This window comes from Micromonospora sp. NPDC048063, assembly GCF_043202855.1.
Taxonomy (GTDB): Bacteria; Actinomycetota; Actinomycetes; order Mycobacteriales; family Micromonosporaceae; genus Micromonospora.
Genome location: NZ_JBIDBG010000023.1, coordinates 1 through 56,594, shown reverse-complemented (window position 1 = coordinate 56,594; position 56,594 = coordinate 1). Strand labels below are relative to the sequence as shown.

Annotated in this window: 52 protein-coding genes, 1 tRNA gene and 2 pseudogenes; 14 read left to right on the top strand and 41 right to left on the bottom strand. The window is 71.3% G+C overall.

Features of this window, described 5'->3' with window-relative positions; translation table 11 throughout:
- Positions 1-165 precede the first annotated feature (165 nt).
- The gene (locus ACGFZ2_RS31440; RefSeq protein WP_393459980.1) at positions 166-1,377 is read left to right on the top strand and encodes a low temperature requirement protein A; all 1,212 of its coding nucleotides are present in this window, start codon (positions 166-168) and stop codon (positions 1,375-1,377) included.
- Positions 1,378-1,654: 277 nt separating this feature from the next.
- On the opposite strand, the gene ACGFZ2_RS31435 is transcribed toward ACGFZ2_RS31440, so the two are convergent.
- Positions 1,655-2,020, bottom strand: coding sequence for a hypothetical protein (locus ACGFZ2_RS31435; RefSeq protein WP_393459977.1), 366 nt, complete (start codon positions 2,018-2,020; stop codon positions 1,655-1,657).
- Between the two features lie 365 nt (positions 2,021-2,385).
- Here ACGFZ2_RS31435 and ACGFZ2_RS31430 point away from each other — a divergent pair, with 365 nt between their 5' ends.
- Entirely contained in the window at positions 2,386-3,462 is a 1,077-nt protein-coding gene (locus ACGFZ2_RS31430) for a helix-turn-helix domain-containing protein (RefSeq protein WP_393459974.1), read from the top strand.
- Between the two features lie 83 nt (positions 3,463-3,545).
- Here the strand turns inward: ACGFZ2_RS31430 and ACGFZ2_RS31425 are convergent, their stop codons facing one another.
- On the bottom strand, positions 3,546-4,118 hold the full coding sequence (locus ACGFZ2_RS31425; protein ID WP_393459971.1) for a dihydrofolate reductase family protein: 573 nt from the start codon (positions 4,116-4,118) through the stop codon (positions 3,546-3,548).
- A 306-nt stretch (positions 4,119-4,424) separates the two neighbouring features.
- Complete coding sequence (locus ACGFZ2_RS31420) at positions 4,425-5,531, bottom strand: ArsR/SmtB family transcription factor (RefSeq protein ID WP_393459968.1); 1,107 nt, start codon at positions 5,529-5,531, stop codon at positions 4,425-4,427.
- 242 nt (positions 5,532-5,773) lie between these two features.
- Between ACGFZ2_RS31420 and ACGFZ2_RS31415 the strand changes: the two genes are divergently transcribed.
- The 4 genes from ACGFZ2_RS31415 to ACGFZ2_RS31400 all read left to right on the top strand — a co-directional run bounded on the left by ACGFZ2_RS31415 (position 5,774) and on the right by ACGFZ2_RS31400 (position 8,556).
- Positions 5,774-6,202 (top strand): hypothetical protein, encoded by a 429-nt coding sequence (locus ACGFZ2_RS31415; RefSeq protein WP_393459965.1) that lies wholly within the window; start codon positions 5,774-5,776, stop codon positions 6,200-6,202.
- Positions 6,196-6,429, top strand: a complete 234-nt coding sequence (locus ACGFZ2_RS31410; RefSeq protein WP_357464536.1) for a helix-turn-helix transcriptional regulator — start codon at positions 6,196-6,198, stop codon at positions 6,427-6,429. Before ACGFZ2_RS31415 ends, ACGFZ2_RS31410 begins: the two co-directional genes overlap by 7 nt.
- Positions 6,426-7,442, top strand: a complete 1,017-nt coding sequence (locus ACGFZ2_RS31405) for an NAD(P)-dependent alcohol dehydrogenase (RefSeq protein ID WP_393459961.1) — start codon at positions 6,426-6,428, stop codon at positions 7,440-7,442. The genes ACGFZ2_RS31410 and ACGFZ2_RS31405 overlap by 4 nt, the downstream gene beginning before the upstream one ends.
- 121 nt (positions 7,443-7,563) lie before the next feature.
- Positions 7,564-8,556, top strand: a complete 993-nt coding sequence (locus ACGFZ2_RS31400; RefSeq protein WP_393270506.1) for a DUF1152 domain-containing protein — start codon at positions 7,564-7,566, stop codon at positions 8,554-8,556.
- A 54-nt stretch (positions 8,557-8,610) separates the two neighbouring features.
- Here the strand turns inward: ACGFZ2_RS31400 and ACGFZ2_RS31395 are convergent, their stop codons facing one another.
- From ACGFZ2_RS31395 to ACGFZ2_RS31370, 6 genes and pseudogenes are all read right to left on the bottom strand, one after another.
- Positions 8,611-9,369 (bottom strand): class I SAM-dependent methyltransferase, encoded by a 759-nt coding sequence (locus ACGFZ2_RS31395; RefSeq protein WP_393270508.1) that lies wholly within the window; start codon positions 9,367-9,369, stop codon positions 8,611-8,613.
- A gap of 162 nt (positions 9,370-9,531) precedes the next feature.
- The gene (locus ACGFZ2_RS31390; RefSeq protein ID WP_393270481.1) at positions 9,532-10,872 is read right to left on the bottom strand and encodes a low temperature requirement protein A; all 1,341 of its coding nucleotides are present in this window, start codon (positions 10,870-10,872) and stop codon (positions 9,532-9,534) included.
- Between the two features lie 378 nt (positions 10,873-11,250).
- The gene (locus tag ACGFZ2_RS31385) at positions 11,251-12,021 is read right to left on the bottom strand and encodes a hypothetical protein (RefSeq protein WP_393270483.1); all 771 of its coding nucleotides are present in this window, start codon (positions 12,019-12,021) and stop codon (positions 11,251-11,253) included.
- An 866-nt stretch (positions 12,022-12,887) separates the two neighbouring features.
- A complete protein-coding gene (locus tag ACGFZ2_RS31380) occupies positions 12,888-13,736 on the bottom strand; it encodes a formate/nitrite transporter family protein (RefSeq protein ID WP_393270485.1) in 849 nt (282 codons plus the stop codon).
- A 294-nt stretch (positions 13,737-14,030) separates the two neighbouring features.
- Positions 14,031-14,318 (bottom strand): annotated as a pseudogene (locus tag ACGFZ2_RS31375) (integrase core domain-containing protein); the annotation flags it as partial.
- A 4-nt stretch (positions 14,319-14,322) separates the two neighbouring features.
- On the bottom strand, positions 14,323-15,723 hold the full coding sequence (locus ACGFZ2_RS31370) for an IS30 family transposase (RefSeq protein WP_393459958.1): 1,401 nt from the start codon (positions 15,721-15,723) through the stop codon (positions 14,323-14,325).
- A gap of 20 nt (positions 15,724-15,743) precedes the next feature.
- Between ACGFZ2_RS31370 and ACGFZ2_RS31365 the strand changes: the two genes are divergently transcribed.
- Positions 15,744-16,067 (top strand): transposase, encoded by a 324-nt coding sequence (locus ACGFZ2_RS31365; protein WP_393270491.1) that lies wholly within the window; start codon positions 15,744-15,746, stop codon positions 16,065-16,067.
- A 160-nt stretch (positions 16,068-16,227) separates the two neighbouring features.
- Here the strand turns inward: ACGFZ2_RS31365 and ACGFZ2_RS31360 are convergent.
- Positions 16,228-16,695 (bottom strand): annotated as a pseudogene (locus tag ACGFZ2_RS31360) (transposase family protein); the annotation flags it as partial.
- 212 nt (positions 16,696-16,907) lie between these two features.
- Positions 16,908-17,951 carry a 1-aminocyclopropane-1-carboxylate deaminase/D-cysteine desulfhydrase gene (locus tag ACGFZ2_RS31355; protein ID WP_393270494.1) on the bottom strand — a complete coding sequence of 348 codons (1,044 nt, stop codon included), beginning with the start codon at positions 17,949-17,951 and terminating at the stop codon, positions 16,908-16,910.
- A gap of 98 nt (positions 17,952-18,049) precedes the next feature.
- Between ACGFZ2_RS31355 and ACGFZ2_RS31350 the strand changes: the two genes are divergently transcribed.
- A complete protein-coding gene (locus tag ACGFZ2_RS31350) occupies positions 18,050-18,412 on the top strand; it encodes a cupin domain-containing protein (protein WP_393459955.1) in 363 nt (120 codons plus the stop codon).
- Between the two features lie 12 nt (positions 18,413-18,424).
- Positions 18,425-19,405, top strand: coding sequence for a TauD/TfdA family dioxygenase (locus ACGFZ2_RS31345; protein WP_393270499.1), 981 nt, complete (start codon positions 18,425-18,427; stop codon positions 19,403-19,405).
- A gap of 6 nt (positions 19,406-19,411) precedes the next feature.
- On the opposite strand, the gene ACGFZ2_RS31340 is transcribed toward ACGFZ2_RS31345, so the two are convergent.
- The 3 genes from ACGFZ2_RS31340 to ACGFZ2_RS31330 form a co-directional block, all read right to left on the bottom strand.
- A complete protein-coding gene (locus ACGFZ2_RS31340; RefSeq protein ID WP_393270500.1) occupies positions 19,412-21,325 on the bottom strand; it encodes an ATP-binding protein in 1,914 nt (637 codons plus the stop codon).
- Positions 21,326-21,849: 524 nt separating this feature from the next.
- On the bottom strand, positions 21,850-23,115 hold the full coding sequence (locus ACGFZ2_RS31335) for an IS701 family transposase (RefSeq protein WP_393460068.1): 1,266 nt from the start codon (positions 23,113-23,115) through the stop codon (positions 21,850-21,852).
- 171 nt (positions 23,116-23,286) lie between these two features.
- Complete coding sequence (locus ACGFZ2_RS31330; protein ID WP_393459952.1) at positions 23,287-24,585, bottom strand: IS701 family transposase; 1,299 nt, start codon at positions 24,583-24,585, stop codon at positions 23,287-23,289.
- A 422-nt stretch (positions 24,586-25,007) separates the two neighbouring features.
- On the opposite strand from ACGFZ2_RS31330, the gene ACGFZ2_RS31325 reads away from it, so the two are divergent.
- Both ACGFZ2_RS31325 and ACGFZ2_RS31320 read left to right on the top strand, forming a co-directional pair.
- Positions 25,008-25,229, top strand: a complete 222-nt coding sequence (locus tag ACGFZ2_RS31325; RefSeq protein ID WP_357457086.1) for a hypothetical protein — start codon at positions 25,008-25,010, stop codon at positions 25,227-25,229.
- Positions 25,230-25,938: 709 nt separating this feature from the next.
- Positions 25,939-26,499, top strand: a complete 561-nt coding sequence (locus tag ACGFZ2_RS31320; protein ID WP_393459949.1) for a hypothetical protein — start codon at positions 25,939-25,941, stop codon at positions 26,497-26,499.
- 266 nt (positions 26,500-26,765) lie between these two features.
- Here ACGFZ2_RS31320 and ACGFZ2_RS31315 read toward each other — a convergent pair whose 3' ends face one another.
- From ACGFZ2_RS31315 to ald, 12 genes are all read right to left on the bottom strand, one after another.
- Positions 26,766-27,011: a helix-turn-helix domain-containing protein gene (locus ACGFZ2_RS31315; RefSeq protein WP_393459946.1), complete on the bottom strand. Its 246-nt coding sequence runs from the start codon at positions 27,009-27,011 to the stop codon at positions 26,766-26,768.
- Between the two features lie 242 nt (positions 27,012-27,253).
- Positions 27,254-27,466, bottom strand: coding sequence for a tyrosine-type recombinase/integrase (locus ACGFZ2_RS31310; protein ID WP_393459943.1), 213 nt, complete (start codon positions 27,464-27,466; stop codon positions 27,254-27,256).
- On the bottom strand, positions 27,463-28,395 hold the full coding sequence (locus ACGFZ2_RS31305) for a tyrosine-type recombinase/integrase (protein ID WP_393459940.1): 933 nt from the start codon (positions 28,393-28,395) through the stop codon (positions 27,463-27,465). Before ACGFZ2_RS31305 ends, ACGFZ2_RS31310 begins: the two co-directional genes overlap by 4 nt.
- A gap of 118 nt (positions 28,396-28,513) precedes the next feature.
- Positions 28,514-28,587, bottom strand: a tRNA-Pro gene (locus tag ACGFZ2_RS31300).
- A 201-nt stretch (positions 28,588-28,788) separates the two neighbouring features.
- Positions 28,789-30,192: a ribosome biogenesis GTPase Der gene (der, locus tag ACGFZ2_RS31295; protein WP_393459937.1), complete on the bottom strand. Its 1,404-nt coding sequence runs from the start codon at positions 30,190-30,192 to the stop codon at positions 28,789-28,791.
- Positions 30,189-30,869, bottom strand: a complete 681-nt coding sequence (cmk, locus tag ACGFZ2_RS31290) for a (d)CMP kinase (protein WP_393270066.1) — start codon at positions 30,867-30,869, stop codon at positions 30,189-30,191. Before cmk ends, der begins: the two co-directional genes overlap by 4 nt.
- A 154-nt stretch (positions 30,870-31,023) precedes the next feature.
- Complete coding sequence (locus ACGFZ2_RS31285) at positions 31,024-31,794, bottom strand: pseudouridine synthase (protein ID WP_393306768.1); 771 nt, start codon at positions 31,792-31,794, stop codon at positions 31,024-31,026.
- The gene (scpB, locus tag ACGFZ2_RS31280) at positions 31,781-32,758 is read right to left on the bottom strand and encodes an SMC-Scp complex subunit ScpB (RefSeq protein WP_393459934.1); all 978 of its coding nucleotides are present in this window, start codon (positions 32,756-32,758) and stop codon (positions 31,781-31,783) included. Before scpB ends, ACGFZ2_RS31285 begins: the two co-directional genes overlap by 14 nt.
- Entirely contained in the window at positions 32,755-33,777 is a 1,023-nt protein-coding gene (locus tag ACGFZ2_RS31275; protein ID WP_393459931.1) for a segregation and condensation protein A, read from the bottom strand. Before ACGFZ2_RS31275 ends, scpB begins: the two co-directional genes overlap by 4 nt.
- A gap of 54 nt (positions 33,778-33,831) precedes the next feature.
- On the bottom strand, positions 33,832-34,755 hold the full coding sequence (locus ACGFZ2_RS31270) for a ParA family protein (protein WP_036375269.1): 924 nt from the start codon (positions 34,753-34,755) through the stop codon (positions 33,832-33,834).
- A 224-nt stretch (positions 34,756-34,979) separates the two neighbouring features.
- Positions 34,980-35,972: a site-specific tyrosine recombinase XerD gene (locus ACGFZ2_RS31265; RefSeq protein ID WP_393460065.1), complete on the bottom strand. Its 993-nt coding sequence runs from the start codon at positions 35,970-35,972 to the stop codon at positions 34,980-34,982.
- An 11-nt stretch (positions 35,973-35,983) separates the two neighbouring features.
- Positions 35,984-37,099, bottom strand: a complete 1,116-nt coding sequence (gene ald, locus ACGFZ2_RS31260; protein ID WP_393459928.1) for an alanine dehydrogenase — start codon at positions 37,097-37,099, stop codon at positions 35,984-35,986.
- 291 nt (positions 37,100-37,390) lie between these two features.
- On the opposite strand from ald, the gene ACGFZ2_RS31255 reads away from it, so the two are divergent.
- Positions 37,391-37,648, top strand: coding sequence for a TM2 domain-containing protein (locus tag ACGFZ2_RS31255; protein WP_393459925.1), 258 nt, complete (start codon positions 37,391-37,393; stop codon positions 37,646-37,648).
- A gap of 76 nt (positions 37,649-37,724) precedes the next feature.
- On the opposite strand, the gene ACGFZ2_RS31250 is transcribed toward ACGFZ2_RS31255, so the two are convergent.
- The 13 genes from ACGFZ2_RS31250 to ACGFZ2_RS31190 form a co-directional block, all read right to left on the bottom strand.
- Positions 37,725-38,363, bottom strand: a complete 639-nt coding sequence (locus ACGFZ2_RS31250; protein ID WP_393459922.1) for an NUDIX domain-containing protein — start codon at positions 38,361-38,363, stop codon at positions 37,725-37,727.
- Positions 38,360-40,111, bottom strand: a complete 1,752-nt coding sequence (locus tag ACGFZ2_RS31245) for a CTP synthase (RefSeq protein ID WP_393459919.1) — start codon at positions 40,109-40,111, stop codon at positions 38,360-38,362. Before ACGFZ2_RS31245 ends, ACGFZ2_RS31250 begins: the two co-directional genes overlap by 4 nt.
- Positions 40,112-40,261: 150 nt before the next feature.
- Positions 40,262-42,544: a hypothetical protein gene (locus tag ACGFZ2_RS31240; protein WP_393270090.1), complete on the bottom strand. Its 2,283-nt coding sequence runs from the start codon at positions 42,542-42,544 to the stop codon at positions 40,262-40,264.
- Positions 42,544-43,743, bottom strand: coding sequence for a glycosyltransferase family 4 protein (locus ACGFZ2_RS31235; RefSeq protein ID WP_393459916.1), 1,200 nt, complete (start codon positions 43,741-43,743; stop codon positions 42,544-42,546). Before ACGFZ2_RS31235 ends, ACGFZ2_RS31240 begins: the two co-directional genes overlap by 1 nt.
- 55 nt (positions 43,744-43,798) lie before the next feature.
- On the bottom strand, positions 43,799-45,496 hold the full coding sequence (gene murJ, locus ACGFZ2_RS31230) for a murein biosynthesis integral membrane protein MurJ (RefSeq protein ID WP_393459913.1): 1,698 nt from the start codon (positions 45,494-45,496) through the stop codon (positions 43,799-43,801).
- A gap of 1 nt (position 45,497) precedes the next feature.
- On the bottom strand, positions 45,498-46,364 hold the full coding sequence (locus tag ACGFZ2_RS31225) for a hypothetical protein (protein ID WP_393270098.1): 867 nt from the start codon (positions 46,362-46,364) through the stop codon (positions 45,498-45,500).
- A gap of 58 nt (positions 46,365-46,422) precedes the next feature.
- A complete protein-coding gene (locus ACGFZ2_RS31220) occupies positions 46,423-47,361 on the bottom strand; it encodes a copper transporter (protein WP_393459910.1) in 939 nt (312 codons plus the stop codon).
- Between the two features lie 27 nt (positions 47,362-47,388).
- Complete coding sequence (steA, locus tag ACGFZ2_RS31215; protein WP_350712376.1) at positions 47,389-48,567, bottom strand: putative cytokinetic ring protein SteA; 1,179 nt, start codon at positions 48,565-48,567, stop codon at positions 47,389-47,391.
- Between the two features lie 119 nt (positions 48,568-48,686).
- On the bottom strand, positions 48,687-50,444 hold the full coding sequence (gene recN, locus ACGFZ2_RS31210; protein ID WP_393459907.1) for a DNA repair protein RecN: 1,758 nt from the start codon (positions 50,442-50,444) through the stop codon (positions 48,687-48,689).
- Positions 50,445-50,586: 142 nt separating this feature from the next.
- A complete protein-coding gene (locus ACGFZ2_RS31205) occupies positions 50,587-51,471 on the bottom strand; it encodes an NAD kinase (protein ID WP_393270106.1) in 885 nt (294 codons plus the stop codon).
- A 73-nt stretch (positions 51,472-51,544) separates the two neighbouring features.
- Entirely contained in the window at positions 51,545-52,405 is an 861-nt protein-coding gene (locus tag ACGFZ2_RS31200) for a TlyA family RNA methyltransferase (protein WP_393459904.1), read from the bottom strand.
- Between the two features lie 22 nt (positions 52,406-52,427).
- The gene (locus ACGFZ2_RS31195; RefSeq protein ID WP_393459901.1) at positions 52,428-52,697 is read right to left on the bottom strand and encodes a hypothetical protein; all 270 of its coding nucleotides are present in this window, start codon (positions 52,695-52,697) and stop codon (positions 52,428-52,430) included.
- A 25-nt stretch (positions 52,698-52,722) separates the two neighbouring features.
- Positions 52,723-53,391, bottom strand: coding sequence for a phasin family protein (locus tag ACGFZ2_RS31190; protein ID WP_393459898.1), 669 nt, complete (start codon positions 53,389-53,391; stop codon positions 52,723-52,725).
- A 113-nt stretch (positions 53,392-53,504) separates the two neighbouring features.
- Here ACGFZ2_RS31190 and ACGFZ2_RS31185 point away from each other — a divergent pair, with 113 nt between their 5' ends.
- The gene (locus tag ACGFZ2_RS31185; protein ID WP_350712397.1) at positions 53,505-53,843 is read left to right on the top strand and encodes an SCP2 sterol-binding domain-containing protein; all 339 of its coding nucleotides are present in this window, start codon (positions 53,505-53,507) and stop codon (positions 53,841-53,843) included.
- A 100-nt stretch (positions 53,844-53,943) separates the two neighbouring features.
- Here ACGFZ2_RS31185 and ACGFZ2_RS31180 read toward each other — a convergent pair whose 3' ends face one another.
- Both ACGFZ2_RS31180 and ACGFZ2_RS31175 read right to left on the bottom strand, forming a co-directional pair.
- Positions 53,944-54,954 carry an HAD-IIA family hydrolase gene (locus tag ACGFZ2_RS31180; RefSeq protein ID WP_393459895.1) on the bottom strand — a complete coding sequence of 337 codons (1,011 nt, stop codon included), beginning with the start codon at positions 54,952-54,954 and terminating at the stop codon, positions 53,944-53,946.
- Positions 54,951-55,892 (bottom strand): Replicase polyprotein 1ab, encoded by a 942-nt coding sequence (locus tag ACGFZ2_RS31175; protein ID WP_393460063.1) that lies wholly within the window; start codon positions 55,890-55,892, stop codon positions 54,951-54,953. The genes ACGFZ2_RS31180 and ACGFZ2_RS31175 overlap by 4 nt, the downstream gene beginning before the upstream one ends.
- Between ACGFZ2_RS31175 and ACGFZ2_RS31170 the strand changes: the two genes are divergently transcribed.
- The coding region (locus tag ACGFZ2_RS31170) for a hypothetical protein (RefSeq protein ID WP_393460075.1) at positions 55,851-56,594 on the top strand (744 nt) is incomplete at its 3' end. The two genes, ACGFZ2_RS31175 and ACGFZ2_RS31170, sit on opposite strands and share 42 nt — an antisense overlap.

Sequence of the window (56,594 nt, the reverse complement as noted above, 5' to 3'; positions counted from 1 at the left end):
TCTCGGCGACGAGGTCGACCGCGATCAGTGATTCCGGCATCTTCGGTGTGGCCGGCTGCCACACTCTGCCCTGTGGTAAGTGGGAACGACGGGGCGTCCGATGACAGGTCAGTGCGGGCGCCGCGCGGCATTCGACCGCTACGCGAGGGCGTCGGCGTAACCAGCGTGGAGCTCTTCTTCGATCTGGTGTTCGTCCTCGCGTTCATCCAGGTCGTTGCGTTGATGGAGGACGACTTCACCAGCCACGGCGTGCTGAACGGAATGCTTGCGCTGGCCCTGTTGTGGTCGACGTGGTCCATCTATGCCTGGTTGGGCAACAGCCTCCAAGCTCGGGTCGGGCTGATCCGGATCGCGCTGCTGTTCGTGGCGGTGGTCACCCTTGTAATGGCGGTAGCGGTCCGGCAGGCATTCACCGACCTCCGTGGCGCGGCTCTCTCCGGCCCGATGGTGTTCGTCGCATGCTTCGTGGTCGTTCGGCTGGTGCATCTGGCGCTGCGCTGGTACGCCATTCCAGGCACGGGGCCGCGCGTCGTCCTGCTGATCGCCGCGCCACTGTTTGTCGCCTCTGTCCTTCTGTTCTCCGCCGCCGTCCTGCCGCAGCGACTGTTCCACGACCCGTGGCTGGTCAAGGCGAGCCAGACCGGGTTCTGGATCCTCGCCATCGTCATCGACTACGGCCGCGCCCTGCTGATGCGGTCGTGGGGGTGGCACATCATCTCGGCCCGGCACTGGGCGGAGCGGCACGGCCTCATCGTGCTCGTCGCCCTTGGCGAGTCGCTCACAGCGGTTGGCCTGATCAGTAGCAGCGTGCCGATGACTGGATCGCTCATCGCGGCCCTCGTCTTCGCCATCGTCATCGCCGCCGCATTGGGCTGGACCTATTTCGACGTCGTCGCGATCGCCGCCGAGCGGACGCTGATCCAGAACCCCGTCCAGCGCCGGGTCGCCTACGCCCGCGACGCCTACAGCTATCTGCACCTGCCGATGATCGCCGGCATCATGCTGCTCGCCCTCGGGCTGCACAAAGTGGTGACGATCATCAAAGACAACGAACTGCACCATTCGGCCGCGCGACTGGAGGGCCTGGGCCTCCACGCCCTCTACGGTGGAGCAGCCCTGTTCCTGTTCTCCCACGTCGGCTTCCAACTGCGGATCACGCGCCTGCTCAGTCGGGTCATCTGGCCGCGTCTGATTACCGTAGCGCTGCTGGTGGCGCTCATCCTGGCGGCCAGCCAGCTTTCGGCGGTGGCAGCGCTCGGCCTGTTGGCGGCTGTCTGCGCCAGCCTGGTCATCACGGAGGTCCTCGTCGCCGGCAGGCGGCGTAGAGAACTGCGCGAGGCGGCCCTAGCTGGAGGCTTTCGGCCAGAAGGCCCCTAGATCGGCCCGGAGCCGCCCCAACTTCCGCATGACCTTGCGCTCGGGTGCCATGCCGCCCGCCTGACCGGTGACATGCAACTGCCGGGGCCACCGAACCGGCCGACGAATCGATAACGACAGCAACGTCGGCCTATCGGTGAGTCAGACCAAGCTGGCGACCCACCCCACCATCCTCACCGTCTGCCATCGGCCCGCCCCAGGGGAGCGGGCCGCCGCCCGGCCCGCCACGTCCAGCGGACCTTGACGGCTCGCACGGACGCTGGCGGGCGGGAATGGTTCAGGTCCGCGAGGTATCCCAGTTGCCGCAGATGACCTGGTTGAACGTCCCGTACCGGCTGCAGACCCGGATGGTGATGTATCGGTTTTCCGCCACGTCCTCGTCACAGCCGATCCGCCCGCCGATGCTGTCTCCGCAATAGCCGGTGCGCCCGTAGTTGGTGTACCACTCGGCGTACGACGCATAGACGCCGGGATATTCTTCGTAGGTGAAGTGGGTGAGGGTGATGTAGTCCCCGTTGCTCTGGAAGTTCGCCGACCCATATCCGTTGTACGAGTACGCGTCGGCGCTTGCCGGTGCGGCTACGCCCAGCACGAGCGCGAGGGTCGCCGCCACGAAAACGGCCACTGCGCGTATCGACTTCATTCACTTCTCCCTGCTGCCGGCGAGTCCTGCCCTGCTCTGGTCCAGGAATCTTGAAGGATCACTGTCGGTTCTTGCGGCTCCGGCCGTAGTCATCTGGCGTATCCGAGTAGCAGCGCCCGGTGCGGCGCTTCCTCTCATTCGGCCACCAGCATCGACACTTACCGCGGCCGCGACGCCGTCGGTCCAATCGAGATGATTGTTTGGCCTCTGTTCCGCATCGGGCAACACCGTTCGGCCCTACCCGAAGGGTCCGGGTCGGGGCCTACGCCCATCGACGGCCTTCCGTAGGGTCGGGTAGCAACGTGGGCGCCGGCGCTCGTCCGCCGGCCACTACCGTTGCCGGTACGGGTCAGGGAGGTCTATCAGTGCTCACGGTCGTCAGAACCGCGGACACACCGGCAGCCGAGCGGCGCGAACGGTGGCGGTCCATCGTCTGCGACACCCTCGGCCCACTGGACATGCGGATCGACCCGGATGTGCCGTTGGACGGTGAGATCACGACCGGCCGGCTGGGCGATGTGGGCGTGGCGAACGTCCGTACCAGCACGCCCCATGGTGTCCACCGAACGCGCGGCCTGATCCGCAAGGGTGACGCGGACCTGTACCGTGTGGTACTGCCGATCAGCGGCCACCCGCGCCTGACCCAGGACGGCCGGGAGACGGTCCTCGCCCCCGCCACGTTCGGCGTCTACGACTTCAGCCTCCCATACGATCTGGTCTACACCGACGCGGTGGAGCTGGCGGTGTTCGGGTTTCCGCGCGAGCTGCTCCCGGTGCGGCCGGGCGTGGTTGCCGGGCTCACCGCGGTGGCGGTGCCCGCAACCGGGGTCGGCGGACTGCTCGCCCCGATGCTGGGTCGCATCGCCCGGGAAATCGGCCAGTACGATCCGACCACCGCGGCACGGCTGGCACCGATCCTGCTCGACCTGCTGGGCACCGCCCTCTGCGAGTACACCGGGTACTCCGACCCGGTCGAGTCGTCACAGCAGGCGCTGCTGTTCCAGGTGAAGGCCTTCATCGAGCAGCACCTGGGGAACACCGACCTCACGCCCGCGGTGATCGCCGCGGCACACCACGTCTCGCTGCGCCAGCTGTACCGGCTGTTCGCTCCGGAGCAGACCTCGGTCGGCGCCTGGATCCGCCAGCGGCGCCTCGACCGTTGCCGCAAGGACCTCGCCGATCCGGCACAGAGCGGCCTGACGGTCGGCGTCGTCGGGGCCCGGTGGGGTCTGCCCGACTCTGCGCACTTCAGCCGGCTGTTCCGGGCCGCCTTCGGCGTGCCACCCAGCGACTACCGGCGCAGGTCGCTCAAGCCTGTTGCCGCCAGTCGGGCTCTGGGCGCCCACGTCCACGATCCGGTCGCCGTGCGTGGTCACACTGACGGTCATCATCGCGACCCAACCGTCCCAGGTGGTCGCCTCCGGCATGAGGATCGACTGTGATGCCTGATTCCGCCCCGCCGAAACGTCCAGGGGCTCGGAAACCGGGCGGCGCTGGTGCGCGGCAACGCCGCCGGCGTCGTCGTTCAGGCAGATGCCGCAGCCGCGCCCTGCTCGTTGATCGGTGCGTAGGTCAGCACCACGACGCCGGACTGGAACGTGGTGGTGTCCAGCAGCCGGAACGACGCCATCCCGTCGCCGTCGGCGAACAGGCGCGTGCCGTCCCCGACCACGACCGGGTAGGTCACCAGGCGGATCTCGTCAATCAACCCGTGTGGCAGCAGCCGGGTGACGAGCGCGTTGCTGCCGAAGACGAGCAGATCCCCGCTCAGGTCGGTCTTCACCTTCCCGATCCGGGTGGCCGGGTCGTCGGCGATGACCGTCGTGTTGTTCCAGGTGGGCTCGTCCAGGGTGGTGGACACCACGTACTTGGGCATCGTGTTCATCTTGTCGGCGTATCCCGCCTCGTCGGTCATGTTCGGCCAGGACGCCGCGAATCCTTCGTACGTGACGCGGCCAAGCAGCAACGCCTCGGCGTCGTGCAGCTGGCGCAGGCCCTGCTCCATCGAGTCGGCGCTTGCGAACTGGAACGCCCAGCGATCCGGCCGTTCAATGACACCGTCGAGCGTGGTGAACATCGAGACGACGAGCTTACCCATGGCGTTCCTCCAACAGTTGGCGCGTGTAGCGGGGTGACGGCACGAGTCTGCTCGCCGGCACCGGTTTGGTCTTGGACGTGCGCGCCAGGGACTTGACCGACCGCGCCACGTGGACGCGCCACCGGGCGGAAACGCTGCCCGGTTTGAAGGTCCGGGTGGAGGCAGGCGTCGAAGCGGTCGGTGCCGCTGCGCGGGCCGGTGCTGCCGGCCGGGTCGGTCCCGCCCGCGCCTCGGGCATGATCTAGGAGGCCACGCAGCCGGGATCGCGACCGTCCTCGGGGCCGCCGCCGACCTGGCACCATTCCCCTACCGGACGAACGACCTCGGCCCCGTCCGCGGAGGCTGGCGGCCCTGGTGATGCACGGCCAGGCGCTCCGCGACGGCAGTCGCCTGGGACGGCGCGGCGACGGTTCCGCTGAGCATCTGTTCCCCCAGTGCGGTGAGGTGGTGCCGCACGGTTCGACCCTGACGGACGGTGGAGACGAGCCCCGCTCCGCGGAGCACCGTCGCGTGCTCGCTGGCGCTCGCTGCCGAGATCGCCAACCGATGGGCGAGCTCGCCGGTGGTGCACGGCGCGGTACCGATGCTGTGCAGGGCGTACGCCCGGGTGCGTCCGACAAGGTCGACCAGCGCGGACAGCCGGTCCGCTCCGGGGGGCTCGGCCAGGACGGCGGCCAGGTCAAGGGGTCCGCGCATCGCGGGCAGAAAGAGCATCGACGGTGCCTCTTCGTCCAGCCCGCTGGTCCACAAGACAGGTCGTGGGTCGAGGAATGCCGACGGCACGAGCAGCAACCCTCGTCCGCCGAGGTGGATGTCGGTAGTGGTCGCACCATGGCCCACCTCCAGCACGGGGTAGCGCCAGCGGGCGAAGGGCATCAGCCCGGCCAGTAGGCCCTCTACGCCACTGATGGCGAGCAGGTGGGTGAGGGCGGCGTGCTCGGTATCGAGCCGAGCCTGGATGTGAGACCAGTGCGGCGCCACCGCGACCTTGTGGTAGTCATGCAGGAAGGTCGCCAGGCGATGCCGGTCGGCCCGGTTGCCCGCCGGGTCACCCACCCCGGCTGGCCAGCGACGATGGTCCCCGTAGCGCCACCTGGCGTCCGCCGCGGCGACCAGCTCGGCGCGCAGGTGTTCCGGGCGCACGGCGAGCAGCGCGGTCAGTCCCTCCTCGATGGACTCGGCCGGGCCGGTGAGGGTGAACAGGTCCAGCCACCTGTTGTCGAACAGTGAGGCGCACGGATGCACCAGGCCGGAAGAGGACCGAGCGACCCGTGTCGACCAGCCCCGCAACCCGTCACCCGGCTGGCCGCGCCGCAACCGCCCGAGGCTCAGATACGTCTCGGCCAGGGGCCCCCAGCTCCGCATCAGCCGGACCCGGGCCAGGTCCTCGGCTGTGAACTGGACACGGTACATGAGCCCTCCGACATGCGCTCCGATCGATTGTCACCCTACGTGCAGGCTGCGCTCACCGTCACGCCGGGTCGGATCCTTCAGGCGAGAGCCATAGGCGTCGCCGATCTCGGCCAGCACTTCCGATCCTGCGTCGGTCAGCCGAATGACCGCCCCCCAGGATCGATGTAAAGTTTTCTAGACACGAAGTCAAAGATTCGCTACCTTCGGGATGTCAAAGATTCCAGACATCCGGAGGGCTCGTCATGACGCACGAAGAGAAACGCGCGTGGATCAGGCTGGTCGTCGCCGTGCTCGGCTACTCCGCCTACGTGGCCCTCACCGTCAGCCGCGCCGATGGTCGTTCGCTGCCCGACGTGCCGTACGCGAGCGCCCTGTTGTGGACGGTCGGCGCGGCCATCGTCGCGTCGATCGTGGCGGAGATCGGCATGGCCGTCGTGAATCCGGGCGCGCCGCGCGTCAAGGACGTGCGGGACCGCGAGATCGGGCGGCTCGGCGACCACGTCGGCCAGTCGTTCGTGGTCGTCGGCGCGGTCGCCGCGATGCTCATGGCCATGGCGGACTGGGACCGGTTCTGGATCGCCAACGTCATCTACCTGTGCTTCGTGCTGTCGGCGATCCTCGGCGGCATCACCAAGGTCATTGTGTACCGCAGGAGCCTCCCGCAGTGGTGAAGCCGACGCAGGTCACCAACCGCATCCGCGCGTTGCGCTTCGCGCACGGCGAGATGACCCAGGCCGAGCTCGCCGAGCGCATCGGCGTGACCCGGCAGACCCTCATCGCCATCGAGCAGGGCCGCTATTCGCCATCCCTGGAAATGGCCTTCCGGATCGCCCGGGTGTTCGGCGTTCCGCTCGACGACGTGTTCCAGTACCCCGACTCCCCCGAGGAGAAGTCATGAAAGCGATCGTCCACGACGTGTACGGCCCGGCCGACGTGCTCGAACTCCGCGAGGTCGACAAACCCTCGGTCGGAGACGACGAGGTGCTCATCGAGGTACGCGCCGCCGGCCTGGACCCAGGCGTGTGGATCTTCATGACCGGCCGACCCATGGCGGTGCGGCTCGCGGCCGGGCTGCGCCGGCCCAAGGTCGCGGTGCTCGGTCGGGCCGTCGCCGGTGTGGTGGTGGCGGTCGGCGCCGGCGTGACCCGCCTGCGCCCCGGCGACGAGGTGTACGGCACCTGTCAGAGCGGCTCGTTCGCCCAGTACGCGACAGCGCGGCAGCACCGGCTGGCACCCAAGCCGGCCAACCTCACCTTCGAGCAGGCGGCGGCGATGCCCATCTCCGCGGTGACCGCGCTACAGAGCATCCGCGACGCGCGCGTGCAGCCCGGACAGCGGGTGTTGATCACCGGCGCGGCCGGGGGCGTCGGGTCGTTCGCCGTCCAACTGGTCAAGCTACATGGGGCAAGCGTGACCGGCGTCTGCAGCACCTCGAAGATCGAGCTGGTGCGTTCCATCGGTGCCGAGGACGTCATCGACTACACCCAGCACGAGATCGACCGTGGCGGCGCGCGATACGACATCATCATCGACACCGCCGGCAACCGACCGTTGTCGCTGCTCCGGCGCGCAACCACACCGCGCGGAACGATCGCCCTCGTCGGTGGCGGCCACGCCACAGGCTGGCTGCTCGGCGGCTTCCAACGCCAGCTGGCCGCGCCGTTGCTCTCACTGATCGGCAGCCAGCGAGTGCGCGGCGTGGCCGCTCGGGAGCACTACGAAGATCTCGACGAACTGACCACCCTCACCGAGGCGGGCTCGGTCACCCCGGTCATCGACCGCACCTACGCTCTCGCCGACGCGCCCGACGCGATGCGCTACCTCGCCCAGGGCCATCCCGCGGGGAAGATCGTCGTCACGGTGCAGCCCAGCCGGGAACGGCACAGCACGATCCCCGCGACCGCGATATAGCTGGCGCTCGCGTGAAATGACCCCTATCGGCCGGGCACCAGCATCTTCCTCGGGGTCCCGCCGCACGCGGGCGCCCCGGCGCTCTGTCAGCGGCATGGGCGTGACGGATCATTGAGCGGTGATGAACCCTGCCGCGCTGCCGGCCCAACCCGGTGCGTTCTCGTTGGCCGTTCCGCCGCTGTTTGCCGCGCTGGCTCCGGCGCGGAGCATCCTCATCGCCGGAGCGGGCGGCGGGTTCGACGTGTACGCCGGCCTGCCCTTGGCGTTCGCCCTGTGGCGCGGTGGCGCACAGGTGCACCTGGCCAGCCTGTCCTTCTCCGAACTCGAACTGATCGACCGGGACGCGTGGGTAGCGGAGCACGTCGCGGCGGTGCAGCCGGACACCACCAGCCCGGACTGGTACTTCCCCGAACGGACGCTCGCCCGGTGGCTGGCAGCTCAGACGCTGCCGTCGACCGTGTACGCCTTTCCGCCGCTCGGTGTCCAGCCGTTACGGGCCGCGTACCGACACCTGGTCGAACAACTCGACATCGATGCGGTGGTGCTGGTCGATGGCGGCACCGACGTCCTGCTACGCGGCGACGAAACCGATCTCGGCACCCCGGTGGAGGACATCACCAGCCTGGCCGCCGTGGCCGTGCTGGACGTGCCGGTCAAGCTGGTGAGCAGTCTCGGCTTCGGCATCGACGCCTACGACGGCGTCAACCACGTCCAGGTGCTGGAGAACCTCGCCGCACTCGACCGCGACGGCGGCTACCTCGGCGCCCTGTCCATCCCCGGTTCCAGCCCGGAGGCGGCGCTGTACCGCGATGCTGTCGCCGACGCCCAGGCCGCCACCCCGGACCGGCCGAGCATCGTCCAAGGACAGATCGCCGCCGCCACCAGCGGCGCGTTCGGAGACGTCCGGTTCACCCGGCGCACCGGCGGCGGCGACCTGTTCGTCAACCCGCTGATGGCGATCTACTTCACCGTCGACCTCGACAAACTCGCCGCCCGATGCCTGTACCTCGACCGCATCGAAAACACCGTCGGCAGACGACAGGTCATCACACGCATCCAAGCGTTCCGCGACGAACTCCTCAACGCACGCGTCCCTCGCGCGTTCCCCCACTGAACGGCCGGACGGCGGCACGAGCGGAAGCCTCAGGGAAGCCGTTCGGTGAGCGTTTCAGCGGGGTGCACGTCTGGCCTCGACGAGGGTCCGAGTCGAGTGGGCCACGAAGGAGCCGTGGTGGCGAATGTGGGCGTCCAGTCGCTCGAGGGTGTCCCGGTACCGCTCCACTGTGAAGTCGGGCACCCACCAGACGCATTTACGCAGGGTGTAGACGACCGCGCCGATGTCGAAGAACTCCATCCGGCAGCGAGCGGTGCGCAGGTCCACGATCTCGAGCGCGGCCGCCCGCGCTGCCGCGGCCTCACGATCGGGGTGACGACCAAGCCGCTCCTGCGGCAGCGGGCCGAGGAAGAACTCGATGAGCTCGAACGCGGATGCCGGCCCGACGTGCTGGGCGAGGTACGTGCCGTCATCGGTGAGCACGCGGGCGATCTCGCTCCAGTCGGGGTCCACTGGATGGCGGCTCGTCACCAGATCGAAGCTGGCGTCGGGGAAGGGCAGGGGCCGGCCTTGCTCGACGGGCACGACCTCGACACCGCGGGGCGACAACGTCTGACGGGCACGCTCGACGTTCGGGCGCCAGCCTTCGGTGACGACCATTCTCGGCGGTAGGTGCGGCACCTCGGCGATGATCTCGCCGCCACCGGTGTCGATGTCCAAGGCCGCGGTGACGTGGGGCAGGCGCGATGCGATCAACCGCGAGTACCCCCACGGCGGCCGCTCTTCCGTTGCCCGGCCCTCAAGCCAGTCGAAGTCCCAGCCGGACACGTCCACTGCGGCGGCCTCATCGACCAGCTCACTGAACGTACGCACACCGAGAATCCTGCCGGAATCGTCAACTGGTTTGCGTGGCCACGCGTGGCCTGACCGGCGACGTTCGACACCCCAGGCGAGGCAGTGCGTGTCGATGGTGATCCCGGCGGCGTGGCGATCGAGTACGCCCTGCACGACCGCGGCGGGCCGGATGCGGGTTCCTCAAACCTGCATCCGGGCGGCCAGGCCCGACTCGCGCAGGCGGCGGCGCTGCCCGTCGGCCACGATGACCTCCACGACGATCAGAATGAAAGAGACAGCCGCCAGCAGGCCCAGCGCACCGATGGCCGATATCCGCCGTGCGACAGGGACGAGCGCGGCCAGCACCAGAACGGCGGCCACCCGGGTCCAGATGATCGTCCTGATCGTGTGGGCCATCCGCAGCTGGTAGGCGACGTTGGCCAGGAGGAAGAGGGCTATCCCCCCGTAGAGGCCGAAGAGACCGATGGCGGAGAGCCGTTCGTCGGGGTGGTGTCCTTCGATGTGGCCGACGTTCTTGACGAGCTCGCGTATCCCGAGGGCCGGCAGGAGGATGCCGGCGACCATGGGAAGGTGCAGGTAGCTGTAGGCGTCCCGGGCGAGGGCGAATCTGGTCTTTGGGTCGGCCCGCTCGAGGACCTGCTCACCGACGAGCGCCACCACGTCGAAGTAGGTCCAGAGCACCGCCCCGGTGACCGTCATGGCCAGCATGACGGCGAGCAGGAGCTGCCAACTGAGCGACACGTTGGAGCTGGACGTCCCGATCGAGATGATGTTCTCGCCCACGGCCACGATCAGGATCAACCCGTACCGCTCGCACCAGTGCCGGGCGGAGAAGATGCCGATCTCCCAGACGGGCAACGTGAAGCTGCCCACGTAGTCCACGAGCACGGCCAGCAGCCAGAGGAGGGTCACGGCGATGGCGACCTGTCGCTGGTCGGTGAGGAGTCGGTGCGGCACGAGTGCGGCGCAGACGAGCAGGGCGGTGCTGGCGACCATCGGCACTGCGGGCACCAGGATGTGCCGGGCCAGGCGCCGGGCCGAGACGGCGTACGCGTACAGCGCCAGGTGCAGCGACCGCACGAGAAAATAGCAGATGGGGAAGACGAGCGGGCCGTACAGCCCGCCGGGCCGATCGGTGAACGTGACGAGGGTCGACAGCGCCATCACGAAAGTGATCCCGGTGACCACGAACAACCCGAACCGCATCACTCCGAAGCTGGCCTGCAGGTTGTTGCTCAGCCACGCGAAGGCGCCCCAGGACCACCACAGCAGGGCCAGCACGAGCATTCCGCGAAGCACGCCCTGAGGGGTGTAGTCGCTTCGGATCAGCGCGACGAGTTGGACGAAGGCGAACACGAAGACCAGGTCGAAGAAGAGTTCCTCGGTGGCCGTGCGGGTGCCTTCGCGTACCCGCCGCCTGCCGAGCAGGCTGACGACGGCGTCGCGCAGGTGCGCGCGTACGGACTTGCGCCCTGTGGTCTTCCCCCTGTCACCTCCGGCCGTCGGTCCTTCCTCCGTCACCGCGCCAGTCTGACAGGACGCCCGGCTCGGAATGGCCCGTTTCGTACTGGTCGGCCGGATCCTATGCGGGTCGGCCGGGTGGCGCCGCCGAACGGTGGCTGGAGAAGCACAGGAAGGACCCCGAGGGGATGTCACGAGTTCGGGGAACGACTCGCGGGCACCGGATGCGGGAGGCGGTTCGCTCACGACTGCGATCCGGAAGCCGGCTGCGGTGAACTCGCTTTCACTACCTGTTCCGCCAAAAGTTGCTGCCCTTCTCCATACCCGCATCCCGTCAGCGCTGCCGGCGCGAGCGTCAGTTTGGAAGAGCGTGCTCACCCGGCCGGGATGCCCGAAAGCCTGCGGTCAGCAGCAGAGCCTCGTACCTCTCGTGCCCGCTCACGACCGTTGCGCTCCACGGTTACCGGCCCGTGGATGGCCCAGACGAAACCGGGCTGCAAGGTCATCGACAAGGTCAAGAACGTCACGCGAGCCATCGATGGACACCACCGGCAGGTGCAGTTCGACGGCCTGGCGCCGGACTTCAGCGTCCCACAGTTCGTCGCGAGCCAGTCGCAGAGCGAGCGCCTCGCTGTGGTGGCTGTCTCCCCAGTTCGCTCGGGCCCTCGCGACGTCGGCGAATCGAGCCCGCAGTGCCCGATCCCGAAACTGCGGCGTTGGCAGGAGGAAGGCTGCCTGCTCTGGCCACGTCAGCAGCGGAGCGACGTCGCCGGGCAGAGTTCGGAAATCATCGACCAGGACCGGACGGTCGGTGGGCATCGCGAGCAGGTCATCGACAACGAACCCGAACGTTTCCCCGTGCAGGCTCGGCATCGACTCGAAGATCTCCTGGGCGCTGCGGCTGTTCCATCTCTGCGCCGGCGGAGCTTGCAGCAACGCCCAGAGGTACGGCTGCTCGTGCGCGGTGCACCGGCTGGCGTAGTTGCGCTCCGCGCGATCGCCGTCGTAGATCAGCACGTCGTAGCGCTCGGCTAGGGCTTGGGCGAGGGTGCTCTTGCCTGACCCGGTACCGCCGGCCAGCCATCTCACATGCGAGAGGCGGCGAGCAAGATCTACACCTTGGTTATCAGCAGCCACGCCACGAGAGACTGCCGATATCGCGGGCAAAGAAACAGTCTTGTTCTTTCCTGGGCGGCCGGCGAAGATCAAGAAAGGGAGCTTGGTATGCGGGTGCGGACGCGGCGGATCGCTGAGGGCTGGGGTTCGGGGCGGAGCCCCGAGGTTTCAAGGTCTGGCAATCCCGAAGCGTGGCCGGTCGGCCCGGCCGATGCCAGCCGGAGGCCGCCAGCAGGTCGGGGCCGAACCGGCACAAGCCCGCTGTGCGGGCCGCCTTGATGCGTCGAGAGAACAACTCGGCAGGCAGAGACCGGTCGCTGGAACCTGACCGACGGTCAAGCAACGCCAGCCAACTCCAACTTGACTGATCTTGGTCTCCAGAACGCCGAAAAGGGCCGACCCGATGTCCGGATCAGCCCTTTGACCTGCGTCGGGACGGCCGGATTCGAACCGACGACCCCTTGACCCCCAGTAGTCCGGCGGCCCAGCGGCATGCTCGCGCACGTTTGCCCAGGTCGTCTGAAGCATAAACCGACCGAGTAAAGGAGTCCTCGCACCACTCCCCCGCCACCATCCCTCGGCTTCCCTGCCCAGACGAGGAGGTCGTGACCTCCCGCCGACTGACGTCGTGGGAGTCCATGTCAGATGATCGACACGAGGCCAATACCAACACGGCTGTGCCTTCTCGGCGCCATCCCGCTCGACTAATCGGCGCTCTACCTGGATCGAAACGGGGTCCGGGCTAGCTGCGGGGCCCGCCCAGGCTGGAAGGGATTCTTCGACGGAGGCAGCTGGCGGGCTAACTCCGCCTTCGGCCAATCGGCAGCGACGGTAACGCAAGCCGCTGCGGCACTCTCTGGCGGTGGCCATAACGACGCGCCAACTAATGCGAACCGCACTTCTACGACACCGAACCCGCACGCTTCGCATCGGTGGTATCCGGAGAGGCATGCGAGCCGTCACACGTTCACTCTCCGGGAGGTCGGCTTCTCGGGATGCGGGCGGTTTCGGGTCGCACCAGTGCGGGCGTGCGTCGCGTAGAGAGCGAGCCCCACGAAGACCAGGCCGCCGACCAAGTTGCCGACCACTGTGGGGATCTCGTTCCACACCAGGTAGTCGGCGATCGAGAAGTCGCCGCCGAGCATCAGGCCGGCCGGGAACAGGAACATGTTCACCACCGAGTGCTCGAACCCCATGTAGAAGAAAATCAGGATCGGCATCCACATGCCGATCACCTTCCCCGACACCGACGTCGAGATCATCGCGGCGACGACGCCGGTGGAGACCATCCAGTTACACAGGACACCGCGGATGAAGAGGGTCAGCATCCCGGCGGCACCGTGGTCGGCGTACCCGACCGTCCGAGACGTGCCGATCGCGCCGAGCCGCTGGCCGACCTCGTTCGGGTCCACGCTGAAGGCGAAGGTCAGGATCACGGCCATCATGAGCGCGACGGTGAGCGCGCCGGCGAAGTTGCCCACAAAGACCAAGCCCCAGTTACGCAGGACCGAACGCAGTCTGACGCCCGGCCGCCTGTCGATCAGTGCGAGGGGAACAAGGGTGAACACACCGGTCAGGAGGTCAAACCCGAGCAGGTACAGCAAGCAGAACCCGATGGGGAAGAGAAGGGCTCCGACGAGGGGTTGCCCCGTCTCCACGGTGATGGTGACCGCGAACGCCGCAGCGAGCGCGAGGATGGCACCGGCCATGTACGCACGGATCAACGTGTCTCGGGTGGACATGAACACTTTAGCCTCGCCCGCGTCGATCATCTTCGCGACGAACTCCGATGGGGTCACGTAGGACATGGACTCGATCCTTCTGGTGTGGGCAACCACGGACCTGCCGGTGTGCCCCAAGATCCGGGCTGTCCGGTCGGTCTCGGCACTATAGATGTCTTTCGTCGTAACACCATGAGGATCATCGAGGCGCGTCAGATCACCCCGTTTTGTCGGAGTAGGGGCTACCAGGCGCCCACCCTGCCCGCAGGCGATGCGGCGCATCGGGCGCCTGGCGTACGCGATCCTCGAAGGCACGCTGGTCCGCACCGACCGGCTTGGGCTGTGTCAAGGATCTTGGACAGGTCTTCGTGGATTTGCTGGTCAGGCTGCCATCAGGGTCTGGTGTTCGGTGAGGGCTTCGGCGGGGGTGCGGTAGTCGAGGGCTGAGTGCAGTCGTTGCCGGTTGTAGAACACTTCGATGTACTCGGCGATGGCGAATCGGGCGCGGGCGCGGGTGTCGAAGCGCTGCCGGTGATACATCTCGTTCTTGAGGGTGGCGAAGAACGATTCGGCGGCGGCGTTGTCCCAGCACACACCGGTACGGCCCACGCTCGTGCGTATCCGGGTTCGCACGCAGTAACGGGCGAACTCGGCGGAGGTGTGCTGGGCGGATTCAACCGGTCGTCGCAACACCGGGTTGTTGGAGCGATTGTAGGTGTTCGTCGAGGGCTTCGGCGGGTGTCTTCCAGCCGAGGGTTTTCCGTGGCCGGCTGTTGAGCGCGTGGGCGACAGCGTTGATCTCGTCGGCACTCCACCGGGACAGGTCGGTGCCTTTCGGGAAGTACTGCCGCAGCAGCCCGTTGGTGTTCTCGTTGGTGCCGCGTTGCCAAGGGCTGTGCGGGTCGGCGAAGAACACCGGGACGCCCGTTTCGACCGTGAAGCGTGCGTGCGCGGACAGCTCCTTGCCGCGGTCCCACGTCAGCGATCTGCGCAGCTGCTCGGGCAACTGGATGATCGTGTCGGCGAGGGCTTTGCTCATCGTGATGGCCCCGTAGCCGGCGAGAGCGGGGCCGTTCTTCGTCCGCGGGATCACACCCCAGCCGGCCTCACGAGGCAGGTGGATCAGCATCGTGAACCTCGTGGTCCGCTCGACCAGTGTCCCGATCGCGGAGCGCTGCAACCCGATGATCAGATCTCCTTCCCAGTGCCCGGGGACGGCACGGTCCGCGACCTCGGCGGGCCGCTCACTGATCAGCGTGCCGCTGGTGACGTGCGCCCACGCGCGTTGCTTCGCACGCGCCCGGGGAACACGAAGAGCCCGACCGGTCCGCAAGCAGGTGACGAGTTCACGCTTGAGGGCGCCACGGCTCTGGACATAGAGCGCCTGGTAGATCGCCTCATGGCTGATGCGCATGGACTCATCCTCCGGGAACTCGGCCCTGAGCCTGCGGGAGATCTGCTCCGGGCTCCACCCATTCGTCCATGCCCGATCGGCCCGGTGAGGCTTGTTGCGGCCCTTCCACTGCGGGCCCTGCGGCCCAGCGACCAGCCGGCCGTCCGCTGTCCGGATCGCACCCGCAAGCCGCTGCTGGACGTACTCCCGGAGCCGATCATTGGCCAGCAGCTTCGCGGTCTTCGGCCGGCGGGCTCGACGCTCAGCATGCCACTGCGCGGTCGAAGCCTTGTAGTCCAACCGGTACGTCCTGGTCGAGGCGTTACGCCGCAACTCCCGCGAGATCGTCGACGGGTCCCGGCCGAGCTGGCGTGCGATCGCACGAACACCCATGCCCTGCGCCCGCGACAGAGCGATGTCCTCCCGTTCGCTGAACGACAGATAGCGGCCCGACACCGTCGGCGGCAACGCAGGATTCACGCCGCCAGCGTGCCGGAACCACCGGAACCCGACCGGCGACGACACACCCGCCGCCGCGGCCGCGTCCTCGGTCATTACACCGGATCGGATCGCAGCCCAGAACTTGACCCGGTCCTCACGCCACGCCACCGTCGGCCGCCCCGGCGAAGGGATCTGACCCCGATACTCCCGAACCCGCTTCTGCCCCGGCCCAACACCCATCGCTTCACCTCTCCGACAGGGTGTTGCGACGACCGGTTGAATCCGCCCAATACGGCAGCGGCGGCTTCGCCGCCGCCTGCCGCCAACACGGCATCCGCCGCTCGATGGGCCGGATCGGCTCGTCGTATGACAACGCACTGGCCGAGGCGTTCTTCGCCACCCTCAAGCGTGAACTCGACGTCGACCACCGCCGTTGGACCAGCGAGGCTGACGCCCGTCGCGACGTGTTTCGGTGGATCGCCTTCTACAACCACCGGCGTCGCCACTCCGCGCTGGGCTATCTCAGTCCCGCCGATTACGAACAGACCCTTCAACCGACTACGCTGCACCAGACTGCGGCATAACCCGGTGTCCACATCCCGGGAGGAACCTCAGGCCTCCGGCCCAGCCTTGACCCCGACACCGCACACACGCCTGCCCGAAATCCTGCCGGAAGACGGGCAAAACAAATGCCACCGGGTCAAAACCCCACCCTTGACCGGCCCCGCTCCTTCATGGATGACACAGAGCAAAATCGTCAACGCCGATCACACCGGGCGTCCGCCCGGTGGGCAACGGGATGCGCAGCAGGGCGCGCAGGGCCGTGTGACGGGACAGGCCCATGGCGAGTATCGCCAGCAAACGCGACCCTGCCCGGCCCGCTAACTCCTTGACCACGGCTTTGACCTGCCTGTTCAGACGGGCCGTGCGGCGCTGGTATCGCTCCAACACCCCGGGAACCTGTTCCCGGAAGGTGTGGCGGCAGCCGCGCGTGGGGCACACCAGACGCCGCGCCCGCACGCGGACCACCACCCGGCGCCCGTCGACCGGAACGTCGGCCGCCGTCCGCCAGTGATAGCCGTGGACCCGTCCCGACGAGGCCCCGCACATCGGGCAGACCGCGGTGTCCTGCGGCGTCCGGGCCCGCACCACGATCTGCTCACCCTCGTCGACCACGTCCTCGATGATCAGCGGGGACAGCCCCGAGAACACCGCCTTTACAAGCTCATCGAGATCCTCCGCATAGGAGTCAACGACGCCTCGCCACCCTCCGTCACCACCGAATGTGAGACAGGGCCGTTAACTTGACACTCCCGCTTCACGATCGACGGCGTTTCGGGCACCTGACCGTAATCCAACCCGGATCCCGCAGGTCAAGCCGGCCCACTGACGAGCACCTGACCAGTCACTTGGCGCCGTACAGGTCAACCCTCGGCTTCCTTGATCAAGTCGGGTGCATAGCCGAAAAGGCCGGGAAGCCCTCCGGTGTGCAGGAACACCACCGTCTCTGTCGCGGCGATGTCGCCTGCGCGCGCCGCGTCAATGAGCGCTGCCGCAGCTTTGCCTGTGTAAACCGGGTCGAGGGTGATGCCCTCCGTGCGCCCGAACAGGCGAATGGCCTCCCATACCGCCGGCGAGGGCAGTCCGTAACCCAAGCCTAGGGCTCTTTCAGTCACGTGGACGCGTGTTAGTGCTGGTGCCGGGACGCCCAGCATCGTCGCCGTCTCACCGACGAGCTTATGGATGACGGCTGACGCGTCTGCCGCCGGCTCGGACACCGAAGCGGCGTCGATCCTCACCGGCCAGTCCAGCAGAGCCGCACCGATCGCCAGGCCGGCAGCGGTGCCCGCGCTCCCGATCGGCAGGACTATTCGGTCGGCGCCTTCCATCTGCTCTCTGAGCTCAGCGGCGGCGGTCAGGTAACCGAGCACTCCGAGAGGGTTGGATCCGCCCACCGGAAGGGTGACCGCACGCCGGCCTTCTTTCGCTGCCTCAGCGACGATCTGACGGTGGGTGGCATCCGTCTCTTCATCGCGTTCGCAGACGTGGACCCGGGCGCCGTAAAGGAGATCGAGCGCGACGTTTCCCGACCGCTCATACGCCTCGTCAGACCGTGGCGCGGTCAGGGCGGAGGATCCGGCGATGTGAGTCACCTGCTTGGTGAGGACCAGTTCGCAGCGAAGGCCGAGCCGGGCGCAGGCCGCTGCGGTCTGGCGGCCGTGGTTGCTTTGCAGGCCGCCGAACGTGATGATCGTGTCAGCACCGCTGGCAACGGCGGCACCCAGGAGGAACTCGAGCTTTCGCAGCTTGTTCCCGCCGACGCCCAGTCCGTTGATGTCATCTCGCTTCACCAGAATCCGCGGCCCACCGACCTCCTCCGTCAGGCGATGGCACGCCTCTAACGGCGTCGGCCAATGACCCAGCGCGACCTTGGGAAAGCATGACAAGTCAACGACCGGACGGGGCATCGCTGCCTCCTTGGGGATTGGGCGCGTACTGAGGATAACCTATGAGACGATCTCACAAGATTATTGACCAGAGCCGATTAGGCCGCCACAATCCATACATGGCTCTGGTCGCGTGGAAGAGACTGGTTAACGAGAGTCCAACTGGGCGCTTCGCCGAGGGCTACGTCTTCCCCTGGCCGGAGGCCGCGATTCCCCCTTTCGGTGCGATGACCTGCTGTATCTCGCCGGGTGAGAAGTGTGAGCCTGACCAGCACAACCAGGACGAGATCGCGTTCATCTACCGTGGTCACGGAGAGATCATCGCTGGCGGGGAGGTCTGGCACGTGAGCCAGGGCGATGCGGTTTTCATACCGCGCAATGTCGAGCACACCTTCAGCAACACTGATCCTGACAGGGATTTCGCCTTCTTCTCGGTTTGGTGGCCACGCATAGAGCCCCGAGACACTGTGGACGAGAGCTGAGATGGAGAGATCGTGGGCACCCCTGTGGTAGCTGAATACACGCTGTCGTCAAGTGAGGCCGAGCGGATTCAAAGCCTGGCTAGATCCCTCGACGGGGAAAGCGTCGAGGATAGACGGTTCCTGGCACGGGCGGCGGTTTGGGCCAACGAGCTTCCGCGTAACCTCCGTGCGTTTCTCGAGGACTTCCGGGTCACCGAAAGTTTCCCAGCTTGCCGCATCGGAGGCCTGCCGGTCGACAGTAAGCACATTGGACCGACGCCCACGGTCTCCAGCCGTTGGCGGGCGAAGGCAGCCAGCGAGACCCGGGCGGAACTTGTCGCCGTTCTGCTGAGCTCATGCCTCGGCGATGTCTTCGGTTGGCGCTTGCAGCACGACGGTTTCCTGATACACGACCTGGCGCCGCGGCCTGAGCACGAGGACACGGGTCTCGGCACCGGCAGCCGACAGCACATCAACTGGCACACCGAGGATTCGTTCCACCCCTGCCGGGCTGACTATGTCGGCCTTCTGTGCGTCCGCAATCCCGCGGAGGTGCCGACGACGATCGGGTTCCTCGACAGCAGCCTGCTAAGCGACGCCGACCGGCAGATACTTGCTCAGCCGGTGTTCACGTTCAGGCCCGACCCGTCCTATTTCGTCTCTGACGCTGAGCCCGTTCCCGGGCCAGACAAGGGAAGCATCCTGTACGGCGATTCCGCTGACCCTTACCTGCGGTTCGACCAGGACTACATCGACCTGCCGGCCGGCATCGAGGGAATTGAGGAGGCGATTGAATCCCTGCGCCGCGCAATCGAGGTAAACCTGATCGACCTCTCTCTTCACTCAGGGGACCTCCTGTTTCTCGACAACCGGCGGGCCGTCCACGGGCGGGCCTCATTCCAGGCAACCTATATCGAGACCGAAAGATGGCTAAAGCGTGTCAACATCACCTTGGACCTCAAGCGGTCACGGCATCTTCGTGACTCGGCCATCGATCGCGTGATCCGCGTCTGACCTGCTTCAGCCCAAAGAGTCCAGCTCCCGCTGGACCCGGTCCGCGTCGACCGGGCGCCCTTTCCCGCGGTACAGTCGGATTGCCTGAGACCAGACCTCACGGGCCTGCCCAGCCCGGCCGGCCGCGACATAGACCTGACCAAGCCGGTCGAGGGTGTTCGCCTGGTAGTAAATGCTGTTCAGCCTTCGGAAAAGAGCGAGGGCAGAGTGATAGTGCGTCAGCGCGTCATCTGGCCGCCCGGTGTGCTGAGCGATGTATCCCAAGCTGGCTAACGTATTTGCCTCTCCCACGCGATAGTCGTGCTGTCGGCACAACGCCAGCGCTGCCTCACAGCGGGCCTGGGCCTGGGCATAGTCGCCGACCCGCGCCTCGAACCAGCCGACGGCGTTGAGCATCGCCGCTTCCCGCACCTGCAGACCCAGCTCCCTGTAGAGCCGGAGCGCCTCCGTGGCGTGCCTGTGCGCAGCCTGGTCCTTGCCGGCCCGCCCGTTAGCCCACGTAAGAATCCGGTGCGCGTGCGCTTGAGCGGACAGGTCGCCGGCGTTCTCTGCCACCTGCAAGGAGCGCGCGAGCTGTGCCAGTGCCTCCTCGTGGTCGTCCAGGTTGAGGTTGGCGTCGCCAAGCAGGCGGTGGGCCAGGGAGATGACGGCGGGGTTTCCGACCTGCAGGGCCGACTCCAAGCCGGTCCGCCAGACCGCACGCCACTCACGAAGGTGACCGCGCCGGTAGTGAAAGGTATCCAAACACCACGCCAGCTGCCACGCGAGGTCATGCATGCCAAGCTCGGCCGCGAGCTGCTGCGCGGCCATCAGGTTTGCATGCTCAGCCTCGAGCCACGCCACCGCTTCAGCCGGGTCGGCTAAAGGCAGCGGATGGCAGTCGGGTGCAGGCGCGTCGATCTCGACCGGATGCCGGTGCGGGTCGAGCAGACGCTCGGCGCGGTGAGCCGTGTGCCGGTAAAAGTCGATTACCCGGCGGAGCGCCTCTTCGCGATTGCTGTCGGACAGGTGCTCGTGAGCCTGCTTGGTCGCATAAAGCCGGAGCAGGTCGTGCATGCGATGGCGACCAGCGACCTGCTGCACGACGAGATGGGCGGTTTCCAGCTCGTGCAGCAAGAGCCTCGCCCGCGTCGTCGGCAACCCAGCCAACTCGGCCGCAGCCGGCAAACTGATGTCTGGTCCGGGAGCCAGCCCAAGCAACCCGAACATCTCGGCTGCGGAGCCGGTCAGTGCCTGATAAGACCAGGAAAAGACACACTCGAGGTTTAACGGGATCTCACCGGCGTCGAACCCCTCAAGCCGGGTTCTCTGATCGGCCAGTTCATCGGCCAATCCGGACAGTGGGAGGGCTGGATGGGCGATCACGCGGGCGGCGACGATGCTCAGCGCGAGGGGCAACCCTCCACACATGGCGAGCAACATCGCAGTGGCTTCTGGCTCAGCTGTGAGCCTTTCATCCCCGAGGTGGCTGGCGAGCAACTGACGTGCCTCTGGCTCGGAAAGGGGTGCAAGGTCCACAAGCTGGGCGCCATGCTGTGTCACCAGGCCTGCCAGCCGGCGTCGGCTGGTGACCAACACCGTGCAGCCGGGCCCGCCGGGCAGCAACGGTGCGACCTGCGCGGTGTCGCGCGCGTTGTCGAGCACGATCAGGATGCGCCGGTCCTCCACCAGACTCCGGTAAAGACCGATTTGGGTGTCGAGGTCAGCGGGAAGTTTGGTCGGATCCTCGCCGAGCGCGTACAGGAAGCCGCGGACGGCCTCGGCGACAGACATCGGCTCGCCGGTCGGTGCGAATCCCCGCAGATCGACCATGAGCTGGCCGTCCGGGAAACGATCGAGGTGCTGCCTGGCCCAGCGTACCGACAGCGAGGTCTTCCCTATTCCACCTGCCCCGCCGATCGCCGAGATCACCACGGTCATGCCAGCATGCGTAACATGGTCTAGGGCATCGGTCAGCATCGCTAGCTCGGCCGACCGCCCGGCGAACCGCCGCGGTGCGGGTGGTAGCTGCCTGGGGATGGTCCGCCTTTGCACGCTGTCTACGCCAGAGGACGCGTTGCCGGTGCGCGTCGAGGCATATTGTGCCTCCGCGGCTTTGATTCGCCGCAATCCCTGGAGGAGGAGCCATCCGCCAATGCTTGCTGCGATGCTGACCGCGCCAGCCTGCCGGATCGCCTCCGTAACGTCACGACCCAACGCGAACTGAAGGTGACCGTCAATCCATGCCAAGGCCTCATCAAGCCATGCCTTCGCCAAGACGTATGTCAACCAGAAGGCACCGGCCGCAACGGCCAGCACCGCCAGCCGTGACCACACCCACCACGCGGCTTTGGACCGCCACATCTTCCGCCCCCTCGGCCCGGCCGATCGACACGACATCGCAAAGGAACGTTGTCCAAACTAGATAATGGTGTCGAGCCTAATACGGCAGCCGCCGTTCGGGATCATGGCTGAAGTTCGAGGTTGAGGCGGCGTGTGTAGTGGGCTCGTCGGGCTCGGGCTTGATGCCGGCGTCGCCAGCTTGACCAGTGCAATCGATGGGCGAGGTCGCTGATCGGGCGGATGATGCAAGCGTTGATCAGGCGGCGGACCTCGTTGACCGTGAGCTTGATCAGTCCGGTGTCGGTGGGGTCGTCGTGGGTCGCGTCGGCGGCGCAGATCGCCAGGACGGCGAGGGCGGCCAGGGCGAGGGTGGTGAATCGGTGCCAGGAGTCCCAGCGGCGGACCTGGTGCTGGTCCAAGCCGACCTGGCCCTTGGCGGCTTGGAAGCTCTCTTCGATGCTCCAGCGAATGCCCGCGACCCGCACGAGCTGCGCGAGGGTGGCCGGGCGTGGCGTCCAGCAGCGGTAGAAGGCCAGTTCGCCGGTGGTGGTGTTGCGGCGGATCAGCAGGCTGTGTCGGCCGCCGTCGTCGGGGTCAGCGTCGGTGCACACGTCATCGAGCCAGGCCCATTCGTAGAAGCGCGGCCCTTTCGACCCGGCGCCGGCTGAGCGGCGCTGCCACGCCGAGACGGGCAGGTCAGCGGCGATCCGGTCGGCGCGGATGCGGGTCTTGCCGCCGTCGAGCGGAACCAGGTGGCTGCGGGACACGGCCAGGACGTGGCCGAGCTGGTGTTCGCGCAGGTGGGCGCGGAACGCGGCGCTGTTGCCGTAGGCCTCGTCCGCGGCGGCCCACCCAGCCGGCACCCCGACGTCAAGGGCCGCGGTGATCATCTCAGCGGCCAGCTCCGACTTGGTGGCGAACTCGATGTCGTCGGGCACGCCGGCGGCTCGGCAGCGATCCCGGTCGTCGGTCCACGACGCCGGCAGATACACCCGCCGGTCGATCAGCGTGTGCCCGCCCACGCCGGCGTAGCCCAGGAACACCCCGACCTGGCTGTTCTCGATCCGCCCCGCCGTGCCGGTGTACTGCCGCTGCACCCCCACCGTGTGGGTGCCCTTCTTCAGGTCACCGGTCTCGTCGACCACCAGGACCGCGTCCGGACCACCGAACCGGTCGACGATCAACTGCCGCAGGTCGTCGCGGACGGCGTCGGCGTCCCACACCGCCCGGTACAGCAGCCGCTGCATCGCGTCCGGCCTGACGTGTCCGGCCTGCTCGGCCAACTGCCAGCACGTCTTGACCTCAAGATCGGACAGCAGCGCCGTCACGAACTCGCCCGCCGCACGGCGCGGTTCCACCCGCCCGAACCGGCCCGCGAAGCACCCCAGCACCCCGGCCAGCACCCGCTCCCACCGAGCAACGGCTACGCTGTGGCACGCGGCCACCAAGATCTGATGTTGTGTCCACAACGCACAGACGATCACGCGGTGGCCGCCTCGCGTCCACCCCACCCGAGCAGCAAGATCCCAAACGGCGGCTGCCGTACTAATACTCCAACGTCACTTTGCCTGTCTGCGCTGGTAGTGGGATCGTCGGGCTCGGGCTTGGGATTTCCGTCGCCAGGTTGACCAGTGCAGGGTGTGCGCTGGTGATAGCGGTGCGGTGAGGACGAAGGCGTTGAGGAGCCGGCGGATCTCAGCGACGGTCAGCGCGATGATCTCCGGGTCGGCGTCGGGTTGCTCGACGGTGATGGCGGCGAGGATGGTCAGGACGGCCAGGGCGAGCATGGCCAGCGTGATGAAGCGGTGCCAGCCGGTCCAGCTACGGACCTGGTAGTGGTCCAGGCCGGCCTGGCCTTTCCCGGTCTGGAACAACTCCTCGATGCCCCAGCGGGATCCGGCGACGGTCACGAGGGTGTGCAGCGGCACCGGGCGAGGTGACCAGCACAGGTAGAAGGCCAGCTTGCCGGTGCTGCGGTTACGGCGGATGATCAACCACCGATGCTCATCAGGGTGTGTGGCAATGGTGATCCAGGCCCACAGGTAGTCGCGGGGACCTTTTGCTCCCGGCCCGCAACTGTGCAACTGCCATTCCCGGGTGGGGATCCGGTCGGCGAGGTCGTCGACGCGCACGAGGGTGCGGCCGTCGTTGACGTGCACGCGTCGATCGCAGCCGACGGCCAGGACGTAGCCGATCCCGCGCAGCTCGAGGTCATCGCGTAGGCCGGGGTCGGCGCCGTAGACCTCGTCGCCGGTCACCCATCCTGCCGGAACACCGGCGTCCACCGCGGCAGCGATCATCTGCCGGGCCAGGGCCGGCTTCGTAGCGAACCCGACCTGCTCGGGGACACCAGCGGCAGCGAGCCGGCCGGGCCTGTCGCACCAGGTCGTCTCGGGTAGGTAGAGCCTGCGGTCGATCAACGCCCGCCCCGCGGGTGACACGTAGGCCAGGAACACCCCGACCTGGCTGTTCTCCACCCGACCGGCCGTGCCGGTGTACTGACGCTGCACCCCGACCGAGCACACGCCCTTCTTCAGGAAGCCCGTCTCGTCGGTAACCAGCACAGCCTCGGGGTGACCGAGCTGCTCGACCAGCCAGTTCCGCACGTCATCGCGGACGGCGTCGGCGTCCCACACCGCCGTACGCAACAGCCGCTGCATCGCCTGCGGATCGGCGTGACCCGCCCGTTCCGCGAGGGACCAGCAGGTCTTACGTTCCACGCCCGACAGCAGCCCTTCCACGAACTGCCCGGCGGTCCGGCGTGGCTCCGCCCGCACGAACCGGCCAGCGACACGCGTCACCGCCTCGTCCAGGATGACCCGCCACCGGTCAAGGTCTAGGCTGTGGCCCACGGCCATCGCGCGATCTTCGGTTGTCCTCACAAACCATCGATGATCAACGCGGTGGCCGTCCTCATGCCCACGCCACGCCCAACGCCGAAGGCAAGTGACGTTGGAGTATTAAGGGAGTTCGACAAGTTCTTCGCGCAGCATCGCCATCGCTACCCTGCGGTGAGAATGGAAGGCTGAAGGCGGACCCGGTCGCTGCCATCACACCCGCCCGCCGACGGCGTGGCGACGCTCCCTGCGGGATTGACCGGCGGCGCTATCGTGCCCGGGTGACCCGGACCCGCCTCACTGTCACCGCCCTACTGGCCGCTGCCGCCCTCACCGGCTGCGGCGGCAGCGCCGAATCCGCCGCGGCCCCGTCCAGTCCGTCTACTACCTCCGCGGCCCCAACGCCGTCGTCTACGACCGACGACCGGCGGGGATGCCGAGCCGTGATCGCCCTTGGCGACACCGACCCGACCGAGTTCCGCAATGCGGGCGCGCTCGCCGCCGAGTCCACCGTGCCCGGCATCAAGCAGGCCGGCATCGATCTGATCAACGCGGCCAACGACGCCGGCACGCTCCCCTGGCTCGACGCGAACATCGCCATGGACCGGGCGGCGCTCGCCGTGTTGGAGGCGTGCACTGACGAGTTCGGCGACGGGCCCTGGTAGACCGAGACGACGAAGTGGCCCCCCACCTCCCTGAACCAGGGCGCTTCGCTGCCGGGGCAGCAGGGACCGGTCGGCGAGGTGTTCGACTTCGGCTTGCCCGTTGAAGGTGATGTGCCAGGTGTGGAAGCGGAAGCCGATGCCCCAGCCGGGTCGCCAGTGCCAGTGGTTGCGGATGTGGGTGGCCGTGGGACTGCCATGGTCGCTCCAGGTTGTCAGGGGAGTTGGCGGGCTGCGCCGGTGGCGCAGAACTCGGTGATCGCTGCTTGGAGGCTGCGGGCTTCGCTGCTCGTGGGTAGCGACGGTGCTGGCGATGGTGCGGCCCACGTCGGGCATGCGATGGACTGGTGGATGGAGTCGCTGTTCGGGCGGCAGGGTGAGAACGGGGGAGAGGGCCGAGAGAGCGCCATCGAGGCTGTTGGCGTTGAGGTGTGCCGAGGCGGCCCAGATGCGGATTTGGGCGAGCGTGCCGTAGACGACTGAGGGGTCCGCTGTGGCTTTCGCGAGAGCGTGGTTCGCGTGTTCGGTGGCGCTGGCGGCCTCACCGATGGGGAGCAGCACTGCGCCGCGTAGTTGGGCTGGCGTACGGCAGCGCAGGCGAGCAGTCCGCGTCCGGAACCGTCCGGGGGAAATGGGCGTCTTATCCCGGACGGCGCAAGTTCGGTGCACACTGTCCGAGCAGGTGGTACGCGCCCAGCGGAGGAGGTTGACCATGAAAGCACGGACCTTGCTGCTGGCACTGGCGGCGCCGGCCGTCATGGCGCTGACGGCGTGCGGGCGACCGGCCGCCGGGCAATCCGCCGCCGGGCAGCCCGAACCGGTCGTATCTGACTGGCCGAATCAGGGGAGGCTCACCGACTGGGCGGCGGCCGTCGAGCGCGAGGGCCAGCAGAACCATCCTGAGGTGTACGCCGGTGTAGAAATCAACCTCGTCGCCGACGCGGTGATCGTGCACCGCGTACCCTCGGCCACGTTCGACGAGGCCGTACGCGGGTTGCTGCCGCCGGCCGCCATCGTTCGGTATATCGACGCCACGTACTCCGAGCGGCAACTCGCCGGTTGGGCAGCCGCGGTGGTCGCCGACACCGACTACTGGCGGGAGCGCGATGTCGAGTTGAACGCCGTCGGCGCCAAGCCCGGCAAGTGTGTCGAGGTCGGCGTCGATGACCCCGCCCGCGACGCCGCCTCGATCACCGCCCGATACCCGGCACGGCCGATCTGCGTGGAGCACGCCGGCAAGGCGGTACCTCTGACCGCCGTCGGGCAGGGCTGAGCCCACAACACACCACGTCGCCCTGGTGCTCGTTGACGAACGCCAGGGCGACGTGGTGACAGGTGCGGTGTGCCGGCCGACGTACGTCTACCAGCGCAGACTCGGCCGCCAAGCCAGCCGAAAGATAAGTGACGTTGGAGTATTAAGGACGGCGCGCCGGCTCACACCGTGCGCGCCGTCGGTCCTTTTGTTTTGTCGGCGCAACCAGCCCGGTCGGTCCCGGGATTCCCTGTCTCAGGCTCTGAGCCTGGCTAGCGACAGGTCGGCTACTCGATGGCAAGCAGCTTGAGGATCGCCGGTACGGGCACGAGGTACCGCCGGCCGACGCGCAGAAGGCGTACCGGGAATTCATTGGTCCTGGCCAGCTCGTAGGCCTTGGTACGCCCGATTCCCAGGATCGCTCCAGCGGTCTCCACGTCGGTGGTGACGCCGAGCTCCCGCACCGCCTCGATCGTCCAGACCTGGTCCAGCACCTGGCCCGGCTTGCGTCCGCCGGTTGTGGTCGTTGACATCGTCCGCCGCCCTCCCCTGAGGTCGTGAGCACGCCGATACCGGCGTCAGCTTTCACGATGCGATCACCCGGTTACTCGGCGCGTTGCCAAGTGAGAGCAACCGCCACGGTAACGGCAACGGCCACAGCCGCTGGCTACCGTGCCGATGCCCGAGCTGACTGTCCGGACGTCGGCTCCCTCACCGGAAACCTCCGCAGCCAGAAGTACTGCAATCGGGCGTGACCCAGCGCCTTCTTGCCTAGCTACCCCGCGGGCGACCAGGTCGCTGCGTCTCCGAGCACGGCCTCCATCAGCTCCGCGGCCTTGCGCTCGCTCTCCGGCAGCACGTGGGTGTAGACCTCACGCGTCGTGCGGCTGTCAGCGTGACCAAGCCGCCGCTGCATCACGTGCTCGGGAACACCGGCGTCAGCGCCGGTGGTAGCGGAGGTGTGCCGCGCGTCGTGCAGCGCGATCACCGGAACGCCGGCATCAGCGCACGTTTCGCCCACTGGTCGGTGAAGTACTTCGGGTAGTACGGCTCTCCGTCCTCGCGGCAGAACAGGTAACTGCCGTCGTGGTACAGGACGCCGGCGTCGGCCTTCTCCACGGCTTGGCGCTCCTGGTGGGCGCGCAGCTCCGCTACCAGGGCCGGCCCGAGCGCCACCGCCCGCTTGCTCTTGCCCTTCGGCGCCTTCTCCACCACCCCGTTGCTGGTGGTGGTGCGTTGCCAGTGCAGCAGCAGAACGCCCCGGTCGAGGTCAACGCGCGGCCACTTCAGACCGGCCAGTTCCCCTCGTCTGGTACCGACGACTATCGCCAGCACCCACGCGGCACGCAGCCGATGGTCGGCGTGAAACTTGAGGAACTTCGCCGACTGCGCCGGCGTCCATACGCCTTTGCGCCCCATCGTCTCCCGCTCGGCCTGCCGGGGCTGCCTTACACCGTCGACGTTGACCCCGAGGTCGCCCAGGGCCTTCATCAGGATCCGGTGCACGATGCGGACGGTGGTCGGCGACAGCGGCCCACCGTTCTTGCCGCCACCCTTCAGAAGCTTCTTGTAGAGGTCGTGAATGACCCGCTTGTCGAGCGCGTAGAGCTGCCGCCCGCCAATGTGCGGGACCACGTAGCAGCGGATGACATCCCGGTAGTTGCTGAGCGTTGTTTCCTGGACGTCCAGCTCGCGCTCGTTGAGCCAGCTCTCCAGCTCCGCGGCGACGCTGCCGTCCGCGCCGAGGTCCGCTCCGCCGTAGGCGGCGCGCGCCTCCTGCTCCGCCTTGAGCGCGGCGGCCTGGTTGGGAAACCCTTGCCGCTTGTGCTGGCGGCGACCGTTCGCGTCAGGCGGGAGGTCGATGATGAAGAACCAGCGGGTCTGGCCGTTGGCGAGGCGGTAGCTGTAGACAGCCACGGGCTGCACCTCCGCAGTAACGGGATCGGGGGATGCAGCCCACGTTAAGCGATCTCCGTTACCGCCAGCGTTACCGCAAGATCACACATGATCTTCTATATCCGCTGGTGAATACCAGTCGGGACGGCCGGATTCGAACCGACGACCCCTTGACCCCCAGTCAAGTGCGCTACCAAGCTGCGCCACGTCCCGATGCCCCCGCGCGGATCTCCCCGCGACAGCCGGTACAGCTTAGCGCACGATCATCCCGTCGTCCGCACTGACCCCTCCCGCCCCCGAGCCGCGTCGTCCACCTCACCACCCGCAGAGCGTCCTAGGAGGATAGGTGGGGAATGGGAGCGGAAAATGCCGGATGGGAGCGGTGCTCCCATCCGGCATCAGGTCCGGCCAGGGTCAGCCGTGCGCCTTACCGCGGCCACCTGGGCCTAGCTTCTTGCGGGGGCGTACCGAGATCTCGATCGGGCTGCCCTCGAAGCCGAACTCCTCGCGCAGCTTGCGCTCGACGAAGCGCTGGTAGCCCGCGTCCAGCGGACCGGTGGTGAACAGCACGAAGCGCGGCGGGGCCACACCGGCCTGGGTGGCGAAGAGGATCTTCGGCGCCCGACCGCCGCGCACCGGGTGCGGGGTGGCCTGCACCAGGGCGGTCAGCCACGAGTTGAGCTGCGCCGTCGGCACCCGGGTCTCCCAGCTCGCCAGGGCCTTGCGCAGCGCCGGCGCGAGCTTGTCGACCGCCCGGCCGGTCCGCGCCGACAGGTTGAGCCGGATCGCCCACGGGATCCGGCGCAGCTCGCGCTCGATCTCCTTGTCCAGGTAGTACCGGCGGTCGGCGTCGACCAGGTCCCACTTGTTGAAGGCGATCACCAGCGCCCGGCCGGCCTCGGTGACCATGGACAGGATCCGCTGGTCCTGCTCGCTGATGACCTCGCTGGAGTCGAGCAGCACCACCGTGACCTCGGCGGCCTCGATCGCCGACGCGGTCCGCAGGCTGGCGTAGTATTCGGTGCCGCTGGCCTTGCCCACCCGCTTGCGCAGGCCCGCCGTGTCCACCAGCTGCCAGGTCTCCCCGCCGATCTCGACGAGGCTGTCCACCGGGTCCACCGTGGTGCCCGCCACCGAGTCCACGACCGCCCGCTCCTCGCCCGAGAAGCGGTTCAGCAGGCTGGACTTGCCGACGTTCGGCCGGCCGACGAGGGCAACCCGGCGCGGGCCGCGCGGACGGTTCTCGACGATCTTCGGGGCCTCCGGCAGCGCGTCCATGATGGCGTCGAGCAGCTCGCCCGAGCCGCGGCCGTGCAGCGCCGACACCGCGTACGGCTCGCCGAGGCCGAGCGACCACAGCGAGGTCGCCTCCATCTCGATGGAGGTGTTGTCGGCCTTGTTCGCGACCAGGATCACCGGCTTGGCGCTGCGGCGCAGCATGCGTACCGCCGCCTCGTCCACATCGGTCGAGCCGACCATCGCGTCGACGACGAACAGCACCACGTCGGCCGTGGCGACCGCCGCCTCGGCCTGCGCCGCGATCGCGGCCGCCCGGTCCTTGGCGTCGGGCTCCCACCCGCCGGTGTCCACCACGGTGAACTGCCGGCCCGCCCACTGCGCGTCGTACGGGACGCGGTCCCGGGTCACCCCGGGGATGTCCTCGACGACCGCCTGCCGGCGGCCGATGATCCGGTTGACCAGGGTCGACTTGCCCACGTTGGGACGGCCGACCACGGCCACGACCGGCTGCGGGCCGGTCACTTCCTCGGTGTCGACGTCCGGCTCCCGCAGCTCCACCCAACCGTCTGCGTCGGTCATGCCACTCCCCGCTCGGTCAGCAGGTCACGCAACCGGGCGACGACCTCGTCGATGCCCAACTCGGTCGTGTCCAGCATCACGGCGTCGGCGGCCTGCGCCAGCGGGTCGGCCTTGCGGGTCGAGTCGAGCCGGTCCCGCCGGGCCAGGTCGGCCGCGGTGGCCGCCACGTCGGTGGCGTCCTCGGCGCTGCGCCGGGCGGCCCGGGCCGCCTCGGAGGCGGTGAGGTAGACCTTCAGGTCGGCGTCCGGCGCCACCACGGACCCGATGTCGCGGCCCTCGACCACGATCCGGCCGGCGTGGGCGATCATCTCGCGCTGCCGGGTGACCAGCAGCGCGCGCACCGCCGGCACGGCGGCCACGGCGGAGACCGCCCCGGTGACCTCCGGGCCGCGGATCTCGGCATCGACGGTCACGCCGTCGGCGGTCACGCCGTACCCCGTGGGGTCGGTGCCGATGCGCAGGTCCACCTCGCCGGCGACCTTGGCCACCGACTCGGTGTCGGTCAGGTCGACACCGGAGCGCAGCACGGCCCAGGTGATGGCCCGGTACATGGCGCCGGTGTCGAGGTAGCGAGCACCGAGGCCGACGGCGAGCCGCCGCGAGACGGTGGACTTACCCGAACCGGACGGCCCGTCCACAGCGACCACGCAGCGCCCGGCCCGTACGTTTTCCTCCACCGTTGTCCTCCTCAGCCCGTACCCCACGAAACGCCCACCGCGTCCCGCGAGCGGTTTCCACACGTCCTCAATCATGCCCGGCGGCGCGCGAGGTCGCCGCCGGCCGCCGGGCCGCCACGGAGCCTACCGGCACCCGTACCCGCGAGCCGGCCGGTCAGTCACCCACGGCCTTGAACAGGGCGGCGACCTCCGCGTTGGTCAGCCGCCGGGTGCGCCCGGCGCGCAGGTCACCCAGCCGGATCGGCCCGATGGCGGTACGCACCAGCCGGCTCACCGGGTGGCCCACCTCGGCGAGCAGCCGCCGGACGATGTGCTTGCGCCCCTCGTGCAGGCTCAGCTCCACCTGGGCGGTCCTGCCCAGGGTGTCCACCACCCGGAAGGAGTCGACCTTCGCCGGGCCGTCCTCCAGCTCCACGCCGGCCGTCAGCCGCTTGCCGAGGTTGCGCGGGATCGGCCCGGACACCTCGCAGAGGTAGGTCTTCTGCACCCCGTACGACGGGTGCATCAGCTTGTGCGCGAGAGTGCCGTCGTTGGTGAGCAGCAGCAGGCCCTCGCTGTCGGCGTCGAGCCGCCCGACGTGGTAGACCCGCTGCTCCACCCGGTTGCCGAGGAAGTCGGCGAGCGCCGTCCGCCCCTTCTCGTCGGCCATGGTGGAGACGACCCCGCGCGGCTTGTTCATGGCCAGGTAGACCAGGCGGGTGTCGGCGACGAGGCGCTCGCCGTCGACGTGGATGACGGCGGTGGCCGGATCGACCTTGTCGCCGAGCTGGGCGACCCGCCCGTTGACGGTGACCCGGCGGCGGAAGATCAGGTCCTCGCAGGCGCGCCGGGAGCCCACGCCGGCGGCGGCCAGCACCTTCTGGAGGCGCTCGGCCCCCTCGAAGACGGGCGCGTCGGGGCGGGGGGTGCGGTCATCGCGTGGCATCGGCAAGCTCTTCTACGTCGTCGGGAAGGAACGGGGCCAGCGGCGGGAGGTCGTCGACGCTGTTCAGCCCGAGCTTCTCCAGGAACATCGTGGTGGTCCGGTAGAGGAACGCCCCGCTGTCCGGTTCGGCGCCGCACTCCTCCACCAGCCCGCGGGAGACCAGGGTACGGATCACCCCGTCGCAGTTGACACCCCGGATGGCGGAGATCCGCGACCGGGTCACCGGCTGCTTGTAGGCGACCACGGCGAGTGTCTCCAGCGCGGCCTGGGTCAGCCGCACGGACTGCCCGTCCAGCACGAACCGTTCCACGTAGGTCGCGTATTCCGGGCGGGTGTAGAGACGCCAGCCACCCGCGGCCCGGCGCAGCTCGAAGCCGTGCCCGGCGGCGGTGTAGCCCGCGGCGATCTCGTCGAGCATCGGCCCGATCCGCTCGGCGGGCTGCTCCAGCACCTGGGCGAGCGTCAGCTCGCTGACCGGCTCGTCGACCACCAGCAGGATCGCCTCCAGCGCCCCGCGCAGCTCCGCGTCGTCGAGTTCCGGCGCCGGCGCGGGTGCCGGCGCCGCCCGCCGCCGCCCGGCCGGCTGCTTCGTCGGTACGCCCGCAACCGCGTCCCGTGCCGCGGTCTCCGCGTGCCCGGCGCCCTGTGCCGCCGGGTCAGGCCGCTCCGCGCCCTGTACCGCCGTCTCGCCCTGTTCGGCGCCCTGCTCCGCCGCGGCTGTCCGCTCCGCGCCTCGTTCCGCCGTCTCGCCCTGCTCGGTGCCCTCCCCCGCGGCGTCCCCGAGGGTCTGCCCCGTGCCGCCGACCGGCGCGGCGGGGACGTCGGAGGGATCCGGCACCTCCGGGGGCAGGTCGCTGCCAGGATCACCCGAAGGCGACTCGGCCGGCGGGGTGGGGCGCTGCCAGGGTGGGATCCAGGCGGCGGCCTGGTCCGCCAGGGAGTCCCGGCGCTCCTCGCTGCTCATCCGGTCTGCCCCTCCGTCGTCGTCGCCGTCCCGTCCCCGCCCGCCGCCGCGCCCGCCCCGGCCTCGTGGACCGGCCCCGCCGCACTCGCGTCGGCGACCGGCGGGCCCGCGGGCGACGTCTGGTCCGCCGGTTCGGCGGGGGTGCCGGCGTACTCGTCGATGTACAGGTCCGGGCCGCCCTCGGCGGGGCCGGTCCAGCGTACGGTCAACTCCTCCAGGGCCTGCTCCTGGACGAAGGCGACCAGGCCCTCCCGGTAGAGCTCCAGCAGCGCCAGGAACCGGGCCACCACCTCCAGGGTGGCGTCGCAGTCGGCGCAGAGCAGCGAGAAGGTGGCGGTGCCGGCCCGGCGCAGCCGCTCGGTGATGATCGCCGCGTGCTCCCGGACGCTGACCCGGACCATGTGCACGTGGGCGATCGACACCTCCGGCACCGGCTTCGGCGTCATCGCCCTGATCGCCAGCTTCAGCAGCCGCTCCGGGCCGATGCCGAGCACCAGGTCCGGCAGGGCCTCGGCGTACCGGGGCTCCAGGGTGACCGCCCGGGGGTAGCGCCGGCCGCCGACCTCCTCCAGCGCGGCGATGTGCGCCGCCGCCTCCTTGTACGCCTTGTACTGCAGCAGCCGGGCGAAGAGCAGGTCCCGCGCCTCCAGCAGGGCGAGGTCCTCCTCGTCCTCGACCTCGGCGGCGGGCAGCAGCCGGGCGGCCTTGAGGTCGAGCAGGGTGGCGGCGATGAGCAGGAACTCGCTGGCCTCGTCCAGGTCCCACTGGTCGCCCATGGCCCGGATGTACGCGATGAACTCGTCGGTGACCCGGTGCAGCGCCACCTCGGTGACGTCGAGCTTGTGCTTGCCGATCAGCTGGAGCAGCAGGTCGAACGGGCCGGTGAAGTTGGCCAGCCGGACGGTGAAGCCGCCGCTCTCCGCCGCCTCGGGCACGCCCCCGGGACCCGTCGGCACCTCGGCGGCCGGCACGGGCGGCTGCTCCGGCGTCTCGGGCGGATCGAGGGGTGGCGCGGTCACCGGAAGACCGTAGTCCACGCCCCGGACGCCTCGGCGCGAAGGTGCACCCCGGGCCTACCGCTCCGCCTGGGCGGCGATCACCTCGCGGGCGAGCTGGCGGTAGTTGCGGGCGCCGGACGAGGCCGGGTCGAGCGTGGTGATCGGGGCACCGGCGACGGTGGACTCGGGGAACTTGACGGTCTTGGTGATCACCGTCTGGTAGACCTTGTCGCCGAACGCCTCCACCACCCGCTGGAGCACCTGCCGGCAGTGGGTGGTGCGGCTGTCGTACATGGTGGCGAGGATGCCCTCGAGCTCCAGGTCGAAGTTGAGCCGCTCGCGCACCTTGTCGATGGTGTCCAGCAGCAGGGCGACACCGCGCAGGCTGAAGAACTCGCACTCCAGCGGGATGAGCACGCCGTGCGCGACGGTGAGCGCGTTGATCGCCAGCAGGCCCAGCGAGGGCTGGCAGTCGATCAGGATGTAGTCGTACTCCTTGCGGATCGACCGGAGCACCCGGGCCAGGGCCATCTCCCGGGCGACCTCGTTGACCAGCTGGATCTCGGCCGCGGAGAGGTCGATGTTGGCCGGCAGCAGGTGCAGCCCCGCCACGTCGGTCTTGATCAGGACGTCCTCGGCGGTGACGTCGTCCTGCATGAGGAGGTTGTAGACCGACAGGTCGAGGTTGTGCGGGTTGACCCCCAGCCCGACCGAGAGGGCGCCCTGCGGGTCGAAGTCGACCAGCAGCACCTTGCGGCCGTATTCGGCCAGCGCGGCGCCCAGGTTGATGGTCGTGGTGGTCTTGCCGACGCCGCCCTTCTGGTTGGCCATCGCGATGATCCGGGCCGGGCCGTGCCGGTCGGTCGGCATCGGCTCGGGGATCGGCTTGCGCATCGTGTAGGCCGCCGGATCCGCCGGGCCGAGATCCGCCCCGAGCGTGGCCTGCTGCTCGCGGAGCTCCGACGTCCAGGTCTCGGCACGGTCACCGTTGCCAGCCATGTCCTCGTTGCCCCCTCCCGACGACCACCCGGCGTCGGAGCCGTCCGACGTCCTGCGCGGCGCCGCTGCGCACCCCGTCTGCCTCGCCCCAGGAGGTCCGCGCCGATGCCGACTGTACGCCACCGGCCGACGGGCCGGTCGCACCCGCTCGGCGTGTCGCCGCCCCGCCGACCAGGCCACCCCCGGCGGACCGGCCGACGCCCACCGGCCGGACGGTCGACGGGTCAGCCGCGGGCCCGGGGATGGGCGGTGGCGTACACCTCGCGCAGCCGTTCCACGGTGACCAGCGTGTAGACCTGGGTGGTGGTCACCGAGGCGTGGCCGAGCAGCTCCTGCACCACCCGCACGTCCGCGCCGCCGTCGAGCAGGTGGGTGGCGTAGGAGTGACGCAGGGTGTGCGGGGAGACCGCCTGCGACCCGTCCACCGGCAGGCCGGCCCGCTGGGCGGCGCGGCGCAGGATGGTCCAGGCCCCCTGGCGGGACAGCGCGCCGCCGCGGGCGTTGAGGAACACCGCCGGGGTGCCCCGGCCGGCGGCGGCCAGCCCGGGCCGGGCCCGCACCAGCCAGGCGCGCAGCGCCTCGACCGCGTACCCGCCGATGGGGACCAGCCGGGTGCGGCCGCCCTTGCCGCGCAGGACGACGGTGCCCTCGCCGACGTCGAGGTCGTCGACGGCCGCGCCGACCGCCTCGGAGATCCGCGCCCCGGTGCCGTACAGGAACTCCAGCAGCGCCCGGTCGCGCAGCGCGAGCGGCGCTTCGTCGCCGGTGGCGGTCACGGCGCCGGCGGTCTCCAGCAGCCGGACCACGTCGTCCACCGGCAGCGCGCGGGGCAGCCGGCGCGGCGGGGTGGGCGGCCGGACGTCGCGGCTGGGGTCGCCGCCGGCCAGCCCCTCGCGCAGCGCGAAGCGGTGCAGCCCGCGCACCGCGCTGGCCGCCCGCGCCGCGGACGAGACCGCCAGCGGCGGGTGCGCGTCGTCGCCGGCCCGCAGCCGGGACAGGTGCTCCTCGACCTGGCCGGGGCCGACCGCCGCCAGGTCCGGCACCCCGGCCGCCGCCAGGGTGGCCAGGTAGCGCTCCAGGTCCCGGCAGTACGACGAGAGCGTGTTCGCCGACAGTCCCCGTTCGACGGTGAGGTGGTCCAGGTAGCCGCGGACGGCACGGCGCAGGGCCGGCGCGGGCTCCGCGCCCGCGCCGGCCCCGTCCGGTGTGCCGGTCAGCCCGCCGCCCCTCAGGCCAGCGCGTCGGCCAGCGGCAGGGCCCGCATGCCGTGCGCCTCGGCGACCGGGCCGTAGGTGACCTGGCCGTCGTGGGTGTTCAGGCCCAGCGCCAGCGCCGGGTCGCGGCGCAGCGCCTCCCGCCAGCCGTGGTTGGCCAACTCCAGGGCGTACGGCAGGGTGACGTTGGTCAGCGCGTAGGTGCTGGTGTGCGGCACGGCGCCCGGCATGTTCGCCACGCAGTAGAAGATCGACTCGTGGACCCTGTAGGTCGGGTCGGCGTGCGTGGTGGGACGCGAGTCCTCGAAGCAGCCGCCCTGGTCGATGGAGATGTCGACCAGCACGCTGCCCGGCTTCATCCGGGAGACCAACTCGTTGGAGATCAGGGTCGGGGCCTTCGCGCCGGGCACCAGCACCGCGCCGATGACCAGGTCCGCGTCGAGCACGGCCCGCTCGATCTCGTACGCGTTGGAGGCGACCGTCTGGAGGTGGCCGCGGTAGATGGCATCGGCCTGGCGCAGCCGCGCGACGTTCTTGTCCAGCAGCAGCACCTCGGCCTGCAGGCCGAGCGCGATCGCGGCCGCGTTCATGCCGGAGACGCCGGCGCCGATGACCACGGTCTTCGCGGCGTACACGCCGGAGACGCCGCCCATCAGGATGCCCCGCCCGCCGCCCTGCGCTTGCAGGTGGTACGCGCCGACCTGCGGTGCGAGCCGGCCCGCCACCTCGGACATCGGGGCGAGCAGGGGCAGCGACCGATCCGGCAGCTCCACCGTCTCGTAGGCGATGCCGGTCACCTTGCGGTCGAGCAGCGCATCGGTGCATTCCTTGGACGCGGCCAGGTGCAGGTAGGTGAAGAGCACCTGCCCCGCGCGCATCCGGTGGTACTCCTCGGCGACCGGCTCCTTGACCTTGAGCACCAGCTCGGCGGTGTCCCACACCTCGTCGGCGGTGGCCAGGATCTTGGCCCCGGCGGCGGCGAAGTCGTCGTCGCTGATGCTGGACCCGACCCCGGCACCGGCCTCGACGAAGACCTGGTGACCGCTGCGGACGAACTCGTTGATGCCCGCCGGCGTGATCGCCACGCGGTACTCGTGGTTCTTGACCTCGCGGGGGATTCCGACCTTCACGATGCAGACACCTCTCTCCGGGGCTGCTCTCCCCCGACTGCTCGGCGCCACGACGGCCCCTTTGCCGCCGCGGTCCACCGGTCCCGTCGGCGGCAGTCTAGGCGCGCCGCCGCCCGAAATGAGCCAGCACAGTGACATCCGGTGCCCGCCCACCCTGACGAAGTGTCAGGCGTCGACCCGGCCGACGGTGGGACGCCACCTCAGCCGTCAGGACAGTGTTCGTCCATTATCGTCCCATCCAGTGGGTCCCGCTGCGGACACGACGAGAGTGGATCACTAGGGTGTCGCCTCATGACCACACCTCCTTACCAGCCCGGGTACCCGGCGGGCGTTTCCGACAAGAGCAAGCTCGTCGCCGGTCTCCTCGGCATCTTCCTCGGCGGCTTCGGTGCCGGCCGGTTCTACATGGGCGACACCAAGACCGGTGTCCTCCAGCTCGTGGTGAGCCTTGTGACCTGCGGCTTCGGCAGCATCTGGGGCCTCATCGACGGCATCCTGATCCTCGTCAACGGTGGCGTCGACGGGCAGGGCCGGCCGCTGCGCGACTGACCCGACCGGAACGACGAAGGGGCCGTGCGGCGAACCGCACGGCCCCTTCCCGTGTACCGCGTCCGGCACGGCCGGCTCAGCGCGGCGGCGGCGTGTCCGCCCGACGCAGCGCCGACCAGCCGGCGTCGCGGCCCCGGGCGGCGGCGAGCAGCCCGGCCACGCAGGACGCGTTGGTGATCTCCCCCGCGAGGACCATGCCGACCGCCTCGTCCAGGTCGATCCGGACGACCTGGAGGTCGGCCTCCTCCTCGCTGCGCTCGTGGCGCCGCTCGGCCGGCACGTCGGTCAGCTCCCGGGCCAGGAACACCCGGACCAGCTCGTTGGTGAAACCCGGCGAGCTGTGCAGGTCGACCAGGACGTCGAGCCGTCCCGCGACGAGGTCGACCTCCTCGGCCAGCTCCCGGGCCGCGGCGGCGGCCAGGTCCTCGCCGGAGACGTCGGTCAGCCCGGCGGGCAGCTCCCACAGGTGCCGCCCGACGGGGTGGCGGTACTGGCGGATCAGCACCACCTGGCCGGCGGAGTCGAGCGCCACCACGGCCACCGCGCCGACGTGCCGGACGAAGTCCCGGACTCCCGTCCCGCCCCCCGGCATGGTCACCTCCTCGCTGACCACGTCGAAGATCCGGCCGCGGTAGCGCTCGGTGCGAGAGCGCACCTCGTAGCGGTGCTCGACGGCGCTGCTGTGCCCGGTGGCCTGCTCGCTCCGCTCGCTCACGAGGCCGACGCCGCCTTCGCGGCGGCGCCGCCGTTGCGGGCGGCCTTCTTCGCCGCCGCGTTCTCCGCCGCCTCCAGGTCCACCGGGAGCTGGTCGGCCTCGGAGTACGCCACGGCCGCCTTGACGAAGGAGGCGAACAGCGGGTGCGGCCGGGTCGGGCGGCTCTTCAGCTCCGGGTGCGCCTGGGTGGCCACGAAGAACGGGTGCAAGCCGCGGTCCAGCTCGATGAACTCGACCAGCCGGCCGTCCGGCGAGGTGCCGGAGAAGCGCAGGCCCGCCTTGGTGAGCTGGTCCCGGTAGGCGTTGTTCACCTCGTACCGGTGCCGGTGCCGCTCGCTGATCTCGGTGCTGCCGTACGCCTCGGCGACCAGCGAGCCCTCGGCCAGCTTCGCCGGGTACGCCCCGAGCCGCATCGTGCCGCCCAGGTCGCCCCTGCCGGCGACGATGTCCTCCTGGTCGGCCATGGTGGCGATGACCGGGTGCTTCGCCTCCTCGTCGAACTCCAGCGAGTTGGCGCCCTCCAGGCCGGCCAGGTGCCGGGCCACCTCGATGGTCATGCACTGCAGGCCGAGGCAGAGGCCGAGCAGGGGGATGCCGTTCTCCCGGGCGTACCGGGCGGTGCCGATCTTGCCCTCGATGCCGCGCACCCCGAAGCCGCCCGGGATGACGATGCCGTCGACGCCGGCCAGGGCGGCCGCGGCGCCGGTCGGGGTGACGCACTCGTCGCTGGGCACCCAGCGCAGCTGCACCCGGGCCCGGTGGCCGAAGCCGGCGGCCCGGATCGCCTCGCTCACCGACAGGTACGCGTCGGGCAGGTCGACGTACTTGCCGACCACGGCGACGGTGACGGTGTGCCGGGGCTGGTGCACCCGGTCCAGCAGGTCGTCCCAGCTGGCCCAGTCCACGTCGCGGAAGGAGAGGCCGAGCCGGCGCACCACGTACGCGTCGAGGCCCTCCCGGTGCAGCACCTTGGGGATGTCGTAGATGCTCGGCGCGTCCGGGGCGGCGGTGACCGCCTCGCGGTCGACGTCGCAGTAGAGCGACAGCTTCTGCTTGACCTTGTCGGGGATCTCCCGGTCGCAGCGCAGCACCAGCGCGTCGGGCTGGATGCCGATGCTGCGCAGCTGGGCCACCGAGTGCTGGGTCGGCTTGGTCTTCAGCTCCCCCGACGGCGCCAGGTACGGCACCAGCGAGACGTGCAGGTAGAAGCAGTTGTCCCGACCCAGGTCGTGGCGGACCTGCCGGATCGCCTCCAGGAACGGCAGCGACTCGATGTCGCCGACCGTGCCGCCGACCTCGGTGATCACGACGTCCGGCACCTGGCCGTCGTCGTCCGGGTCGGCCATGGCCAGGATCCGCGACTTGATCTCGTTGGTGATGTGCGGGATGACCTGGACGGTGTCGCCCAGGTACTCGCCGCGCCGCTCCTTGGCGATCACGTCCGAGTAGATCTGGCCGGTGGTGACGTTCGCCTTCCCGGAGAGTGCCCGGTCCAGGAAGCGCTCGTAGTGCCCGACGTCGAGGTCGGTCTCGGCGCCGTCCTCGGTCACGAAGACCTCGCCGTGCTGGAACGGGTTCATCGTCCCCGGGTCGACGTTGAGGTAGGGGTCGAGCTTCTGCATGACCACGCGCATGCCGCGCGCGGTGAGCAGGTTGCCGAGGCTGGAGGCGGTGAGGCCCTTACCCAGCGAGGAGGCGACGCCCCCGGTGACGAAAATGTGCCTGGTCGTCCGTGCTGAAGGGGCCAAGGCCTGCTCCCGTGTCGTCTGTCGCGGTCGTGCAGACCGCCGTGCCGATCAGCAAAGTGATCACGCGATCCACGGGATTCCACGGTAACACCTCACCCGACCCCGCCGCCCGGCGCACCCGTACCGGCCGTCCGGGTGTCGCCGGCCCGCTCAGGAGGCCGTGACCTCGGTCGATGGCCGGCCGGCCGGCGCGTCCGGCCCGGCGACCGGATCCGCGGTGCTCGCCCCGGCACCCGCCGCCCCCGGGCCGTCCGGGCCGCCGTCGTCCGATCCCCCGCCGCCGCCCGGCCCGTCGCCGGCCCCACCCGGCCCGCCGTCGCTCTGGCGGGCCGCGTCGGGCTGGGTGCGGTCGGTCGAGTGGTCGAGCACCCGCAGCGCGGCCAGCGCCGCCATCGGCACCACCAGGGCGCCGGCCGCACCGGCCACGTCCAGGGCGTCGCCGCCCAGCACCCCGCCGATCACCGCGGCGACGGCGGTGCCGGCCATCGCCGCCCGCATCGCCGGGTAGATGCCGAACAGCCGCATCAGCCCGCCCCACGGCTGGAGCAGGGCGAACCAGACCAGCAGGGCGCCGGCCAGGGCCAGCACGGTCAGCGGGCTGTTGACCAGGGTGTCGAAGTTGGCGGTGCTGGAGCGGTGCACGGTGAGCCCGCCGGTGCCGTCGCCGACGGCGGCCAGGAAGCGGCCGAGGCTGCCCCGCTCGGCGGCGGGCCGGCGCAGGTCCAGCACCGCGAAGCCGATGGTCAGCGCCAGCCCGGCCATGGTCGCCCAGGCCAGCCGGCTGATCGTCAGCCAGCCGCCGGCGCTGATCGCGGCGGCGACGCTCAGCCCGGCGGTCAGCGCGATCGCGCCGACCGGGTCGGACCCCAGGTACGGGCTGCCGACGACCACCACGGCCGCGCCGCCGACGACCACCATGACGGTCGGCCGCCAGGACCGGCGGACCCGCTGGGCCAGCCACCCCGCGCTCAGCAGGGCGCCGGCCAGGAACACGCCGAGCCCGACGGTGCCCAGCCCGGCGTACCGGCCGCCCTCCAGGGCCGAGTAGCCGACCACCCCGTTGAGCTGGAGGCGGGCGCCGGTGAGCACGTCCACCCCGACGGCCAGCGCGGTCAGCCCCGCCACCGCGCCGAGCGGGCCGAGGGTGCTCGCGTACCCCGGCGCCAGCCGGACCACCGCGGTCGCGGCGACCAGCAGCAGCACGGTCACCCCGGCGAAGTAGACGCCGGCGTGGTCGCCGCGCCACCACGGCACCGCGTCGGCGAGCAGGGCCGCCGGCACGGCCAGGGCGGCCCCGATCAGCAGCAGCTCGACGACCGACACGACCCGCCGCGACACCGGCTCCGGGCCGTACGGGCCGGCGTGCCGGCGGGCCCGGCGCAGCAACGGCAGCACCGCCACCGCCAGGACCACCTGGACGCCGGCGAGCAGGGCGAAGAACCAGTCCGCCACCCGCCGTTGGGCGGCCGCCTCCCGGTCGGCGTCGGCGGGCTGCGCGATCGCGGTGGCCAGGTCCGCCGGCCGCCCGGCGACCGATTCGGCCGGCCGACCGAGGAAGAGCCGCTCGGGCATCGGCCGGCCCAGCGCGGTGAGCGCGGTCGGTGCGAGGTCGACCAGTTGCAGGTAGCCCTCCCGGCCGGTGCTGGCCGAGGTGAGCCACCCGCGCTCCCAGCCCGGCCCGTCGGCGACGGCCACGTGCAGCCGGGACGGCACCTCGGTGTCGGACACCCCGGCGACGATCACCAGCGAGCGGGGCGGCCGGGCGGCGAGCACCCGGGCCAGCCGGGCGTCGGCCTCCCGGGCCGCCGCGGCCCGGGCCGCCGGGTCCTCGCCGGCGACCGTGCCGAGGTCGACGATGCTCAGCACGCACGAGCCGAGCAACTCGGCGGGGTCCTCGGGCAGGGCGGCGGCGTACCGGTCGACCCGGCCGAACGGCCGGGCGGCGGCCACCGCCGCACCGGGCCCGACCGCCACCGAGCAGCGCACCGACTCCGACAGCGCGCCGGGCACCGCGCCCCACGGCAGCCGCTCCTGGTTGTGCAGGACGACGCTCTCCTGGTCGGGCAGGTTCGCGCCGATACCGTCGGGTTGCTCCACGGTCACCGCCGTCGGGGGGCAGCCCCCGACCTGCCGGCTGCCGTTCCAGGCGGCGAAGCTGCCCGCCCCGAGGGTCAGCCAGCCGTCCACGGGGCAGGTCGGCCGGTGCGCGGAGCGCACCGAGAGGGAGCCGATGGAGCCGTCGCGGGCCATCCGCCACAGCGTCGGGGTGGTCTGCGGGTCGACGTCCTCCCAGCGCAGCCCGGCCACCCCGGCGAGCACGACGAAGTCGGCGGTGCGCTCCGGCGCCTCCCGGTCCGGCCGGGCGGTCAGCGCCGCGATGCCGAGCGCCACCACGACCAGGGTCAGCAGGGCCGGGGCGAGTCTGCGCAACATCACCGGCGTCCCGTCGACGGGGCGTGACCGTCACGTCCGGGTTCGGCGGGCCCGCCGTCGGCGCCGGGGGCCGCGGATCCTGCCGCGTCCGGGGCCAGCTCGGCGTAGAGCGCCGCGAGCTGGGCGAGGGTGTCCGCCTCGGTGGGCCAGGTCGCGGCCCGGGCGGCGCCCCGCCGGCCCAGCTCGGCCCGACCGGCCTCGTCGTCGAGCAGGGCGCGCACGGCCGCGTCGACCGCGTCCACGTCCCCGGGCGGCACCAGTGCCGCGGCGTCGCCGACCAGCTCCGGCAGGCCGCCGACGGCGGTCGCCACCAGTGGTACGCCGGCCCGCATCGCCTCCTGCGCGAAGAGCTGGCGGGCCTCCCAGTCGCTGGTCACCAGCGCCAGGTCGGCCCCGGCGAGCAGGTCGGCCACGTCGGTGCGGTGCCCGAGCAGGGTCACCGGGGCCCGGGCGGCGGAGATCCGGGCGGCCAGCGGCAGGTAGGCCGGGCCGCTGCCGGCGATCACCACGACCGGCGCCGGGGTCCGGGTACGCCACCGGGCCGCCGCGTCGACCAGCACGTCGTACCGCTTCTGCGGGTGCAGCCGGCCGACCGAGAGGATCAACTGCTGGCCCGGGCCGACGCCGAACTCGGCGCGGACGGCGGCCCGGCGGCGGCGCGGCGCGGGCAGCGCCGGCGCGGCGACCGGGGCGAGCCGGGCGTCCGTCGCGCCCAGCGCGGCGGCCCGCTCGACGAGGTCGGCGGAGGCGCCGAGGGCCACCCGGGCGCCCCGGGCGACGACCCGCTCGACGAGGCGGGACACGCCGCCGCGCAACCCGCCGGCGAGCACCGCGTTGTGCCAGGTGACCACGAGTGGCACGGCCGGCCGGGCGAGGACGGCGACCAGCCCGGCCCGCAGCCCGTGGGCGTGCAGCACGTCGACCGGCTCGGCGGCGAGGGCGCGGCGCAGCGCGCCCACGGCACGGGCGTCGGCAGGGGTCGGGCTGGCCGGGATGTCCACCGGCCGGAACCGGGCGCCGACGCCGGTGAAGTCGAACTGCTCCTGCGTCGCGGCGGGCCCACAGACCAGTACGGCGGCGCCCGCGGCGGTCAGCCCCTGGGCGAGGGAACGGACGTGCTGCCCGACCCCGCCGGTGCTGGAGGCGAGCAGCAGGGCCACGGTGCCGCGCCAGTTGGTGTCCGGTGTCGGTTCCGTCACCGGGACCACCCCCGCTCGTCGGTCGCCGCCGGCCGGTCACCCGTCCTGCACCCGCTCACCGGGACACCGTCTCCTTCCCGTCACCCCGTTCCGGGGGGATCTCGCCCTCACCCGTCCGTTCGGCGGGGGCCGCCGGCCCGCGCCGGCCCCGGCTCAGCCGCCGGAGCACCCCGGCCAGCAGCGGTCGCACGTCCCGCCGGTCGATCAGCCAGACGACGGCGAGGAACACGACGCCGACCAGGACTCCGGACAGCATGCCCTGCACGAGTGCGGCCGGTGTCGTCGGGGTGCCGTCGCCGGCCGCGTCCAGCCAGCGGGCGGCGGCCGCCCCGGCGAGCGCCGCCAGGGCACCGGCGAGCAGCCCGGCGGCGCCGGCCCGGCCGACGCCGGCGAGCGCGGCGGCCCCGGCCGAGCGCCGCACGGCGGCGAGCAGCAGGCCGCCGAGCAGCAGCATCCCGGCCGAGTTCGCCAGGGTGACCGCCAGCACCCGGTCCGCCACCGGGAGCAGGGCCGCCAGCGGCACCGCCGCCACCGGTACGGCCAGCCAGCCGGCGGTGATCGCCACGGTGGCGGGGCGGGTGTCGCCGCGGGCATAGAGGGCCCGGGAGAGCACCGCGAAGAGGCCGTAACCGAGCAGCCCCGGGGCGAAGCCGGCGATCCCGGCGGCCGTGGACCCGGGATCGTCCGGGTAGAAGAACGAGGCGACCGGCGCGGCGGTGCCGACCAGGGCCGCCGCGCCGAGGCAGCTGAACAGCAGCACGCCGCGCGCGGTCGAGGAGAGCGTGCGCCGGTAGTCCCCGTCGTCCCCGGCGGCCGCCGCGGTCGCCAGCGTCGGGTACGCCGCCACGGCCAGCGGCACCGCCAGCACCGCCCAGGGCAGCAGGTACATGGTCTGGGCCAGGTTGAACACCTGCGGCGAGCCGGTCGGGCCGCCGGAGACCCGGTTGAGCAGCACCAGCAGCGCGATCTGCTGGGCGGTGACGGTGACGGCGCCGGCCAGCGCCAGCCCCTTCACCCGCGCCCGGGCGTCGGCGGGGAACGCGTACCCGGGGCGCAGCCGCAGCCCCAGCCGGCGCAGCGGGATCAGCAGCGACAGCGACAGCACCACCACGCCCGCCGTGGTGCCGCCCGACAGGATCAGCTCGCCGCCGCGGCTCACCTGCGCCACGCTCGCGCCACGTCCCTCGGCGCCGCCGAAGGCGAGGTAGACCACGATCACGGTGAGGCTGGACAGCAGCGGCGCGATCACCGGCCAGGCGAACCGGCGGTGCGCCTGGAGCACGCCGGTCAGCACGATGCCGATGCCGTAGAGCGGCAGCTGCGGGGCGAAGACCCGCAGCATCCGCGCGCCGGCGGCCACCTCCGCCTCGGAGCGCCCCTCGCTGATCAGCGACACGACCGGGCCGGCCGCCACCGCGACCAGCACGGCCAGCGGCACCAGCAGGGTGACCGTCCAGGTGAGCAGGGCGCCGGTGGTGGCGGCCACCGCGCGCCGGTCCCCGGCCGCGACCGGCCCGGCCAGCAGCGGTACGACCAGACTCGCCAGCGCGCCGCCCGCGACGATCTCGAAGATGATGTTCGGGACCGTGTTGGCGATCACGTACATGCCGCCGAGGTCGCTCTTCTGCACGACCCAGGTGAAGACGGCGGTGCGGCCGAACCCGGCGAGCCGGCTGAGCACGGTGAGGACGGCGATGAGCGCGGCTGCTCCGGCGACGCGGCCGGCGCCGGCGAGGGGTGCCGGGGTCGTCACGTCAGTCGGCGCGACGGCCCAGCGCGTCGAGTTCGCGCAGCCCGGGGGTGCGCTGGATGACCTGGGTGAAGCTGACCTTCTCGCTGGCCGCGGTGAGACCGGCGAGCACGGCGAGCAGCCCGGCCCGCCCGACCGGCCCGGTACGCGCGGCCAGCGCCACACCCAGCAGCGCGCCGAGCGCGTTCGCGCCGCTGTCGCCGAGCATCACGTCCTCGCCGAGGTCGTCGGGGAGCAGCCCGGCGGCGGCGCCGACCGCGCCCGCGGCGATCCCGCCGTGCGGGCCGCCGGCCAGCGGGGCGCCGAGCAGGATGCCGGACTTCAGCGCCCGGCCGGGTCGCAGGTCCAGCAGGTTCAGCAGGTTCGCGGTGCCGGCGATGACGCCCGCGCCGAGCAGCACGTCGACGCCCCGGCCCAGCGTGCCCTGCCGCTGGCGGCGGCGGTGCCCGGCGACCCGGGGGTCGGCGGCGAGCAGCGCGGCGGCGCCGAGCCCTGCCGCGCCCACCCCGACGACCTTGACGAGCCCGGCGGTGACCCGGCCCTCGCGCAGCGCGGCCAGGTGACCGGCGAAGCCCTTGGCCGCCTTCTGCTCCGGCCGCGCCCCCACCACGTCGTCGTAGAGCCCGACGGCCCCGGCGCCCACCCCGGCGACCAGGGCCGCGGCCCCCGAGGACGCGCTGGAGGCGCCGAACGCGCCCGCCCCGGCGGCCCCGGCGGCGAGCGCCGGCCCGGCGGCCAGGGTCACCGTGCGGCCGCGGAAGTTCGTCCGGTCCAGGGCGGGGCCGGCCGGCGAGGTGCGCACCTCGCGCAGCGCGTACCGGGCGGCGGCGGCGCCCGCCCCGGCGATCAACAGTCGACCGAGCAGACTCACGCGGCCCCCTCCCGCTCATGCGTTCGGCTGAATCCGGACACCGGGGTACGTCGCTCGCTCACTGGGGCAGTCTAGGCAGCAGGGTGGCGTTGTCGCCGACGCCGTACTGCCCGGCCTTCTTCTCGGTCACCTGCTGCACCATCGCGAGGGCGGTGACGAGCTGGCCCTGGACAGTGTTGGCGTTGTCGACGGTGGAGATGCTCTGCACCAGCACCGGGTCGCTGCGGACGGCCGCGACCAGGTTGCCGCCGGTCGAGCCGTTGCCGGCGACGACGATCGTCCCGGCGCGGTCGAACTGCTCGGCGACCTTGAGCACCGACTCGTCCTTCTTCGCCGAGTCCTTGTCCACGTACGGCTGCCCGCTGACCACGACGACGGCCTCCGCCGACGCGCTGACCCGCTCCTCGGTGGTCAGGTAGTTGGCGTTGGTGTACGCGGCCAGCACCGCCCGCCGGTCGGCCTCGGTGACCGGGGTGGCGCCGGGCGCCCGGTCCAGCAGGACGCTGGCCAGCAGCGCGCTGGACGTCTCCACCCCGTTGCCGTTGCCCGGCAGGTCGGCGGTCGGCGCGCTGGTGGGGCGCGCGGCGGTGACCGCCAGTTCCAGCAGGGCGTTGTTGTTGTCCGGATTGATGAACTTGTCCTGCAGGTCGATGCGACCCGTCATCTCGGCCCCGCCGAGCTGGAGCATCTTGACCACGCCCTCGGTGTGGTCCCGCCCGGTGGGCAGGGTGACCACCACCACCCGCTTGCCGGCGAGCTTGCCCGGCAGGAACAACTCCGCCATCTGGGCCGCGAAGTCCTCCTCCAGCTCCAGTTCCTTCTCCATGCTCTGGACCTGCTGGCGCATCAGCTGGTTGTCCTTGCGCAGCCCGTTGACGTTCTCCTTGAGCGAGTCGGCGACCGGGCCGTTCAGGGCGGCGGTGCCGACCACCAGACCGATCGCCAACGCGAGGAAGACCGCGGTCAGGGACACCACGTGGTACCGGAAGTTGATCACACCTGCAGCCTCTTGATCGGTCGGACGCTAGAAAAGCTGTTCAAGCTGGAACACGAAATTGTTCCACCACTCGGAAACCACACCCAAATACGCCTTGCCGACGGTGGAGACCGCCACGGCGGAGGCCATCGCCGCGATCGCGGAGAGCACCAGCAGCAGCAGCGAGGACCCGGAGATGCTCTGCCGGTAGAGGCGGCTCACACCCTTGGCGTCGACGAGCTTGCCGCCGACCTTGAGCCGGGTCAGGAACGTGGAGGCCATGCCGCCGCGGCCCTTGTCCAGGAACTCCACCAGCGTGGCGTGGGTGCCGACGGCGACCAGCAGCGAGGCGCCCTTCTCGTCGGCCAGCAGCATGGCCAGGTCCTCGCTGGTGGCCGCGGCCGGGAAGGTCACCGCCGGTACGCCGAGCCCGGTGACCCGGGCCAGGCCGGGCGCCCGCCCGTCCGGGTAGGCGTGCACGATCACCTCGGCGCCGCAGCGCAACACGTCGTCGGTGACCGAATCCATGTCACCGATGATCATGTCCGGCGTGTAGCCGGCCTCCACCAGCGCGTCCGCGCCGCCGTCGACGCCGATCAGCACCGGCTTGAACTCGCGGATGTAGGGGCGCAGCACGTCCAGGTCGGCCTTGTAGTCGTAGCCGCGCACCACGATCAGGCAGTGCCGCCCCTGGATCTCGGTCTGGATCTCCGGCACGCCGACGCCGTCGAGGAGCAGGGCGCGCTCCTGCTTGAGGTAGTCCATCGTGTTGGCGGCGAACGCCTCAAGCTGGACCGACAGGCCCTCCCGGGCGTCGGCCATCGCCTTGGCCACCGTCTCGGCGTCCTGGAGGCTGCCGTGCGCCACCGGCTCGTCGCCGACGTAGACGGTGTTGCCCTCGATCCGGACCGTGTCGCCCTCACGGATCCGCTCGAAGATCCCCTCCCCCAGGTCGTCGAGGAGCGGGATGCCGGCGCCGATCAGCACCTCCGGCCCGAGGTTGGGGTAGCGACCGGAGACCGACGGCTTCGCGTTGAGCACGGCGGCGACACCGACCGCGACGAGCGAGTCGGCGGCGACCCGGTCCACGTCGACGTGGTCGATGACCGCGATGTCACCGGGGCGGAGCCGGCCGACCAGGCGCTTCGTCCGGCGGTCCAGGCGCGCGGTGCCGAGGATTCTGCCCGGTTCCGCGTTCCGGGTCCGGCGCAACGTGGGTAGACGCATCGTGACCATCCTGGCATGTGAGGCAGGCATTTCTGTCGCGACATGCCTGAGCAGGGCCGCCTACCCAGGGAAGCACACTAGCGCGCAGGCCGGTGTGCCTGTGCTCACAATCGCCGCCCTCACGGACGCCTTTCCCGGGCCGCCACGGCGAGAAGCTCCTCGGCATGGGCGATACCCAGGTCGGAATCGGGCAAACCCGCGAGCATCCGGGCCAGCTCCCGGGCCCGCTCCGTGTCCTCCACCACGCGGACCCCGCTCGTGGTGACCGCTCCGCCCGTGTCCTTCGCCACCACCAGATGCCGGTCGGCGAACGCGGCGACCTGCGGCAGGTGGGTGACCACGAGCACCTGGTGACTGCGGGCCAGCCGGGCCAGCCGACGACCGATCTCCACCGCCGCCTGGCCACCGACCCCGGCGTCCACCTCGTCGAAGACCAGCGTGGGCGGCCCGCCCGAGCCGGCGAAGACGACCTCGATGGCGAGCATCACCCGGGACAGCTCACCGCCGGAGGCACCGCGCTGCAGCGGCAGCGCGGGCGCGCCGGGGTGGGCCAGCAGGCGCAGCTCGACCTCGTCGCCGCCGTCCGGGCCGACGCCGACCTCGGCGCCGTTGACCGGCAGGCTCGGCTCCGCCCGGCCGGCCGGCCGCGGCAGCACCGCCACCTCGATCCGGGCGTGCGGCATGGCCAGGCCGGCCAGCTCGACGGTGACCTGCTCCGCGAAGCGGGTCGCCGCCTCCTGCCGGGACGTCGACACCCGGCCGGCCAGGTCGGCCACCTCGCCGGCCAGCCGCGCCGACTCCCGCTCCAGCTCGTCGAGGAGCTCGTCGGAGGTGTCCAGGTCGGACAGCCGGGTGCGGGCCCGTTCCGCCCAGGCGATCACGCCGTCGACGTCGTCGGCGTACTTTCGGGTCAGGGCGCGCAGCGCCGCCCGGCGCTCGTAGAGGGCCTGCAACCGGGCCGGGTCGGCGTCGAGCGCGGCGAGGTAGGCCGACAGCTCGGCGGAGACGTCCGCCACCAGCGTCGCCGCCTCCTCCAGCCGCCCCGCCAGCTCGCCGAGCGCCGGATCCGTGCTGGCCTGCGCCTCGAGGGTGCGCCGGGCGGTGCCGAGCAGCGCCGTGGCGTCAGGGGTCTCGTCGGCCGCCTCCACGCCGCCGGCCACGCACTGGTGGGCCAGCTGCGCCGCGGTGCGCAGCCCCTCGGCGTGCTCCAGCCGCTGCGCCTCCGCCTTCAGCTCGTCGTCCTCGCCGGGCTGCGGGTCGACCCGGGTGATCTCGTCCAGGCCGAGCCGCAGCAGGTCGGCCTCCTGGCTGCGCTCGCGGGCGTTTCGCCGCCGGTCGGCCAGGTCGTCGACCACGGCGCGCCAGCGGGCGTACGCCTCGCGCAGCGCGTCGAGCAGCTTCTCGTGCTCCGGGCCGGCGAACCGGTCCAGCGCGGCCCGCTGCTCGGCCGGACGCAGCAGCCGCAGCTGGTCGGACTGGCCGTGCACGGCGACCACCTGCTCGCCCACCTCGCCGAGCATGGCCACCGGCATGCTGCGCCCGCCCAGGTGTGCCCGGGACCGACCCTCCACCGTGACCGTGCGACTGAGCAGCACCGAACCGTCCTCGTCGGGCTCGCCGCCGGCGTCGACGACCCGGGTGTGCACGGCGGCGGCGACCCGGCCGTCGAGCCGCAGCCGCCCCTCGACCACCGCCCGGCCGGGCTGGGCCCGGACCCGCCCCGCGTCGGCACGGCCACCGAAGAGCAGGCCGAGGCCGGTGACCACCATCGTCTTGCCCGCACCGGTCTCGCCGGTGATGACGTTCATGCCGCCGGTCAACGGCAGCGTGGTGTCCTCGATGACGCCCAGTCCGGTGATGCGCAGCTCTTCCAGCACAGCAACCGACAGTAGACGCGGCCCCCGACAGTTGACCAGCCGGCGCGGGCGTACCGGGGCGTCGCGCCCCGCCCCACCACCGGCCGGGGCGCCCCGGTGAGACCGGTCACCGCCGGTGCGGACACGCGCCACGGGCGCGCCGTCAGCGGCGGTTGCCGCGCCAGCCGTGCACGGGCAGGTCGAACTTCGCCACCAGCCGGTCGGTGAACGGGCGGTCCCGCAGCCGCACGATGCGCACGGGCAGCGCGCCGCGCCGCACCGTGACCCGGGCCCCGGGCGGCAGGTCGTAGACGCGCCGGCCGTCGCAGGACAACACCGCGAGGGTGGTGAACGGGTCGACGGTGATGACGAACGTGGAGGTGGGCGCGGTGACCAGCGGCCGGCTGAACAGCGCGTGCGCGCTGATCGGCACCAGCAGCAGGGCCTCCACCTCGGGCCACACCACCGGCCCGCCGCCGGAGAACGCGTACGCCGTCGAGCCGGTGGGGGTCGCGCAGACCACACCGTCGCAGCCGTAGCGGGACAGCGGGCGGCCGTCCACGTCGACGAGCAACTCCAGCATCTGGGCGCGCTCGCCCTTCTCGACGCTGATCTCGTTGAGCGCCCAGGACTCGATGGTCGGGCCGCCGTCGAACTCGGCGGTCACGTCCAGCGTGAGCCGCTCGTCCACGGTGTAGTTGCGGCCCACCACGTCCCGCACCGCGCTGTCCAGGTCGTCGATCTCCGCCTCGGCGAGGAAGCCGACCTTGCCGAGGTTGATGCCGAGCAGCGGCGCCTTCGCCGGCCGGGCCAGCTCGGCCGCGCGCAGGAACGTGCCGTCCCCGCCGAGCGCGAAGACGATCTCCGCGCCCTCGGCCGCCTCCAGGCCGGTCACCGGCACCACGCCGGGCAGGTCGAGGTCGTCGGCCTCCTCGGCGACGACCCGTACCTCGAAACCGGCCGCGATGAGGTCGGCGGCCACCGCCCGCGCGTGCTCGGTGCTGCGGCGGCGGCCGGTGTGGGTCACCAGCAGGGCCGTGCGGCTCACCGGGACGGCCGTCCCGTCGCGCCCGCCCGGCACCCGCACGGCCCAGCCACGACTGCGGGGCTCGCCTGCTCGCTCACCCGGCCACCTCCTCCGTCGCCGTGTCCGGCAGCTCGCCGGACGGCACCGGGCCCTGCGGCCCGGCGGTCACCACGGCACGCACCCGATCCGGGTCGGCCGGCGGTGCGTCCCGGCGTAACCATACGAAGAACTCGACGTTGCCGCTGGGCCCCGGTAGCGGGCTCGCGGCCACGTCGGCCAGACCGAGGTCGAGCCGCGCCGCCGCGGCGGCGACGTCGAGCACCGCCTCGGCGCGCAGCGCCGGATCGCGGACCACCCCGCCGGCGCCGACCCGCTCCTTGCCGACCTCGAACTGCGGCTTCACCATCAGCGCGAGGTCGCCGTCGGGCCGGGTGCAGCCGGCCAGCGCCGGCAGCACCAGCCGCAGCGAGATGAACGACAGGTCGGCGACCGTGAGGTCGACCGGCCCCCCGATGGCCTCCGGAGTGAGCGTACGGACGTTGGTGCGCTCGAAGACCCGCACCCGGGGATCGTTGCGCAGCGGCCAGGCGAGCTGCCCGTAGCCGACGTCGACGGCCACCACCTCGGCCGCGTCGGCGCGCAGCAGCACGTCCGTGAAGCCGCCGGTGGAGGCGCCCGCGTCCAGGCAGCGCCGGCCGGCCACCCGCAGCCCACCGGGGGCGAAGGCGGTCAGCGCGCCGGCCAGCTTGTGCCCGCCCCGGGAGACGTACTCCGAGCTGGGGTCCTCGCCCGTGACCAGCAGCGGGTCGGCGGGGTCGACCATCGCGGCGGGCTTGCGGGCGGGCACCCCGCGCAGCTGGACCCGGCCGGCCTCCACCAGCGCGGCGGCCTGCTCCCGGGAGCGGGCCAGGCCGCGGCGGACGAGTTCGGCGTCCAGCCGGTTACGACGTGCCATGCGTGGTTCTTCTCCGGTCCGGTCAGGCCTGGTCGATGGTGGCGAGGGTTTCCCGCAGCGTCTCGTACGCCGCCTCGTACTGCGCGATCTGGTCGGCCGGGGCGAGCGTCGCGGCGTTGGCCATCGCGCGCACGGCGGCGTCGACGGCGGGGTGGCGCGCCTCGTCGAGGTCGTCGAGCGGCTCGGGGCGCGGCGGCCCGGGACGCGGTCCGGGCATGGGGCCCGGCCGGGCAGCGGGCAGCGGCCCGGGACGGGCACCCGGCGGCGGGCCGGGACGGTGGGGGCCGGTCACGATCCGCTCCCGGCCGCGGGGCGGATCACGCCTCGCCGCCCGGCTGCTGCCTGCGGGCGGACGTCTTCTTCACCGGCCGGGCCGGCCCGGCGTCGACGCCCTGGGCCTTCTCCGGCTGGACCTGCTCGACGTCCGCACCCTGGGCCTTCGCCGGCTGGACCTGCTCGCCGTGGCTGCCCTCGGCCGGGGCGACGGCCGACGGCGCCCGCTTCGCCACGGCCTTCTTCGCCACGGCCTTCTTCGCGACCGCCTTCTTGGCCACGGCCTTCTTCGCGACCGCCTTCTTGGCCACCGCCTGCGTCGGGCCGGGCGCGGCCGGCCCGACCGTGGGGGGCGCGGCCGGCTCGGCAGCGCCCGGGGCCACCGGCGGGGTGGCGGGGGCCGCGGGGGTCGTCCTGGCCTCCCGGAGCTGGCGCTCCAGCTCGTGCACCCGGCGGGTCAGCTCGGCGACCTCGTCGGCGGTGGCGAGCCCCACCGCGCCGAGGGCCCGGTCGACCTCGAACCGGACCAGCTTGGTCAGCGCCTCCCGGTTCGCCGCGCCGGTGGAGACGAGTTCCTCGGCGAGCGCCTGCAACTGGCCGGCGGTCGCCCCGCCCGAGCCGACGAGGCGGCGCACCGCGTCCTGGGCCTTCTTCCGGGGCGCCTCCGTCAGGCCCATGGCCAGCTCGAGGTAGGCGCGCCACGCGTCCTGCATGCCTGAGTCCTTCCGCGGGGCGGGGGTGTGCAGGTGTCACGCTACCGGGCACCCCGCAACCCCCTGTGCGGTACGGTGCCGGGGACGGCGTGGCGAACGGCGAGGGGGCGACAGTGGCCAGCGTGGACGAGTGCCGGCAGGCGTTGCAGGAGCTGGCCGCCCGGCTGGACCGCAACGCGGAGACGGTGCGGGAACGGATCGACCTGGACCGCACGCTGGCCTGCCGGATCACGGACCTGGACACCGCCTTCCACGGCCGGCTCGCCGACGGCCGCCTGGTCGACCTGGCCGACGGAGACGACCCGAAGGCGAAGATCGCGCTGAGCACGAGCAGCGACGACCTGCTCGCGTTGGTGCGCGGTGAACTCGACATCACCCGCGCGGTCACGTCCCGGCGAGTGTCGATCAAGGCGAACCCGCTCGACCTGATGAAGCTGCGCAAGCTGCTCTGAGCCGCGGCCGAGGCAGCCTGCTTCGAGCCCTGGCCGGGGCGGCCCGACCACCGGGATGAGACCGGGCCGGGGGCGTTCGGGCCGGGGAGGGCGGGACCGTTCAGGCGGACAGGCCGAACGCGGTCAGCGCCTGCCCGGCCGCCGCCGACCCGGCACGCACCCGCGTCGCGTCCCCGGTCCAGGCGGCCGCGCACAACGCCGCCAGGGCGTCCAGCGGGCGGCCCGCCCCGGACAGCTCCAGCGCGCCGTCCCGCGACGCCACCGACCACCCGTCCGCCGGGCCCGGGACCCGCACCACCGCCGCCGGGTCGAAGAGCCCGGCGAGATCCATCGCAACGTACGTCGGCCGGTGCTCCGGCGGGGCGGCGAGCAGCTCGGCCACGTCGCTGACGCCGGTGAGCACCAGCAGGCTGTCCAGGCCCGCCCGCCGGGCGCCCTCGATGTCGGTGTCCAGCCGGTCGCCGACCACCAGCGCCCGGCCCTCGCCGGCGCGGCGGGCCGCGGTGGCGAACAGCGCCGGCTCGGGCTTGCCGACGACCACGTCGGGATCCCGCCCGAGCGCGGTCCGCAGCGCGGCGACCAGCGCGCCGTTGCCCGGTAGCGGTCCCCGACCGCTGGGCAGCGTCCGGTCGGTGTTGGTGGCGATCCAGGTCGCCCCACCGCGTACGGCCACCGACGCCTCGGCCAGGTCCACCCAGCCGACCTGCGGCCCGTACCCCTGCACGACGGCGACCGGCGACTCGTCGGCCCGGGACACCGGCGTCAGCCCGGCGGCGCGGACCTCGGCCCGCAGTGCCTCGGCGCCGACCACCAGCACCGCGGCGCCGGGGGGCAGCCGGTCGCGGAGCAGCTCGGCGGCGGCCGCCGCGGAGGTGAGCACCTCCTCCGGCCGGGCGGGAACGCCCATCCCGGTGAGCAGGGCGGCCACCTCGCTGGATCGGCGCGAGGCGTTGTTGGTCGCGTACGCGACGCCCCGCCCCTCGGCGTGCAGCCGCCCGACCGCCTCGACGGCGCCGGGGATCGGCCGGTCGATCAGGTAGATCACCCCGTCCAGGTCGAACACGACCAGGGCGTACCCGTCGACCAGCCGCTCCCCGGCGTCCGCCGTCATCGCTGCGGGGCGTCCGACTCGCCGGTGCCGGCCGACTCGCCGCGGGCGGCGGCGTCGGTGGCGTCGGTCCCGGTGCCGTCGGCGGTGGGACCGGCCGCGACAGCGTGCGCCTCGTCGTCGGTCAGCTCGTCGTCGGCCAGGTCGTCCGTCGGCACGTCCGCGCTCCCGGCCTCGTCCCGCTCGCCGGCGGTCGGGCCGGCCTCGTCCCGTCGCCCGTCGTCGTCGCGCTCGGCGTCGCCGGTGAGGTCGGCATCCGGACGGGCCGGCACCGCACCCGGGGCGCCGGGGCCGGCGGCGATCGCCTCGGCGGACTCCTCGTCCTCCTCGTCCCCCTCGATCACCACACCGTCGAGCTCCAGCAGGCGCTCGGCGGCGTCGGTCTCGCCCTCGGTGTCCACGTCGGCCGCCCGGGAGAACCACTCGCGGGCCTCCTCGCGACGACCGACCGCGAGCAGCGCGTCGGCGTACGCGTAGCGCAGCCGGGCCGTCCACGGCTCGGCCGCCTCGACGGTCAGCTCGGGAACCTGGAGCATGGCCACCGCGGCGTCCTTCTGGCCGAGGTCGCCGCGTGCGCCGGCCGCCACGATCAGCAGCTCGATCGCCACGGCCTGGTCCAGCTTCTCCCGGTCCGCACCACGGAACAGGTCGATCGCCCGCTCCGCCCGGCCCAGCGCCCGCTCGCAGTCCGCGAGCACCGCCAGGTGGCTCTGCAGCCCGGTCATCCGGTGGTACGTGCGCAACTCCGCGATCGCGGTCTGCCACTCCCCCGCGTGGTACGCGGCCAGGCCTACCGCCTCGCGGACGGCGGCGATCCGGGACGCCAGCCGACGGGCGGCCAGCGCGTGCGCCAACGCCTCCGCCGGGTCCTCGTCGATCAGCTGACCCGTGGCCACCAGGTGTCGGGCGACCGTCTCGGCGACCGGCTTGGCCAGCGACAGCAGCTCAGCCCGGACGTCCTTGTCGAGGTCGGTGGCGACGATCTCGTCGGGCAGCGTGGGAGCCTGGGTGCGCTCCCCCTCCGCCTCCGGACGCTCCCGCCGCTCGTCGCGGCGCTCACCGCCACGGAAGCCGCCCTCACGGTCACCGCCACGGAGGCCGCCCTCACGGTCGCCGCCCCGGTAGCCGCCCTCACGGCGCTCACCGCCGCGGTACCCGCCTTCGCGGCGCTCACCGCCCCGGTAGCCGCCCTCGCGACGCTCACCGCCGCGGTACCCGCCCTCGCGGTCACCGCCCCGGAAGCCGCCGCCCTGGCGCTCGCCGCCCTCACGACGGAACCCACCGTCGCGGCGCTCTCCACCGCGGAAGCCCTCACGGTCACCGCCGCGGAAGCCACCCTCGCGGTCACCACCCCGGAAGCCACCGCCGGGCCTGTCGCCACCCTCACGGCGGTCGCCGCCACGGAAACCACCCTCGCGACGCTCACCACCGCGGAAGCCGCCCTCACGGCGCTCACCACCGCGGAAGCCACCGTCGCGGTCACCGCCGCGGAAGCCACCCTCGCGACGCTCACCGCCGCGGAAGCCACCCTCGCGACGCTCACCGCCGCGGAAACCGCCCTCGCGGTCACCACCCCGGAAGCCACCGCCGGGCCTGTCGCCACCCTCACGGCGGTCGCCGCCACGGAAACCACCCTCACGGCG

What these genes read in the sequence shown, in the direction of transcription:
- ACGFZ2_RS31435 (WP_393459977.1), bottom strand. Translation starts at nt 2,020, where the DNA reads ATGAAGTCGATACGCGCAGTGGCCGTTTTCGTGGCGGCGACCCTCGCG.
- ACGFZ2_RS31425 (WP_393459971.1), bottom strand. Translation starts at nt 4,118, where the DNA reads ATGGGTAAGCTCGTCGTCTCGATGTTCACCACGCTCGACGGTGTCATT.
- ACGFZ2_RS31420 (WP_393459968.1), bottom strand. Translation starts at nt 5,531, where the DNA reads ATGTACCGTGTCCAGTTCACAGCCGAGGACCTGGCCCGGGTCCGGCTG.
- ACGFZ2_RS31415 (WP_393459965.1), top strand. Translation starts at nt 5,774, where the DNA reads ATGACGCACGAAGAGAAACGCGCGTGGATCAGGCTGGTCGTCGCCGTG.
- ACGFZ2_RS31405 (WP_393459961.1), top strand. Translation starts at nt 6,426, where the DNA reads ATGAAAGCGATCGTCCACGACGTGTACGGCCCGGCCGACGTGCTCGAA.
- ACGFZ2_RS31400 (WP_393270506.1), top strand. Translation starts at nt 7,564, where the DNA reads ATGAACCCTGCCGCGCTGCCGGCCCAACCCGGTGCGTTCTCGTTGGCC.
- ACGFZ2_RS31380 (WP_393270485.1), bottom strand. Translation starts at nt 13,736, where the DNA reads ATGTCCTACGTGACCCCATCGGAGTTCGTCGCGAAGATGATCGACGCG.
- ACGFZ2_RS31370 (WP_393459958.1), bottom strand. Translation starts at nt 15,723, where the DNA reads ATGGGTGTTGGGCCGGGGCAGAAGCGGGTTCGGGAGTATCGGGGTCAG.
- ACGFZ2_RS31355 (WP_393270494.1), bottom strand. Translation starts at nt 17,951, where the DNA reads ATGCCCCGTCCGGTCGTTGACTTGTCATGCTTTCCCAAGGTCGCGCTG.
- ACGFZ2_RS31350 (WP_393459955.1), top strand. Translation starts at nt 18,050, where the DNA reads ATGGCTCTGGTCGCGTGGAAGAGACTGGTTAACGAGAGTCCAACTGGG.
- ACGFZ2_RS31340 (WP_393270500.1), bottom strand. Translation starts at nt 21,325, where the DNA reads ATGACCGTGGTGATCTCGGCGATCGGCGGGGCAGGTGGAATAGGGAAG.
- ACGFZ2_RS31330 (WP_393459952.1), bottom strand. Translation starts at nt 24,585, where the DNA reads ATGGCCGTGGGCCACAGCCTAGACCTTGACCGGTGGCGGGTCATCCTG.
- ACGFZ2_RS31320 (WP_393459949.1), top strand. Translation starts at nt 25,939, where the DNA reads ATGAAAGCACGGACCTTGCTGCTGGCACTGGCGGCGCCGGCCGTCATG.
- ACGFZ2_RS31315 (WP_393459946.1), bottom strand. Translation starts at nt 27,011, where the DNA reads ATGTCAACGACCACAACCGGCGGACGCAAGCCGGGCCAGGTGCTGGAC.
- der (WP_393459937.1), bottom strand. Translation starts at nt 30,192, where the DNA reads ATGACCGACGCAGACGGTTGGGTGGAGCTGCGGGAGCCGGACGTCGAC.
- ACGFZ2_RS31285 (WP_393306768.1), bottom strand. Translation starts at nt 31,794, where the DNA reads ATGCCACGCGATGACCGCACCCCCCGCCCCGACGCGCCCGTCTTCGAG.
- scpB (WP_393459934.1), bottom strand. Translation starts at nt 32,758, where the DNA reads ATGAGCAGCGAGGAGCGCCGGGACTCCCTGGCGGACCAGGCCGCCGCC.
- ACGFZ2_RS31270 (WP_036375269.1), bottom strand. Translation starts at nt 34,755, where the DNA reads ATGGCTGGCAACGGTGACCGTGCCGAGACCTGGACGTCGGAGCTCCGC.
- ACGFZ2_RS31255 (WP_393459925.1), top strand. Translation starts at nt 37,391, where the DNA reads ATGACCACACCTCCTTACCAGCCCGGGTACCCGGCGGGCGTTTCCGAC.
- ACGFZ2_RS31240 (WP_393270090.1), bottom strand. Translation starts at nt 42,544, where the DNA reads ATGTTGCGCAGACTCGCCCCGGCCCTGCTGACCCTGGTCGTGGTGGCG.
- steA (WP_350712376.1), bottom strand. Translation starts at nt 48,567, where the DNA reads ATGCGTCTACCCACGTTGCGCCGGACCCGGAACGCGGAACCGGGCAGA.
- ACGFZ2_RS31200 (WP_393459904.1), bottom strand. Translation starts at nt 52,405, where the DNA reads ATGGCACGTCGTAACCGGCTGGACGCCGAACTCGTCCGCCGCGGCCTG.
- ACGFZ2_RS31190 (WP_393459898.1), bottom strand. Translation starts at nt 53,391, where the DNA reads ATGCAGGACGCGTGGCGCGCCTACCTCGAGCTGGCCATGGGCCTGACG.
- ACGFZ2_RS31180 (WP_393459895.1), bottom strand. Translation starts at nt 54,954, where the DNA reads ATGACGGCGGACGCCGGGGAGCGGCTGGTCGACGGGTACGCCCTGGTC.